Source organism: Derxia lacustris (genome assembly GCF_002105195.1).
GTDB classification, from domain to species: Bacteria; Pseudomonadota; Gammaproteobacteria; order Burkholderiales; family Burkholderiaceae_E; genus Derxia; species Derxia lacustris.
Map to the genome: position 1 here is coordinate 454,984 of NZ_MUHU01000008.1, position 57,671 is coordinate 512,654.

The following is a 57,671-nucleotide window of genomic DNA, read 5'->3' on the forward strand; positions in this document are numbered from 1 at the left end:
GGCAAAGCGCTCGGTATAGGCGCGGCCGAAGTTGGGCGGCAGCTGCATGCCCACCAGCAGCACTCGGGCGCCGGCCTCGCGCGCCGCGCCCACGATGCTGTCGAGATTGCGCCGCGTCATGTCGAGCGGGCTGCCGCGCAGGCCGTCGTTGGCGCCCAGCTCGACGATGACCAGCTGCGGCTTGTGCTCGTCCAGCAGCTTGGGCAGGCGGCTCGCGCCGCCGGCGGTGGTCTCGCCGCTGATGCTGGCGTTGACCACGCTCCAGTCGAGCTTCTTCTCGCCCAGGCGGTCGCGCAGCAGCCGCACCCAGCCGCTGTCGCGCGGCAGGCCGTATTCGGCCGATAGACTGTCCCCGAGCACCAGCAGCGTGCGCGTCGCCGCGATTGAACTCGCGGGCGCCAGCAACGTCCCCAACGCAAGGCCCGCAAGGGCAGCAACCCAGGTTCTTCTCTTCATGTTCCAGACATCCACGGTGGTTGAGACGCAGGCGGCAATTTCGGTGCGGGGCCTGCGCCGCGAGGTCAGCGATTCGGTCGGCACGCTGGTCATCCTCGACGGCATCGACTTCGACATCGAGGCTGGCCAGACGGTCGCCATCGTCGGCGCCAGCGGCTCGGGCAAGTCGACCTTGCTCGGCATCCTGGCCGGGCTCGACAGCCCGACCGCCGGCAGCGTGCGCTATGCCGGCCGCGACATTCTTGCGGACGACGAGGACGGACGCGCGCGCTGGCGTGCCGCCAACCTCGGCTTTGTATTCCAGTCGTTCCAGTTGTTGCCGCATCTGACCGCGCTCGAAAACGTGATGCTGCCGCTCGAACTGGCCGGCGCGCCCGACGCGCGCGCCCGGGGCCGCGCGGCGCTGGAGGCGGTCGGCCTGGGCGCGCGGCTGACGCACCGGCCGGCCACGCTGTCGGGCGGCGAGCAGCAGCGGGTGGCGCTGGCGCGCGCCTTTGTGGCCGAGCCGCGCGTGCTGCTGGCCGACGAGCCGACCGGCAGCCTCGACGCCCAGACCGGCGAGCAGATCGTGCAGCTCATGTTCGATCTGGTGGCGCGGCATGGCACGACGGTGGTGCTGGTCACGCATGATCGCGCGCTGGCCGGCCGCTGCGGCCGGGTGCTGACGATGCAGGCCGGCCGGCTCAGCGAGGGTTGAGCGCGGCGCGGATCGCCGGCGCCAGCTCGCCGGCGACCAGCCCGACCGGGCCGATGCCCGCCGCGACCAGATCGTCGGCGGCGCGGCCGTGCAGCCAGACCGCGGCGCAGGCCACCTCGAAGCTGTCGGCGCAGCGCGCCAGCAGCGCGCCGGTCAGGCCGGCCAGCACATCGCCGGTGCCGCCGCTGGCCAGCCCCGGATTGCCGGTGGGATTGATGCGCCAGCGGCCGTCCGGCGCGGCGATCACCGTGCCCGCGCCCTTGAGCACGGCCACGCAGCGATGCTGGCGCGCCAGCCGCAGCGCGCTCGCCACGCGGTCGGCGTTGACGCTGGCCGCATCGCCGCCGAGCAGCCGTGCGGCTTCGAGCGGATGCGGCGTGAGGATGGCGGGCGGCCGGTCGGCAAGGTCGGCGCGCGCGGCCAGGGCGGCGGCCAGTGCCGCATCGGCGGCGATCAGGTTGAGCGCATCGGCATCGAGCACCAGCCGGCCGGCGCCGGCGAGCAGGCCGTGCAGCACGGCGCGCGCTGCTGCGCTCTGACCCAGGCCCGGGCCGACCACGCAGGCGCCGCCGAGCGCGGCTAGCTCGTCGGCATTGCCGAGGGCGCGCCACATGATTTCGGGATGCAGCGGGTCGTAGGCCGGCGCGGCTGCCAGCGTGTGCACGAACACCCGGCCGGCGCCGGCCAGCAGGCCGGTGCGTGCCGCGAGCACGGCGGCGCCGGTCATCCCGGCCGCGCCGCCGACGATGCGCAGATCGCCGAAGCTGCCCTTGTGGCTGTCGAGCGCGCGCGGCGCCAGCAGCGCGGCAAAGCCGTCGGGCGCATTGAGCGCGCCGGTCGCGGCGGCGCGCGCCTCGGCATCGAGCCCGAGCGCGGCGAGCCTGATCCGGCCGGCATGCATCAGGCCGGCGCCGGTATGCAGCCCGGGCTTGTCGCCGATCATCGTCACCGTTGCGCTGGCGCGCAGCGCGATGCCGTCTGCGCCGCCGACCACCGCGCCGCTGTCGCAGTCGATGCCGGCCGGAATGTCGATGGCCAGCACCGGCCCGGCGTGGGCGTTGACCCGCTCGATGGCGTCGCGGAAGGCGCCGCCGATCGCGCGTTGCAGCCCGATGCCGAACAGCCCCTCGACGACGCAGCTGTCGCCGGTGAGCAGCGCCGGCAGCTCGGCCGGGGGGGCGAAGCGAACGCCAGCCTGCACGCAGAGCGCATGCGCGCCGGCGGCGTCGGGCGGCAGCCGGGCGGCGTCGCCGAACAAGACGACGGTCACGGCCTGACCGGCGCCGTGCAGCAGCGCGGCGGCTTCGAGCGCATCGCCGCCGTTGTTGCCCGGGCCGGCCAGCAGCAGCTGGCGCGGCGCGCCGAGCGCGAGTGCGGCGTCGGCCACGGCGCGGCCGGCGCGGGTCATGAGCGTGCGCGGCGGCAGCAGCGCCTGGGCGGCGGCTTCGACGGCGCGGAGTTGGGCGAGGGTGAGCAGCGGTGTCATGCCGGCGATGCTAGCCGCCGACGCGCGCCGCCGCCGTCGGCTGGCGCACTCAGCGCCGCAGCGACGCCAGCGTCAGCCCGTCCAGATCGATCTGCGGCGCCACGCCGCCGACCACATCGGCCACCGCGCGGCCGGCGCCGGCCGCCAGCGTCCAGCCGTGGCTGCCGTGGGCCAGATTGACGAACACCGCCGGATGCGGCGTGGCGCCGAGCAGCGGCGTGCCCTGCGGCAGCAGCGCCCGCTCGCCGACCCACATCTGCGGGCAGGCGGTGTCGGCAGCGCCGCCGAACCAGTCGCGCAGCACATGCCAGAGCGCCTCGGGCACCGGGCCGCTGGCGCTCGGCTCGCGCGGACCGCCCAGCTCCACGCCGCCGGCCACGCGGATGCGATTGCCCATGCGCGTGATCGACACGCCGGTGGCCTCGTCGATCACCGCCGCCAGCGGCGCGCGCTCATGACGCCGGATGCCGAGCGTGATCGAGTAGCCGCGGATCGGCACGAAGCCCGGCTGGCAGCCGAGCCGGCGCAGCAGCCCGGCGCTGTCGGCGCCGGTACACAGCACCACCGCGTCGGCGTCGAGCGTCGCCGGCACGGCGGTCGGGCCTTGCGTGGCATCGGGATCGTCGGGCTCGTGGGTGGCGCGCAGCTTCAGGCGCGGCCGGCCGCCCGACAGGTCGAGCGTGCTCACCTCGGCGCGGAAGATGAAATCGACGCCGGCCGCGACCAGCGCGTACTTGAGCTGGCGCGTGAAGTAGGCGCAATTGCCGGTGCGCGCATCGGGCAGGCTCAGGCCGCCGGCCAGCGCGGTCTCGTCCGACAGCGCCGGCTCCAGCTCGCGGCAGCGTGCCGGCGCGGCTTCCTCCACCAGAAAGCCGGCCTCGGCCAGCGCCGGCAGCGCGGCCTGGGCGGCGGCCAGCTCGCGTTCGCTGCGAAACAGCCGCAGGCAGCCGGGCCGGTCGGTGACGGGCAGATTGCGCGCCGCGATCAGCGCCAGCTTGCTGTCCTGGCCGTACACCGCCAGCCGGCGCAGCCGATCCTGATTGAGCGCGAACTGGCGCGCGCGCGATTCGCCCAGCCAGCGCAGCAGCCAGCGCCAGTTGGCCGGCGTGAGGCCGGGCCGCAGCAGCACCGGGCCGTGCGGCCGCAGCCACTGACGCAGCCAGCGCCGCGGCATGTGCGGCGCCGACCACGGCACGGCCAGCGCCGGCGCCGCCAGTGCGGCCGGGGCAAAGCTGGTTTCCTGCGCGACGTTGGCGCGCCGGTCGATGACCGTGACTTCGTGGCCGGCGGCGCGCAGCCAGTGCGCGGTGCAGACCCCGACGACGCCCGCGCCGATGACGACGACATGCATTGGAGGAGTTCTTCTGTGGTGTTGCCTGGGCGACGGGCGCCGCCTGCAGGCCGGCGCGGATTCTAACGGCGCGGTCTTGCGCCGGCGCCGGCCGGTGCCGCTGCTAGATTCGGCGCATGACGACCGATTTCACCTCCGCACCCGCCCGATCCACCGCCGGCTGGCAGTTCTGGATCGACCGTGGCGGCACCTTCACCGACATCGTCGCGCGCCGCCCCGACGGCCAGCTGGTCACGCGCAAGCTGCTGAGCGAGAACCCGGAGCGCTACCGCGATGCGGCGGTCGCCGGCATCCGCGCGCTGCTCGGGCTGGCCGAGGGCGCGCCGATCCCGCCCGGCGCCATCGACGCGGTGAAGATGGGCACGACCGTCGCCACCAATGCGCTGCTGGAGCGCAAGGGCGAGCCGGTGCTGCTGGCGATCACGCGCGGCTTTGGCGATGCGCTGCGCATCGGCAGCCAGCACCGGCCGCGCATCTTCGACCGCCACATCCGGCTGCCGGCGCCGCTCAATGCCGAGGTGGTGGAGATCGACGAGCGGCTCGGCGCCGACGGCACGGTCGTCGCGCCGCTCGACGAGACGGCGGCGCGCGCGGCCTTCGACGCGGCGTTTGCGCGCGGCCTGCGCGCGGTGGCCATCGTGCTGCTGCACGGCTGGCGGCATCCGGCGCACGAGGCGCGGCTGGCCGAGCTGGCCCGCGCCGCCGGCTTTGCCCAGGTGAGCGTGTCGCACCGCGTGTCGCCGCTGATGCGGCTGATTCCGCGCGGCGACACCACGGTGGTCGATGCCTATCTGTCGCCGGTGCTGCGGCGCTATGTGGAGCAGGTCGCGGCCGAGCTGCCCGGCGTGCCGCTCAGCTTCATGCAGAGCAACGGCGGCCTGACCGAGGCGGCGCGCTTTGCCGGCAAGGACGCGATCCTGAGCGGGCCGGCCGGCGGCATCGTCGGCATGGTGCGCACCGCGCTGGCGGCCGGGCTGGCGGCGGGCGAGGCGGGCGCGACGGGCGCGACGGGCGACGGCGCCGCCGCTGCCGACGCCCAGCTGCGGCTGATCGGCTTCGACATGGGCGGCACGTCCACCGACGTGTCGCACTTCGCCGGCAGCAGCCTTGCCGACCTCGAACGCAGCTTCGACACCACGGTGGCCGGCGCGCGGCTGCGGGTGCCGATGCTGTCGATCCACACCGTCGCGGCTGGCGGCGGATCGATCCTGCATTTCGACGGCCAGCGGCTGCGCGTCGGGCCCGATTCGGCCGGCGCCGATCCCGGTCCGGCCAGCTACCGGCGCGGCGGGCCGCTCACCGTCACCGACGCCAATGTGATGGTCGGCAAGCTGCAGGCCGCGCACTTCCCGGCGGTGTTCGGGCCGGACGGGCGCCAGCCGCTCGACGCCGACGTGGTGCGCGACCGGTTCGCCGCGCTCGCGGCCGAGATCGCAGCCGCCACCGGCCTGCAACGCGCGCCCGAGGCCATCGCCGAGGGCTTCATCGACATCGCGGTGCAGAACATGGCCAACGCGATCCGCCAGATCTCGGTCGCGCGCGGCCATGACGTGACCCGCTACACGCTGGCGGTGTTCGGCGGCGCCGGCGGCCAGCACGCCTGCCGCGTCGCCGATGCGCTCGGCATGACGCAGGTGTTCGCGCATCCGCTGGCCGGCGTGCTGTCTGCCTATGGCATGGGCCTGGCGCGGCCGGCGGTGCTGCGCGAGCGCTCGATGGAACTGACGCTCGACGCCGCCGCCTTGCCCGCACTGCAAGCCGCGCTCGACCGCCTCGCCTCCGAGGCGCTGGCCGAGCTGGACACGCCCGCCGGCGCGAGCGTGCTGCGCCGCATCCATCTGCGCTATGCCGGCACCGACAGCGCGCTCGCGCTGCCCTGGGCCGACGACCTCGCCACCCTCGGCGCCAGCTTCGAGGCGGCCTATCGGCGCCGCTATGCGTTCGCGATGACCGGCCGCGCGCTGATCGCCGAGGCGGTGTCGGTCGAGGCGGTCGCGGCGGAGGACGGGCTGCCGGGCGCGCTCGGCGCCGTGCCGCCCTTCGAGCCAGCGGCCAATGCCGCCGCACCTGCGCCTGCCAGCGTCGCCACTGCGCCGTCCCCCGCCGCACCCGCGCCGCTCGCCCGCCTGCGCCTCTACACCGCCGGCGCCTGGCACGACGCGCCGCTGTTCGCGCGCGACGCGCTCGCGCCCGGCGCCGCCGTCGCCGGCCCGGCCGTCATCGCCGAGGCCAACGCAACCACCGTCGTCGAGCCGGGCTGGAGCGCGCGCCTGATGCCCGCCGGCCATCTGCTGCTGGAGCGCGCCGAGCCGGCAACCGAGCGCATCGCCGCCGACGCCGGTCGGCCCGATCCGGTGCTGCTCGAAGTCTTCGGCAACCTGTTCATGAACATCGCCGAGCAGATGGGCCTGCGGCTCCAGAACACCGCCCACTCGGTCAACATCAAGGAGCGGCTCGACTTCTCGTGCGCGGTGTTCGACGGCGCGGGCCGGCTCATCGCCAACGCGCCGCACATGCCGGTGCACCTCGGTTCGATGGGCGAAAGCGTGCGCAGCATCATCCGCGCGCGGGCCGCCGACGGCGTGCGCCCCGGCGATGTCTATGTGCTCAACGCGCCCTACAACGGCGGCACCCATCTGCCCGACGTGACCGTGGTCACGCCCGTGTTCGCGCAGGAAGTCGACCCCGCCGCGAGCGGTGCCGCGCCGGTCTTCTGGCTCGGCGCGCGCGGCCACCATGCCGACATCGGCGGCATCGCGCCCGGCTCCATGCCGAGCGACAGCCGCACGGTCGACGAGGAAGGCGTGCTCATCGACAACTTCCTGCTGGTGCGCGACGGCGTGTTCCGCGAAGCCGAACTGCGTGCGCTGCTCACCGGCGCGCGCTTTCCGGTGCGCAACGTCGAGCAGAACCTCGCCGACCTGCGCGCCCAGGTCGCCGCCAACGCCAAGGGCGCGCAGGAGCTGGCCGCCACCTGCCGGCGCCACGGCCTCGCCACCGTGCTGGCCTACATGGGCCATGTGCAGGCCAATGCCGAGGCCGCCGTGCGCCGCGTGATCGGTGCGCTGCGCGACGGCAGCCATGAAGTGCGGCTCGACCCGCTCGCGGCCGACGGCTTCCAGCCGGTGATCCGCGTCGCCATCGCGGTCGACCGCGAACGCGGCGCGGCGCGCATCGACTTCAGCGGCTCCAGCGCGCAACTGCCCAACAACTTCAACGCGCCGCGCGCCATCGCCACCGCCGCCGTGCTCTACGTCTTCCGCACGCTGGTCGGCGACGACATTCCGCTCAACGAAGGCTGCCTCGCGCCGCTCGACATCGTCGTGCCCGAGGGCTCGATGCTCGATCCCCGGCCGCCCGGCGCGGTCGTGGCCGGCAATGTCGAAACCAGCCAGGCCATCGTCCAGGCGCTCTACGGCGCGCTCGGCCTCATGAGCGAGAGCCAGGCCACGATGAACAACTTCAGCTTTGGCAATGCCACGCACCAGTACTACGAGACGATTGCCGGCGGCTCGTCGGCCGGCGTGACGCGCGATGCGGCCGGTGCGATCACCGGCGGCTTTGCTGGCACCGACGCCGTGCAGACCCACATGACCAACTCGCGCCTCACCGATCCCGAGGTGCTGGAGTGGCGTTATCCGGTGCGGCTGGAAGCGTTTGCGATCCGGCGCGGCTCGGGCGGCGCGGGGCGCTGGAAGGGCGGCGACGGCGTGCTGCGGCAACTGCGCTTTCTGGCGCCGATGACGGTGTCGCTGCTGTCGGGCAACCGGGTGACGCGGCCGCGCGGCGCCGAGGGTGGCGCCGACGGGGCCGGCGGCAGCAACCGCGTGCTGCGCGCCGACGGCCGCGAAGAAGTGCTCGCCGGCTGCGCGCGCGCCGAGCTGGCGGCCGGCGATGCGATCGTCATCGCCACGCCGGGCGCGGGTGGCTTTGGCGTGGCCGGCGACTGACTCAGTTGTTGCGCACCTGCGGATCGAACAGGACCATCGCGCGCTTCGGCGCCGGATCGGAATTGTTCGTGCCGATCCACACATAGGCGCCGACCAGCAGGTCGATCAGAAAGCCGACCGCGCCGCTGGCCGGCGTCGGCGCATCCGGCCGCTGCGTGATGGTCGTGACGATGTCGGCCGGATTGCCGGCCAGCGGATCGGACGGCGCCAGCGGCGCGCTGGCCTGCTGCAACCAGGCCGGCGGCACATCGGCGGCAAACGCGTCGGCCTGCAGCGGATTGAGATAGCGCAGTTCGGGCGGCGTCGGCTCGGTGCTGCCGGCGGCATCCACGTCGAAGACGATCGACGGCGTGTAGTAGATGCGGCCGCTCCAGGCGATGCCCATCAGCGCCTGCGGATTGGTCCAGCCGGGTTCGGCCGGCGCGGCGGGGAAGGCGGCCGCCGCGTAGTTGGTGAACCTGAGCTGGTAGGTCACGTTGCCGGCCGGATCGGGCCGGCGCACATAGCCGATCACCTCGTAGGGCAGCAGCCCCAGGAAGGGGCTCGGACCGCCCGCTGCATCGGGGTTCTGGTAGATGCGCGCATAGCGCAGGCCGGCCACCGGCGTGGCGTTGGGGGCGACTGGCGGATAGGCCAGGATGATGGTGTTGGAGATGCCGCCAGGGGCGACGAGCTGGGAGGCGGCGGGTTCGATGGGCATGGCTGTGCTGCCGGACGCGAGCGCCCGGTTCCTGTGAGTGGATGGGTCATTGGAGTCCGCGCTGCGCGAGCAGGCGGGTGAAATCGGCGTTGCGGTAACCGCTTTGCCGAATCTGTTCGAGCTGGCTGCGCAGCTCGGAATCGAGATCGGCCGGACCGGCGCCGGACGCCAGTTCGAGCCGGGTCATGAGCCGCAGCGGCAGCCGGTCGCGCAGGTCGGCCGGCGCGGCATCGAGCCGGGCCAGCGCGGCGACCAGGGCGCTGCGGGTGGCGGCTTCGGCATCGGCGGCGCCGCTGCGCCGGGCCAGCGCCAGCCGCTGGCGCAGCAGCGCATTGACCACCGGTTCGGCCTGGCTGCCGGCATCGGCCAGCAGCGCGAGTCCGCGCACGAGTGCCGCGTCGGCGCCGGCCGGATCGCCGTCGGCCAGCGCCAGCCGGGCCTGCTGGCCCAGGCAGCGGCCGGCATCGATGCGGTTGAGCAGGCTGCCGCCGCCGCTGGCGCTGGCCAGCAGGCGCGCGATGGCGGCATCGAGCCGGGCCTGCCGGCGCTGGCGCTCGGCGCCTGCGCCGTCGGATGCGAGCGCGGCGTCGGCGCAATCGAACTGGGCGGCGCGCCGGTGCCAGCCGGGATGGCCGCTGTCGATGGCGAGCGCGCGGTCGAGATAGCCGCGCGCCTGGCCCAGCTGCTGGCGCGCCGTCGCGTCGTCGCCCAGGTCGGCCAGCGCCTGCGCATGCAGCGCCAGCAGCACGGCCACCTCGTACTGCCAGTAGGCCTCGCCGGGGCGGCGCTCGGCGATCGGCAGCAGCAGGCCGATGGCTTCGGCCTGCTCGCGTTCGGCGAGCCGGGGCTGGAGCAGCCGCGCATGGGTGCTGCCGAGCCAGCTCAGCGTGTCGGCCAGATCGCTGCTGAGCTGGGCGTCGTCCTCCTGGCCGGCGCGCAGCTGGCGCTTGATCCGGACCGAGCGCTCGAAGGCCAGGCGGGCTTCGTCGATGCGGTCGGATTCGAGCGCGACGCTGCCCAGGCTGTTGAGCGCATAGCCGACCTCGGCCACCGGCTGGCGGTCGTCCGGGCGCAGTTGCTGCCAGCGTTCGGCGGTGGCGCGGTAGTGCTCGAAGGCGGCGTTCGCGGCCGGCCAGTCGCGGCGGTCGAAATGCAGCTGGCCGATCCAGAAATGCAGCTCGCCGAGCAGCCGCAGCAGCGCCGGATCGTCGATGCCGGCCGGCGCCGCCGGCAGCAGCGCGAGTGCGGCATGCAGCCGCTGCTCGGCGGCGTCGAGCTGGCCGCGCGCCTGTTCCACCTCGGCGCCCACTTGCAGCGCGCGGGCGCGCGCCATGCGCGCCGGCAGATCGTCGTCGCGCCGGTCGGCGGCCAGAAAGCGCAGCGCCTCGTCGCTCACGCCTTCGAGCAGTTCGAGCCGGCCGATCGGACGCAGCTTGTCGGCCAGCGTGCCGACCATGAAGCTCATCAGTGCCTCGGCTTCGCGGCGCCGGGTCTCGGCGGCCTGGCGCTGGTCGAGCGCCAGTGCCGCCAGCAGGCTGCCGACGAGGGCCAGCGTCGCCAGCCCGGCCAGCGCCAGCCGGCGCCGCTGGCGCAGCCGGCGCGCGCGCCGCGCCGAGGCGGCGAGCCAGCGGCCTTCGTCGGGCGTCAGTTCGAGTCCGGTGCCGGTCAGCAGCTCCTCGGCTTCGTCGAGCTGGCGGCCGGGCGGCAGCAGAAAGTCGGGCGATTCGGCCTCGGCCAGCCAGCGCGCCAGCAGCGGCGCGATGCGGGCGCGCAATTGCAGCGTGGCGCGGTGGCGCTGCACCCAGTCGGTCACGCGCGGCCAGTGGCGGAACAGCGCCTCATGGCTGGCCGAGAAGCAGGGCTCGCCGTCGAAGCATTCGGTCACCACCAGCCGCGCCGTCACCAGCGCATCGAGCAGCTGGCGCTCGTCGGCATCGCCCAGCTCGGCAAAGCGGGCGCGCCGGCCGGCCACATGGTCGTCGGCGCCGATCACCACCAGCCGCGACAGCAGCCGGCCGAGCGCGGCCTGGGCCGCTGGCGGCAGCCCGGCCACGGTGTGCTCGGCGCGCCGGCCGATGGCGCCTTCCACGCCGCCCATCGCGTCATAGGCGGCAAAGCTCAGCAGGCCGCGCTCGCTGCGGCTGCGGTAGAGCTCGTCGAGCGCGTATTCGAGCAGCGGCAGCACCTCCTTGCCGCGGCTGGCGGCGTCGCGCAGCACATCGTCCAGATGCTCGCCGCCGGGCCGGGCCTCGAAGGCCAGCCCGGCGGCGGTGGCCGGATAGCGAATCATCTGGGCCAGCTCGCCGGGCGTGGGCGTGGGCACGTCGTACTGGCCGGCGCCGGCGCGCAGCTCGCCCAGGCCGGCGAGCCGGGTGATGTCGGGATAGAACTCGTTGCGGCAGGCCGCCAGCACGAAGAAGCGCGGCGACGCCGCCAGCCGCGCCAGCATGGCGATGAACCCGGCCTGCATCGCCGGCGTGAAGCCGGGCAGGGTGAACAGCGCCTCGAAGGGATCGAGCAGCAGATAGATGCGCCCGGCCGGCGCGCGGCCGCCGGCATGGCGCGCCAGCAGCGCGGTCGCGGCCGAGTCGGGCGCGGCGGCGAGCCAGTCGGCATCGAACACCGGGCCGGCGCCGCCGGTGGCCGGCGCGTCGGCCTCGGCCGCCGGCGGCAGCGCGGCCAGCAGCGCGCCGGCCAGCGCCTGCCAGGGCGGCTGGTCGCAGTCGCCGGCATCGAGCCGCCACGGCAGCACCGCCGCCGGCCGCAGCGCCGCGCCGTCGGGCAGCCGGCCGAGCCGCGCCATCAGGCCGGCGCGCAGCAGCGAGGTCTTGCCGCAGCCGCTCGGCCCGAGCAGCAGCACAAAGCCGCGCCCGGCCGCGCATTGCTCGTCGACGCGCTCGGTCAGCTCGGCGATGGCGCGGTCGCGGCCGAAGAAGCTGGCCGCATGGTTGAAATCGAAGGCGGCCAGACCGCGAAACGGGCTGACCGACAGCGGCGCCAGCGTCGGCAGCGGCTCGGCCGGCGCCGGCGCGCTGAATTGCACCGGTTGCAGCAGCCGGTAGCCGCGTTTGCGGATGGTCTCGATGTAATGCGGCCGCACCGCGCTGTCGCCGAGCGCGCGGCGCAGCTGGGCGATGGTCTTGTGCAGCGGGTTGTCGCCGATGTCGGCGCCGGCCCAGCATTCGTCGAGCAGCCGGTCGGTCGACACCACCTCGCCGCCGGCGCGCGCCAGGCACAGCAGCACATCCATGCAGCGTGGCTCGACCTGGATGCGCAGGCCTTCGCGGGCGAGCGCGTTCTCGGTCGGCAGCGCCTGCCAGTCGCCGAAGCGGAACGGCGGGCTGGCAGGTACGGCGGGCGGCAGTTCGCGGGAGCGATCCATGGCTGACGGCGGCAGTTCGGCGGGAGTGGGAGTGGTGGCGCCGGAACTTGCCGGCAGCACCGCGATTCGGTCGTGAAATCGTTTCCCACCTTCGGGCCGCGCCGGTCTGGCGACCTGACGGGAACATGCCGAGCGAGCAATCCATCACATGTGGCGCGCTTCGGTCGGGCCTGGGCGCCGCTGTAACAGGAGCGCAGCGGCCTCGCGCCGGCTGGTGGCGGGGCGGCAGTCTGGTTGCGGGGATGAGGGCGGCACGCGGTGCCGGCCGGCATCCCTGTCGTCAGGGAGCAGGCCATGAGCCAGACCGCAAGCAAGCCGCGCAAGCCGCCCGTCGTTCCGGCCACGCCGGAAGACATCCGGCAGGACAAGCCGCCGCAAAGCCCGACCGAGGACCGGATCGACGAGAACGGCGAGGAGAGTTTTCCGGCCAGCGATCCGCCGGCCCAGCGCGATCCGGATCACGACCGCGACTGAGCCGGCAGCGCGGATCAGCGGGGGGGCTTGATGATGACCTGCGGGTCGAAGGTCACGTCGTAGCGCTCGGGCGCGCCGTTGCCGACCGTGATCGTCACCGTGCCGCCGATCACCAGATCGACCAGATAGCCGGCGGCGTCCGACGCGACCTGGGTCTGCTGGATGAAGCCGGCAATGACCTGATCGGTGCCGGTCAGCGCGCCGGGATGGCGTGCCACATAGGCCGGCGACGGCGGCGCGGCATTGGCGGCCACGGTCAGGCGCGACGACGGCGTGTAGAAGATGGCGTTGTCCCAGGCCAGATCGGCGATCTGGCTGGCGCTGCCGAGGTCGTTGGCGATGGTCAGGCGGTAGAGCACCAGCCCCACGCCGGACGACACGTTCTGGTCGTAGTTGATGACCTCGTAGGGCAGCATCAGATGGTCGTCGGCGCTGCTGCTGCGGTGCAGCCGCAGATAGCGGCACGAGGCCAGCGCCGGTGCGTTCAGGGCGACTGGGTTGTGCACCTTGATGACGCTGGTGGGCAGGCTGAGGGTGACGTCGGTGTAGTTCGGGTTGCTCATGGCTCTCTTGCGGTGGTGGGGAAATCGATGCCGCGGCTGGCGGCCAGCGTGAGCAGGCCGCGTTCGCGGTAGTCGCTGCGGCGCAGCCGTTCGATCAGCTGCCGGGTGGTGGAATCGGGCGTGGCCGGCGCGGCCAGCAGCGCCAGCCGGGCTTCGAGCCGCAGCGGCGCCGGCAGCGCGGCGCCGTCGGCGGCGTCGAGCTGGCGCAGCCGGGCCTGGGCCGCGTCGATGCGGGCGGCGTCGTGGCTGCGCTGGGCGAGCGCCAGCCGGTCGAGCCAGAGCCGCAAGGTCAGCGCGGGCGAGCCGGCGGCATGGGCCAGCCCGCGCTCGATGGCGCCGGCGGCGTCGGGCAGCCGGCCGGCCTCGGTCTCGACATGCGCGAGCGCGCGCTCGCAATGCGCCATCTGCTCGCGCGCATCGAGATCGGTGCCGGCTTCGGTGCGCCGGGCCAGCCGGGCCAGTGCGCCGGCGATGACGCTGCGCGCGCCGTCGGGCGTGGCACCGCCGGCCGGCGCCGGCAGCCGCGCCAGCGCGCAATCGACCTGACTGGCCTGGATGAGCCAGGGCAGGCGGCTGTCGTCGATGGCCAGGGCGCGCCGGGCATAGCCGCTGGCGCGTTGCAGCAGCGGCGCCGCGCCGGCTTCGTCGCCCAGTTCGATGCGCGCGCTGGCCTGGACCGACAGCAGCGTGGCGGCGCGCGCCAGCCACTGGCCTTCGCCGGGCCGGCGCTCGGCCACGCCGACCAGCAGCGCGGCGGCGCGCGCGGTCTCGCGCTCGATCTCGCCGATCCTCAGCTCGCGCCGCAGCGTGGCGGCCAGCCAGGCGATGCTGTCGCCGAGGTCGGCGGTCAGCGCGTCGTCATCCTCATGGCCGGTGCGCAGCGCCAGCTTGAGGTCGACCGAGCGCCGGAAATAGGCCAGCGCATCGGCGCTGCGGTTGGCTTCGAGCGCGACGCTGCCCAGGCTGTTGAGCGCATAGGCCAGCTCCTGGCGCGCCCCGCGGTCATCGGGTTGCAGCGCCAGCCAGCGTTCGGCGCTGGCGCGGTATTGCTCGAAGGCAAGGCTCGCGGCCGGCCAGTCGCGCCGGTCGAAGGCCAGCTGGCCGAGCCAGAAATGCAGCTCGCCGAGCAGCCGCAGCAGCGCCGGATCGTCGATGCCGGCCGGCACCGCCGGCAGCAGCGCGAGCGCGGCGCGCAACTGCTGCTCGGCGGTGTCGACATGGCCGCGCGCCTGCTCGACCTCGGCACCCACCTGCAAGGCGCGCGCATGCGCCATGCGCGTCGGCAGGTCGGCATCGCGGCGGTCGTCGGCCAGAAAATGCAGCGCCTGCTCGCTCACGTCGTTGAGCAGTTCGAGCCGGCCGATCGGGCGCAGCTTGTCGGCCAGGGTGCCGAGCATGAAGCTCATCAGCCCCTCGGCTTCGCGGCGCCGCTCGACCGCCGCTTCGCGCGCATTCCAGGCGGCGATCGCCAGCAGGCTGCTGACCACGGCCAGCAGCGCCAGCGCGGCAATGCCGAGCCGGCGCCGGCGCCGCAGCAGCGCGGCGCGGCGCGCCGAGGCGGCGAGCCAGGCACGCTCGGCGTCGGCCAGCTCGAGATCGCTGCCGCCGAGCAGCTCGCCGGCTTCTTCCAGCTGGCGGCCGGGCGGCAGCAGGAAGTCGGCCGACTGGCCCTCGGCCTGCCAGCGCGCCACCAGCGGCGCCACGCTGGCGCGCAGCCGCAGCGCGGCGCGATGGCGCTGCACCCAGTCGGTCACGCGCGGCCAGTGGCGGAACAGCGCCTCGTGGCTGGCCGAGAAGCAGGGTTCGCCGTCGAAGAATTCGGTCACCACCAGCCGCGCCGCCACCAGCGCATCGAGCAGCTGGCGCTCGTCGGTATCGCCGAGCTCTGCAAAGCGCACGCGCCGGCCGCCCACATGATCGTCGGCGCCGGTCACCACCAGCCGCGACAGCAGCCGGCCGAGCGCCGCCTGGGCCGATGGCGCCAGCCCGGCCACGGTCTGCTCGGCGCGCTTGCCGATCGCGCCCTCGACGCCGCCCATCGCCTCGTAGGCGGCAAAGGTGAGCAGGCCGCGCTCGCTGCGGCGCAGATACAGCTCGTCGAGCGCGTACTCGAGCAGCGGCAGCACCTCCTTGCCCTGGCTGGCGGCGTCGCGCAGCACATCGTCCAGATGCTCGCCGCCGGGCTTGACCTCGAAGCCCAGGCCGGCGGCGGTGGCCGGGTAGCGAATCATCTGGGCCAGCTCGCCGGGCGTCGGTGCCGGCACGTCGTACTGGCCGGCGCCGGCCTTGAGCCGCATCAGCTCGGGCAGCCGGGTGATCTGCGGATAGAACTCGTTGCGGCAGGCCGCCAGCACGAACACGCGCGGACAGGCCGCGAGCGCGGCCAGCAGCGTCAGCTGGGCCGCCAGCACCTCGGGCGTGAAGCCGGGCAGGGTGAAGAACTGCTCGAACGGATCGATCAGCAGATAGAGCCGGCCCGGCGGCGGCTCGGGCAGGCCGGCATGGCGTGCCAGCAGCGCGCCGACGGCGGCGTCGGGCGACAGGCTGAGCCAGTCGGCATCGACCGCCGGGCCGGCGGCGGCGTCGGCCGCGCTGGCCGCCGGCAGCGCGCCGGTCAGCCGCGCCGCCAGCGCGCGCCAGGGCTGGCGCGCGTCGGCGCCGTCGTCGGGCCGCAGCTGCACCACCGCCGCCGGCCGCGCCGGATGGCCCTCGGGCAGGGCGCGCAGCCGGGTCAGCAGGCCGGCGCGCAGCAGCGAGGTCTTGCCGCAGCCGCTCGCGCCGAGCGCCAGCAGAAAGCCGCTGCCGATTTCGCATTGGCGCTCGACTTTCTGCATCAATTCGGCAATTGCCTGATCGCGGCCAAAGAAGGAAGTGGCGTGATCGGCATCGAAAGGCTCCAGGCCGCGAAACGGACTCGACGACATTGCCGGCAAGGGCGGCGCAATCAGCGTTTCTTCGGCCACCAGGAATTCGACCGGCACCAGCACGCGATAGCCGCGCTTGCGAATGGTTTCGATGTAATGCGGCGCGGTGGCGCTGTCGCCCAATACCCGGCGCAATTGCGCAATGGTCTTGTGCAGCGGATTGTCGCCGGTATCGATGCCGGCCCAGCATTCGTCGAGCAATTGGTCGGCCGACACCACCGCGCCATTGGCACGGGCCAGGCAAAGCAATACATCCATGCAGCGCGGCTCGATCTGCACCCGCAATCCGGCGCGCGTCAGGCCGTTTTCCGCCGGCAATGCCAGCCAGTCACCCAGCCGGAATGGCGCGCTGTCGATGGCGGAAACGGGAAGGGAATCGGTACGACGGTTCATGGAAGGAATTCCGGGCCTGCGCCAGGTGGGCGACGGTGTCGCCGGATGAGCATGGTCGCCGAATTGAGCCGGGCACCAGCCTCGCTGGTGGCCCGATTTTTTACCTGACGAATACCTGAGCGTCGGTGAAATCGTGAACTACTTCACGAATTCGACTGGCAGAAGGTTTCCGGAAGGCCGGATCGGGCGTCGCGGCAGAGATTGGCATCGACGACCTGCCAGCGCCGCTCCGGATTCCGGACGGCATTTCCTCCCAGAACCCGTGCCAGCCTGAACCGATCATTTCCATGAGCAACATGACTCTCGTCAATCGTGCCGACGATGCCACTGCCGTGCGGGTCGCCATTTACAAGCGGCCGATCATGCAGACCGCGCTGGGCACGATCGCCTGGCGCGTCATATCGCTTCCGGCCGGCGCCAGCTGGCAATTGTGGGTCGAAAGCGCTTATGAAATCGAGGCGCGCATTCATGGCCAGTTTCCCGAAGTGGCGAATGACGAGGAAACCGGTCCGGTGGCGGTGCCATTCGACGGCGCGGGAATGGATTGCGTGATCGAAGGCGGTCCGGCGCTGCATATCCTGCCGCGCGCCATTTCGGCGGGCGCAGTCAATTACGGCGAAGTGCGGGTCGAAAACCGGACCCGCCATGAAGTCTGGGTCAAGGTACTCAAGGATTCGTTGCCGCTTTATTGGTCGTTTGTGGTGATGCCGGGCCAGACCCGCGCCGAGGATTTGCGCCAGCCCTTTTATCTGGCGGTGGTGCCGAACGATGTCGGCCCCGGCGACCGATTGGACGATGTGGCGCTGCTGAGCACGCAGACGCCGGTGGTGGAGGGCGGCGTGGTCGTGATCCGCGGCAGCGCGGGGCGCCATGTCGCCGAACTTTTTCGTGACCCTGCCGCCGGCCAGCGCCTGCGGTCCTGCTGATGTCAACCGATCAGTTCCAGGAGATGCCCATGAGAACCGAGATGCTTGCCCTGTCCCTGCCCGTCGGTCTGCCGCCCGCGCCCGAACCGCGCGAACGCGACGTGGTGCGTGAATGCCTGGAGCGGGTGGCCGCGTCGCCGCAGTTCGCGCGCTCGCGCCGGCTGTCGCGGATGCTGCGCCATGTGGTGCTGGCCACCCTGGCCGGCCAGCGCCGCGAACTCAGCGAGATGGCCATCGGGCTGGCGGTGTTCGACCGCCTGCCATCCAGCTACAACCCGGGCGAGGATCCGATCGTGCGGGTGCAGGCGCGCCGCCTGCGCGACAAGCTGGCGGCGTATTACGAAGCCGGCGGCCGGGCCGATCCGGTGCGCATCGTGATGCCCTGCGGCGGCTATGTGGCGGTGTTCCGCGCCGGCCCGTCGGCGGTCGAGCCGGCGCCCGAGCCGGGCGGCAATCCGCTCGCCGCGCCGGCGCTGTTCGCCTCCAACGATGCGGTGCTGCGCGAGCGCAGCCTGGTCGCCGCCGGTCCGGCCGAGCCGCCGGCCGCGCCGGCCGAGACCGGCACCGCCAATCTGGTGCGCGAATGGATGCTGGCCGCCAGCGCGGCGGCCGAGAGCGGCGGACCCGGCAGCATCGTCGTCACGCCGCTGGCCAGCCTCGGGCTCGATGCCGACGACCGGCTGTTCGTCGACGGACTGAACGAGGAGCTGATCGGCGCGCTGAGCCGGGCCGCCGACAGCGGCGCGCCGGGGCTGGCCGGGCTGCATGTCTGCGCCCAGCGCCTGGGCGACTACCGCGTGACCGCGCCCGCCGGCCTGCGCAGCTGCGTGCTCGAAGGCAGCATCCGGCGCGCCGGCGACCGGGCCCGCGCCTCGCTGCGGCTGTCGCGTGTGGCCGACGGCCGGGTGCTGTGGACCGGCCAGTTCGACGAATGCATCGTCGGCGGACTGGCGGCGCAGGAAGCGCTCTGCGCTGCGGTGCTGACCGCCATCGCCGGGCTCGGACTCACCGGCGGCGCGAGCACGCCGGCGCGCGCATGACAGGCGCCGGCCGACTGCTTAGGCTGCCGGCTCCGCCCCTGCGTCCGCGTCCTCCATGCCCAATCCGCCGTTCCGTCCCGCCCTTGTCCTTGCCCTGCTGACCGGCGTTGCGCTGCTGATCGCCGCCTGCTCGCGGCCCGCATCGCCACCCGCCGAGACCGCGCCACGCCCGGTCAAGCTGCTGATCGTCAACATGTTTGCGCCCGAGGCCCAGCCCTTCATCGACGGCCTCAAGCTCGACCAGAGCATCGCCGTGCCCGGCCTGCCGCCCGAGTCGCCCGCCGTGCGCTGCAATGCCGACGACGTCTGTCAGGTCACCACCGGCATGGGCCATGCCAATGCCGCCGCCACGCTCACCGCGCTGCTGTTCAGCCGCCAGTTCGGCTTCAGCCGCAGCTATTTCCTCATCGCCGGCATTGCCGGCATCGATCCGGCGCGCGGCACGCTCGGCAGCGCTGCCTGGGCCAGCTGGCTGATCGACACCGGTCTGGCCTGGGAAATCGATGCGCGCGAGCTGCCCGCCGGCTGGCGCAGCGGCCTGTTCGGCATCAACACCAAGGGCCCGGGCGAAAAGCCGCCGCTCGACTACAAGACCGAAGCCTTCCGGCTCGACGAGGCGCTGGTCGCGCGCGCCTATGCGCTCAGCCGCGCGGCGCCGCTGGAGGACAGCCCCGAGGCGGTGTTCTATCGCGCCCACTGGACCAGCGCGCCGGCCAACCAGCCGCCCGCCGTCCTCCGCTGCGACACCGCCAGCGGCGACACCTGGTGGCATGGCGAACTCCTCGGCAACCATGTGCGTGAATGGAGCAAGCTGCTCAGCGACGGCGCCGCCGACTACTGCACCACCCAGCAGGAAGACAACGCCAGCTACGAGGCGCTCAAGCGCGGCGCCAGCGCCGGCCTGCTCGACCTGAAGCGAGTGGCGGTGCTGCGCAGCGGCAGCAATTTCGACCGGCCCTATCCGGGCCAGACCGCCTACGACTCGCTGGCGCAATCGGTGTCGGGCGGCTTCGTGCCGGCCACGCGCAATCTGCTGAATGCCGGCCGACCCTTCATCGACGACGTGGTCGCGCGCTGGGACAAGTGGAAGGACGGCGTGCCGGCGAACTGAGCTGGTCAGACCAATGACCGCTGCGTCGCCCGGGGCATCGCGGCAGCCGGATTGGCGCACCGGTCATCGGCTGGCCGGCCGGCTTGCGTAGAACTACGTAGCCCGGATCGGTACTACTTCGGTTGCCTTTCGGCGCCAGCGTCCCGGACACTCGCGTCCTGATCGGCCCTGACGCTGGTCACACCAACGAACCAGCCGCCGTCCGGCCGGCTGGCAAACAACAAGATCCGATGGAGACAGAGTGAATCCACTTCTGCGATTCGCCCACGGCATCGATGCGCTCAACGAGCGGGTCGGGCGGGCGGCGGGCTGGCTGGTGCTCGCTGCCGTGGTCATCAGCGCGCTCAATGCGGTCGTCCGCAAGGCCTTCAACTACAGCTCGAATGCCTTTCTTGAAATCCAGTGGTACCTGTTCGCCGGCGTGTTCCTGCTCGGCGCGGGCTACACGCTGCTGCGGCAGGAACATGTGCGCATCGACGTGCTGCTGTCCAAGTTCTCGCGCCGCACCCAGGTGACGGTCGAGCTGTTCGGCTTCGTGTTCTTCCTCGCGCCCTTCGTGCTGCTGGTGCTCGATCTGGGCGTGCCGTACTTCCTGCGCGGCTTGCAGTCGGGCGAGATGTCGAGCAGCTCGGGCGGGCTGATCCGCTGGCCGGTCTATCTGCTGATTCCGGTGGGCTTTGCGCTGCTGGGCCTGCAAGGGATTGCAGAGTTCATCAAGCGGCTGGCCTTCCTCATGGGCCGCGCGCCCGATCCGGGCAGCAAGACCGAAGGCAAGACCGCCGAGCAGGAGCTCGCCGAATTCCTGCTGGCCCAGCGCGAGGCCGCCAAATGATGGAACTCGTCGCAAGCAACATGGCGCCGGTGATGTTCGCCGGGCTCATCGTGTTTCTGCTGCTGGGCTTTCCGGTGGCGTTTTCGCTCGCGGCCTGCGGGCTGTTCTTCTCGATCGTCGGCATCGAGCTGGGTGTGCTGCCGGCGTCGCTGATGCAGGCGCTGCCGCTGCGCATCTTCGGGATCATGCAGAACGAGACGCTGCTGGCGATCCCGTTCTTCACCTTCATGGGGCTGATCCTGGAGCGCTCGGGCATGGCCGAGGATCTGCTCGACACCATCGGCCAGCTGTTCGGGCCGGTGCGCGGCGGGCTGGCGTTTGCCGTCATCTTTGTCGGCGCGATGCTGGCGGCCACCACCGGCGTGGTCGCGGCCTCGGTGATCTCGATGGGCCTGATCTCGCTGCCGATCATGCTGCGCTACGGCTACGACCGCCGCGTGGCCTCCGGCGTGATTGCCGCGTCGGGGACGCTGGCGCAGATCATTCCGCCGTCGCTGGTGCTCATCATCATGGCCGACCAGCTCGGCAAGAGCGTCGGCGATCTGTACAAGGGCGCCTTCGTGCCGGGCTTCGTGCTGACCGCCATGTACGTCGGCTACATCGTGCTGGTCGCGGTCTTCAAGCCGCACATGGTGCCGGCGCTGCCGGCCGAGGCCCGCACCATCCGCGAAAGCGACGGCAGCAGCGGCCTCAAGTCGCTCGGCTTTCTCACGCTGCTGTCGGTCGTGTGCGCCGTGGCCTTCGCCAAGAGCCGGCCGGCCACGGTGGCGACCGACGAGCTGATCGTGACCGCCATGTGCGTGGGCATCGGCATCGCCTTCGTGCTGTCGCTGGCCAACAAGCTGTTCAGGCTCGGCCTGCTCAGCAACATGGCCGAGCGCGTGACCTTTGTGCTGATCCCGCCGCTGGCGCTGATCTTTCTGGTGCTGGGCACCATCTTTCTCGGCGTGGCCACGCCGACCGAGGGTGGCGCGATGGGTGCCTGCGGCGCGCTCATCATGGCCTTCTCGCGCCAGCGGCTCGACCTCAAGTTGATGAAGCAGGCGATGGACAGCACGCTCAAGCTGTCCACCTTCGTGGTGTTCATCCTGCTCGGCTCCACGGTGTTCAGCCTGGTGTTCCAGGGCGTCGACGGTCCGCGCTGGGTCGAGCATCTGCTCACCGCCTTGCCGGGTGGCCAGCTCGGTTTCCTGATCGTGGTGAACCTGCTGATCTTCTTCCTGGCCTTCTTCCTCGATTTCTTCGAGCTCAGCTTCATCGTCGTGCCGCTGCTCGGGCCGGTGGCCGACAAGCTCGGCATCGATCTGGTGTGGTTCGGCGTGCTGCTGGCGGTCAACATGCAGACCTCGTTCATGCATCCGCCGTTCGGCTTTGCGCTGTTCTATCTGCGCAGCGTGGCGCCCGTTAAGGACTACATCGACCGCATCACCGGCCGCAATGTCGAGCGCATCCGCACCGAGCAGATCTACTGGGGCGCCGTGCCCTTCGTGCTGATCCAGATCGTGATGGTCGGACTCATCATCGCCTTCCCCGGCATCGTTTCCACCAGCAAGGAGGCGGCGGGAACCATCGATGCCGACAAGGCGCTGCAGGAGATGTCGGTGCCCGGCGACGATCCCTTCGCCGCACCGGCCTACGAGACGCCGGCCGATCCCGGCGCCGCGCCGACCGAGCCGGCCACGCCCCAGCCCGGCGCCGCGCCGGTCGAGGAGGAAGACCCGATGAAGGCGCTCGAACGCGACCTCAAGCGCGACAACAAGAACTGACACGCTTCATCCGGCCGGGGCACGAACCCCGGCCGCCACCCGAGGAGACAGCAGCAAATGGAACGTCGATCGTTCATCGGCAAGACCGGCATCGCCGGTATCCTGGCCGCCGGCAGTGCGCCGGCCATCGTCCATGCCCAGACCGCGCTGCGCTGGCGGCTCGCGTCGAGCTTTCCCAAGTCGCTCGACACCATCTACGGCACCGCCGAAGTGTTCGCCAAGAAGGTCGGCGACCTGTCGGGCGGCAAGTTCCAGATCTCGGTGCATGCCGCCGGCGAACTGATGCCGGCCTTCGGCGTGGTCGATGGCGTGCAGCAGGCCACGGTCGAGGCGGCGCATACCGCGCCCTATTACTTCTTCGGCAAGGACGACACCTTCGCGCTTGGCTGCGCGATTCCCTTCGGCCTCAATTCGCGCCAGATGACGGCCTGGATGTACGAAGGCAACGGCCTCAAGTTGATGCGCGCCTTCTACGCCAAGTACGACATGGTGAATTTCCCGGGCGGCAATTCGGGCGCGCAAATGGGCGGCTGGTATCGCAAGCAGGTCAAATCGCTTGAAGACATCAAGGGCCTCAAGATGCGCATTTCCGGCTTTGCCGGGAAAGTGCTGGAGCGCATGGGCGGCGTGCCGCAAAGCCTGCCGGGCGGCGAGATCTATCAGGCGCTCGAAAAGGGCACCATCGACGCGGCCGAATGGATCGGCCCCTATGACGACCTGAAACTCGGCTTCAACAAGGTGGTGAGCTTCTATCACTACCCGGGCTGGTGGGAAGGCGGTCCGGAATTCGAGTTCTTCATCAACCAGAAGGCCTATGACGCGCTCAATCCCGAATACAAGGCGATCGTCGAAGCGGCCTCGGCCTATGCGCATATCGACATGCAGGCCAAGTACGACGTGCGCAATCCGCCCGCGCTCAAGACGCTGGTGAGCAGCGGCACCAAGGTCGTGCCGTTCCCCAAGGATGTGATGGATGCGGCCTTCAAGCACTCGATGGAGCTGTACAGCGAATTGAGCGCCAAGAATCCGGAATGGAAAAAGATCTACGACGATCTTTCGGCCTTCCGCAAGGACCAGAACCTGTGGTTCCGGTTTACCGAAGCCACATTCGACCGCTACATGCAATCGGTTCAACTCTGATCGCCTCAGGCCGGCCCGGCGCAATTGCCGGGCTGCCACGACGGCCGGCATCGCGAGATGCCGGCCGTTCTCATTTGCGGCCGGGCTTTCCGGGGCTTCGGCCGGCGCCGCAAGCGGCGCTGCATCCCGCATTCGGGTGAGCGCTCGCGGCCGGCTGCGACGGAGTGACGACTAGTTCTCGTTCGTCGCTTGCAATCGCTTACGTATGCCGCCGGCGCATGTCAAAACCGCATGCCGCGCGGCATCGCGCGCGCTGTCCGCAGCTGTGGCCCGAGGGCCGAAGCCTCCCAAACGCGCCTGCCAGAACCCCGCCTCCATGACCTCGCCGAAGGAACCGGTCGATTCGATCGAACTCGATGCATCGTGGCCCGACGACGCCCGCGCGCCGACGCATGAAGCCGCGCCGAGCTGGCCGGCGCGCCGGCCGCTGCCCGATTTCCGGCGCCACGAGCGGGCCTTTCTCAAGCGGCTGCTCATCCTGCTTGGGCTGTCGGGGCTGTATTTCCTGCTCGGCTGGCAGCGCTTGCAGCCCGAGTCGGTCGGCGAATGGCTGGCGCCGACCTATGCCGAGATGCATGAATCCGGCCGCGAGGACTGCGGCCGCTATGCCGACGATCTGGTCGCGAGCATTGCCTCAGCCGCGCCCGAGCTGCGTCCGCTGGCCGGCGGCGGCAAGGCCGAGCTCTGCGCCTGGCGCCACGACATCGCCGACATGCTCGGCAGCGCCGCCGGTGCCAGCAGCACCGCCATCGCCAATCTCGATGTGGGCGCGGCCGACTTTCCCTGGTCGGACGTGAAGGTGCGGCTGACCCGCGTCATCCAGGCGCGCCTGCCCGACGGCCGGCTGCGCAGCCTCGTCAGCGATGAAAGCCTGACGGTCCGCAACCGCCTGTTCGGTCTCGAAATCGCGCGCGCCGAGTTGCGCGTGCGCTTCGACGACGGCGCACCGGCATCCATGCCCTGAAGCGCGGACGGCGCGGGGGCGGGCTCCGGGCGCACGGTTAACATCGGCGCCCCGAACGGCGCCCGGCCGCTCGGCCCGAACAACGCAAACAGGAGTTCGCGCATGCAGCGACGCGCTTTCATTGGCAAGACCGGCATGGCCGGCATTCTCGCGGCGGGGGCCGCGCCGGCAGTGGTGCATTCGCAAGCGACGATCCGCTGGCGGCTCGCGTCGAGCTTTCCCAAGTCGCTCGATGCGCTGTTCGGCACCTCGGAAGTGCTGGCGAAGAAGGTCGCCGACATGACCGGCGGCAAGTTCCAGATCTCGGTGCATGCGGCCGGCGAACTGGTGCCGCCATTCGGCGTGGTGGATGCGGTGCAGAACGAGACCGTGGAAATGGCCCATACCGCGCCGTATTACTTCTTTGGCAAGGACGACACCTTTGCCATCGGCTGCGCGATTCCCTTCGGGCTCAATTCGCGCCAGATGACGGCCTGGATGTTCGAGGGCAACGGCCTGAAGCTGATGCGGGCGTTTTACGCCAACTACAACATCGTCAATCTGCCGGGCGGCAATACCGGCGCGCAAATGGGCGGCTGGTATCGCAAGCAGATCAAGTCGGTGGCCGACATCAAGGGCATGAAGATCCGGATCTCGGGATTTGCCGGCAAGGTCATCGAGCGCATGGGCGGCGTGCCGCAAAGCCTGCCGGGTGGCGAGATCTATCAGGCGCTCGAAAAAGGCGCGATCGATGCCGCCGAATGGACCGTGCCTTATGACGACCAGAAACTCGGTCTGCAACGCGTGGCGCCGTTCTATCACTACCCGGGCTGGTGGGAAGGCGGACCGGAACTCGATTTCTTCATCAATACCAAGGCCTGGAACGGTCTGCCGGCCGAATACCGCGCGGTGCTGGAAGCGGCGGCGAGCAGTGCCCATGTGTGGATGCAGGCGCGCTACGACGCCCACAATCCGCCGGCGCTCAAGCAATTGGTGGCAAGCGGAACCAAGGTGGTCGGCATGCCGAAGGACGTGATGGATGCGGCCTTCAAGCACACCATGGATATCTGCAATGAATTGAGCGAGAAGAATCCCGAATGGAAGAAGGTCTATTCGGATTATTCGGCGTTTCGCAAGGACCAGAATCTCTGGTTCCGTTTCTGCGAAACCGGCTTCGATCGCTACATGCAGGCGGCCCAGCTCTGACGCGCGGGCCGGGCCTCAGCCGGTGCTGGCGGTATTGGCCAGGCGGTCGAGTTCGGCCACCAGCCCGGCGACCCGGGCCGCCAGCGTCTCGGCGCGCTCGGCCTCGTCGCCGCTCAGGGCCGGCGTGGCCGGCGTGAGACCGGCTTCGAGCGCGGCGGCGGCATGCTGCACCTGGGCCGCGCCGATGCTGCCGGCGGCGCTCTTGAGCGTGTGGGCGCGCTGCGACAGCAGGTCGCGGTCGGCATCGGCGGCAGCTTGGCGCAGCCGCGCCGGATCGTCGCGGTGGGTGTCGGCAAACAGCCGCAGCAGCCGCAGATAGGTGCCGGCATTGCCGCAGACCAGCGCCAGCCCGCTGCGCGGATCGAGGCCGTCGATGCGCTGGACCCGTTGCAGCGCCAGCGTCTCGCGGTCGGCCGGCGCTGCCGGCAGGGCGCGACCGGCGCCGCTGCCGCCGCCCGGCAGCCAGCGCAGCAGCGTGGTGTAGAGCGTCTGTGGATCGGTCGGCTTGGTCACGAAGTCGTTCATGCCGGCGGCGGCGCAGGCTTCGCGGTCCTGCTCGAAGGCATTGGCGGTCATGGCGACGATGGGCAGCGCAGCCCGGTCGGGCAGGGCGCGGATCGCGCGGGTGGCGGCCAGGCCGTCGATGCGCGGCATCTGCATGTCCATCAGCACCAGGTCGTAGCGGGCCGCCTTCACCATCTCGATGGCGGCCACGCCGTCCTCGGCCACGTCCACCACCAGGCCGACGGCGGCGAGCTGCTCGACCGCCACTTCGCGGTTGACCGGATGGTCCTCGGCCAACAGTACGCGGCGACCCTGATGGCGCTCGCGCAGCAGCGCTTCGGCGCGGGCCGCGCCCAGGCTCGGTTCGGTGACCACGCCGGCGCGGCCGCGCGCCAGCCGGGCGGTGAACCAGAACCGGCTGCCGATGCCGGGCTCGCTGCTGGCGCCGGCCTCGCCGCCCATCAGCCGCGCCAGCCGCAGCGTGATGGCCAGCCCGAGCCCAGTGCCGCCGTGGCGCCGGGTGGTCGAGGCGTCGGCCTGCTCGAAGGCTTGGAACAGCCGCGGCAGCTGGTCGTGCGCCACGCCGATGCCGGTATCGGCCACCTCGAAGCGCACCAGCACCGTGTCGCCGGCGGGCTCGATCAGCTCGGCGCGCAGCGCGATCGCGCCGTGCTCGGTGAACTTGACCGCATTGCCGGCGTAATTGAGCAGCGCCTGACGCAGCCGGGTCGGATCGCCGCGCAGCCAGTCGGGCACGCCGTCGTGCTCGATGGTCAGCACCAGCCCCTTGGCCTCGGCCTGCGGCAGCACGATGGAGCGCACATGGTCGAGCATCGCGGCCAGCGCGAAGTCGGTCTGCTCCAGCTGCAACTGGCCGGCCTCGATCTTCGACAGGTCGAGGATGTCGTTGATGATCGACAGCAGATGGTTGCCGGCGGTGTCGATCTTGCCGAGCTTCTCGGCCTGTTCGGGCGTGGCGCCGGCGCGTCGCAGCAGCCGCGCCAGACCGAGGATGGCGTTCATCGGCGTGCGGATTTCATGGCTCATGTTGGCCAGGAATTCGCTCTTGGCACGGTTGGCCAGCTCGGCGCGGCGGCGCGCCTCGGCCAGTTCGCGGGTGCGGCTCTCGACCAGCTCTTCCAGCCGGTGCCGATGCGCCTCCAGCTCGGCGGCGTCGCGCTGCTGGGCGGTCACGTCCTGCTTGACCGCGACGTAATGGCTGATGTTGCCGTCGCCGTCGCGCAGCGGCGTGATGATCGCGATCTCGGTGAATTCGCTGCCGTCGCGGCGGCGGTTGAAGAACTGGCCGCGCCAGGGCCGGCCGGCGGTGAGCGTGGCCCACATGTCGGCATAGGTTTCCACCGGCGTGCGGCCCGATTGCAGCAGCTTGGGATTGCGCCCGAGCACTTCCTCGCGGCGCCAGCCGCTCACGCGCACGAAGGCGTCGTTGACGTACTCGATGTTGGCCTGCAGGTCGGTGATGACGATGCTTTCCGGGCTCTGCTCGACCGCGCGCGACAGCTGGCGCAGCCGGTCGCGGTCGCGGCTGCGCTCGGTCATGTCGCGCGAGATGCCGAACACGCCGACGATGCGTTCGCCGTTGCGCAGCGGGCCCTTGGTGGTGGCGAGCACGCGCGGGCCGTCGTCGAGCATGAGCTGGGTTTCGCCGGTGACGGTCTTGCCGCTGTCGAGCACGATGCGGTCGAGCGCCATCGCGGCGGCGGCCTGGGCCGGCGGCATCAGCGCCGTGTCGTCGCGGCCCAGCACCTCGGCCTCGCGCTTGCCGGTCAGGCGGCAGGCGGCGGCGTTGAACAGCAGATAGCGACCCTGCTCATCCTTGGCAAAGATCGCGTCGTCGGAGCTGTGCACCAGGGTGTCGAGCAGGCTCAGCGCGCGCACCCGGGCGTCCTGGGCTTCGCGCGCCGCGCGCTCCAGCGTCAGCTCGCGCTGCTGGCGGCGCAGGTGCACGGTGGCGGCCGCCAGCATGAAGGCGGCGATGCCGGCCAGCACCACCCACAGCGCATCGCGCAGCGTGGCTTCGAGCAGCTCGCTGCGATCGATCTTGGCGACCAGCAGCCAGTGGCTGTCGGGCACCGGCCGCACCATGCCGAACACCGCCACGCCGCGATAGTCGACGCCCCAGCCGGCGCTGCCCGGATGCAGCTCGCCGCGCACCGCCTGGGCCGCCAGCGAATCGCCGCGGTCGAGCGGCATGAGCGTGGTGAGGGCGGCGCTCGGCCGGTTGCGCGGCGCGCTCAGCACCCGCAGCCGATCGGCCTCGGTGCCGACCAGCAGCGTCTCGCCGGTGGCGCTGGGCGTGGGCCAGCCGTCGAGCAGCGGATCGAGCGTGCGGCTGGGATCGATGCGCAGCACCGCCACCGCGCGCTGGCGGCCGTCGCGGCCCGACAGCACGGCGATCAGGTCGAGCCGAGCATGGCCGTCGGCGTCGGCATAGGGGCCGACGACTTCGCCGCGTGGCAGGGCGCTGCCGGTGCCCAGGCCGCTGCCGGCGACGGCGCCGGCGATGCCGGCGGCCAGTTCGGGCGGAATCGAGCCGAAGGAGCCGGCCGAATGCCAGAGCAGCTGGCCGCCGAGGCTGAACAGCGCGATGTCGCCGAAGGGCTCGTTGATGCGCAGCGCGCCGAGCTGGCCGACCAGGCTGTCGCGCGCCGCCCGGTCGCCGGCCTGCCAGCGTTCGGCCAGCTCGCCCCAGACCGGGTTGTCGCGCACGAAGCGGGCATCGTTCAGGCGCTCGGCGAGCCAGTTGCCGACCTGACGCGTGCGCAGATCGGCGATCGCCTCGATGCGCGCCACCACCGTGTCGCGGTGCTGCACATAGGCATAGAACACGCCGAACAGGGTCAGCGGCGCGACCAGCAGCGCCGGCCAGAGCACCGCCGGCAGGGTGAAGGGCGCGGCGCGCGATCCGGTCGGGCCGGGGGCCGCCGCGCCCGGTTGGCGCGCCGTGGTCTCGCGGGCGGCGCGGGCCTCGTCCTCGGCGCGGGCGCCGACCTCGGCGGCCGGGCGCGAGCGGCGCAGCAGCAGCCGGTACAGCAGCCAGGCCGTCAGCGCGATGAAGCCCAGCCCTTTCATCACATCGGCCAGCTCATGATCGACCGCATCGGACAGCAGCCGGTTGATGGCCAGGTCCGACAGGAAGATCCACGCGCCTGACGCCGTCGCGTAACCCAGCGCGATCGAGCCGGCCGTGGCGCGATCGGCCGGAGCAATCGGTGCGGGCGGGCGGGCGGAAACGTCGATCGGCGGCAACTGGCGAGCTCCGGTGGCGGGATGTGAAGGGCAGCCGAAGGATTGTAGGCGGCCGGTGCGGCGGTCGATCAGGGCGAAAAAAAAGCCATTCGGCCTGCGCCGGATGGCTTGTGAACATGCGGCACCGGGGCGCCGCACGGGTCAGAGACGATGTGGCTCAGTGCGGAATCATGCCGGGCAGCCAGTAGGCCTGGATGAGCGTGATGATCCCGACGATGGTCGCGAAGAACAGGCTGTGGCGCACGGTGAAGCGGAACAGGTCCGACTCCTTGCCGACCAGGCCGACCGAGGCGCAGGCCACGGCGATCGATTGCGGCGAAATCATCTTGCCGGTCACGCCGCCGGTGGTGTTGGCCGCCACCAGCAGGGTGTCGGGCACGCCGATCTGGTGCGCGGTGGTGGCTTGCAGCGAGCAGAACAGCGCATTCGCCGAGGTGTCCGAGCCGGTCAGGAACACGCCGAGCCAGCCGAGGAAGGGCGAGAAGAACGGGAAGGCGGCACCGGTGCCGGCCAGCACCAGCGCCAGCGTCGACGACAGGCCCGAGTAATTGGCCACGAAGGCGAACGCCAGCACCATGCCGATGGAATAGATCGGGCGCTTCAGGTCGTTGAGCACTTCGCCGAAGGTCTTGAGGCCTTCCATCGGCTTGAGCTTGAGGATGACCATCGAGATGATCGCGGCGAACAGGATCGCGGTGCCGGTGGCCGACAGGAAATCGAACTTGTAGATCGCGTCATACGGCTTGTCGCTCGACACGATGGGCACGGTCTTGATGACCAGGTTGTGCAGATGGGGCACTTCGAACTTGACGATCCAGTGCTCGAACGCACCGCCCTTGTCGAACATGGCCTTGAACGGCTTCAGGCTCCAGATCGTGACCAGCGCGGTCAGGATCACGAACGGCGACCAGGCCTTGAAGATCTGGCCCGCCGAGTAGCCCGAGGGCTTGCCCTTGCCGCCGCCCACCGAGGTGATGCCGGCACCGGCCACGGCCGAGGCGCCGACGCCGCCGGCGGTGGCGAAGCGGAAGGTCTCCTTCGGATGCCAGACCTTCAGGAACACGGTCAGGCAGATCAGGCTGACCAGCGCCGAGGTGATGTCCGGCAGTTCGGGGCCGACATAGCTGGCGGTGAAGAACTGGGTCACGGCGAAGCTGCCACCGGCCACCAGCACGGCGGGCCAGGTGTCCTTCACGCCCTTCAGGCCGTTCATCATGAACACCAGCCAGAACGGCACGAACAGCGACAGCAGCGGCAGCTGATGGCCGGCCATCTTGCCGATCAGGAAGGGGTCGATGCCCGTGACCTTGCCGGCCACGAGAATGGGAATGCCCATCGCGCCGAAGGCCACCGGCGCCGTGTTGGCGATCAGGCAGAGCCCGGCCGCGTACAGCGGGTTGAAGCCCAGGCCCACCAGCAGCGCCGCCGTGATGGCGACCGGCGCGCCGAAGCCCGCCGCGCCTTCCAGGAAGGCACCGAACGAGAAGCCGACCAGCAGCATTTGCAGGCGCTGGTCGTCGGTGATCGACAGGATCGACGCGCGAATGATGTCGAACTGGCCGGTCTTGACCGTCACCTTGTAGAGGAATACCGAGCACACGATGATCCAGGCGATCGGCCAGATGCCGTACATGAAGCCGTAGCCGGCGGCAGCAAAGGCCATGTCGGCCGGCATGCCGTAGGCAAAGATGGCGATGGCGAGCGACAGCGCCACGGTGATGGTGCCGGCGATGTGGCCCTTCATGCGCAGCACGGCCAGCGCGACGAAGAAGAACACGACGGGGATGACCGCAACGAGGGCTGACAGCGTCAGGCTCCCGAGCGGTAAGTAGGTCTGGGTCCAGGTGGGCATGGGTTCGATCTCCTGCGTGCGGCCGTCGAAACGCGGCCGCTGTGCATCAAGGGTTGGCGGGATGGGTCAGTGGGAGGCGGGTTGCGCGCAGTCGTCGAGGAGCGCTTCGAGGCTGCGATACGGAATGCCGGCATGCGACGCGAGGCCGATCTGGCAGGTGCGGCTGGCCGACATGCCGCTCGCGCATCCGGCCGGCAGGGCAGGCTTGAGGCGACGCAGGCTGTTGGCATTGAGTTCGGGCAGGCTGAAGCCCTTGTCGCCGGCAAAGCCGCAGCAGGCGATGTCGGGCACGGTGACTTCGGCCGAGCACTTTTTGGCCAGCGCGACCAGCTTGGCGCCGCTGCCGGCGCGCGCGGTGCTGCACGGGATGTGGACGGCGAGCGTGCCGGGCTTGGGCGTGATGGCGAGGCGCGGCGCGATGCGGTCGGCCATGAAGCTCACCGCGTCATGCAGTTGCAGCCGGGCGTCGAGCTTGCCGGCGCGTTGCGCCTCGATCAGGCGCAGCGCGCAGGGCGCGTTGTCGAGATAGACCGGGATGCGGCCTTCGTCGCTGGCGGCAAGCAGGGCGGCGCCGGTGCGCGCGAGTGCGTGATCGGCGGCGGCCGTGGCGCCCTTGCTCTCGAACGGCTGGCCGCAGCACAGGCTCTTGCGCTCGGCCACATGCAGCGGCGCGAAGCCGGCCTTGGCGAACAGGCTGAAGGTGGAATCGGCAAGGTTGTCGCCGCCCTCGGCGCTCTCGGCAAACGCGCGGTTGACGCAGCTGCCAAAGAACACCACCGGATCGGGCTTGCGCGCCGCGGCAGTGCCGCCGGCGTTGAATTGCAGCGGCCCGACCGGCGCGTCCGGTCCGGCGCTGGCGGCGCCCGGCGTGGCCGACGGCGCCACCGGCAGCAGCGGAAACACCCGATGCGCGGCGCGGTTGATGGCGGTCGTCGCATCCTTGCCGATCAGCCCGCGCGCGAGCTTGAGCGCGCCGAGTCCGGCGCGCGCGCCGCTCACCACCGCGCCCAGATTGGCCTCGACCTTGTCGGCGATGCCGGCGTGCTTGGCCGGGCCGCGCAGCTTCTTCACCAGATCGCCGGTGTTGATGCCGACCGGGCAGCGCGTGGCGCACATGCCGGTCGCGGCGCAGGTGTCGAGGCCGGCCCACTGGTAATCGGCTTCGAGCGTGGCGAGCAGGCCGGCATCGCTGCCGTCGCGGCGCAATTGCTGAATGCGGCGCCAGGTCACGATGCGCTGGCGCGGCGTCAGCGACAGGCCGTTGCTCGGGCAGGCCGGCTCGCAGAAGCCGCATTCGATGCAGCGGTCGACCAGCGCATCCGCCGCCGGCATCTGCTTGAGATGTTCGAGATGGATGTTGGCGTTGGCGCTGATGATGACGTCGGGATTGAGCAGGCCGCGCGGATCGAAGATGCGCTTGATCTCGCACATCACGGCGTAGGCCTCGTCGCCCCATTCGAGCTTGACGAAGGGCGCGACATTGCGGCCCGTGCCGTGCTCGGCCTTGAGCGAGCCGCCGAATTCCACCGCGACCAGCTCGCCGACCGCGTCCATGAAATCGCTGTAGCGCTTGACCTCGGCCGGGCTCTCGAAGCCGGGCGCGAACACGAAGTGCAGATTGCCTTCGAGCGCATGGCCGAAGATCAGCGCCTCGTCATAGCGGTAGCGGTCGAACAGCTCGGTCAGGCGCAGCACGCCTTCGGCCAGCTTCTCGACCGGGAAGGCCACGTCCTCGATGACGCAGGTCGTGCCCACCGGCCGCACCGCGCCCACCGCCGGGAACAGCCCCTTGCGCACCGCCCAGTAGGTTTCGCCGACGACCGGGTCGGTCGAGAAGCCGCTGTTGGCGCGCGGCGTGAAAGCCGCGACCGTGGCATCGACGGCGGCGCAGCGCGCGGCCAGCAAAGAGGCATCGGCGCCACGGGTTTCGATCAGCAGCGCGGCGGCGTTCGGCGCCTGCTCGCGGTAGAGGAATTCGGGCAGGCCCTTCTTGCTCTGCACCGCCAGGATCGAGCGGCGGTCGACCAGCTCGACCGCATCGACCGCACCGCCGTCCTTCAGCGCGGTCACGGCGCGGCAGCAATCCTCGAGCTCGTCGAACAGCACCAGGCAGCTGGCCTTGTGCGGATGGTCGGGCACGGTGTTGTAGGTGATGCCCGAGATGAAGCCGAGCGTGCCTTCCGAGCCGATCATCAGATGGGCCAGCATCTCGACCGGATCGGCGAAGTCGATCAGCGCGTTGATGCCGTAGCCGGTGGTGTTCTTGAGCCGGTACTTGCGCCGCACCTTGGCCTCCAGCTCGGCATTGCCGCGGATGAAGGCCGACAGCGATTCGAGCTGGCGCAGCAGTTCGCCATGCGAGCCACGGAAGGTGGCGACGCTGGCGGCATCGCCGGTATCGAGCAGCGTGCCGTCGGCCAGCATCACGCGCAGCGAGGCCAGCGTGTGATAGCCGTTCTGCGCCGTGCCGCAGCACATGCCCGAGCTGTTGTTGGCGGCCATGCCGCCGATCTTGGCCGTCGCGATCGACGCCGGATCCGGTCCGATCTTGCGCACGAAGCGGCGCAGCGCGTCGTTGGCATGCTGGCCGATCACGCCCGGTTGCAAGCGGATGCGCAGGCCGTCGTCGAGCACCTCGATGCCGGTCCAGCCGTCGCCGATCACCACCAGCACCGAATCGCTCACCGCCTGGCCCGACAGGCTGGTACCCGCCGCGCGGAAGGTCACGGCCACGCCGTGCTCATGCGCGAGCGCCAGGATCGCGCCGACCTCGGCCTCGTTGGCCGGATAGGCCACGATCTGCGGCACGAGGCGATAGAAGCTCGCGTCGGTGCCGTAGGCGAGGGTGCGCGTCGGATCGGTGATGAGCCGGGCGCGCGGCATGCGCTGCTCGAGTGCGGCGAGAAAGGCCTGATGCTGTGGCGACATGGATCGTGGTCGAGGTTTGTCGTTCTGTCTTTTGGGCCGAGCAAGGCCCTGCGGCCGAGCCGCATGGGTCTTGCGTGTGGGGGCAGGTCTCTTCGGCTCGGGCCGGTCAGTGCTTGCCGGCCGCGCGTTCGCGCATCAGGTCGTGCAGCGATTTCTTCGCGGGCGTGAGCGGAATGCGGTGGATGGTCCAGCCGAGCTGCTGCTTCGGCGCGAGGGCGCGGAAGCGCGTCGCGAGCCACGAGTAGGCGCGATAGCGCAGCGCGCCCGCGTGCACGAAGCGCCACATCCGCCACGCGAGGCTGATGGTCGCGTTGTGCGCCGCGCCCTGGCCGCGCAGCGCATGCGCCACGGTCTGCTCGGGATTGCGCGTGGCTTCCTCGCGCAGGCGCATCAGCATTTCGGGGATGGGAATCTTCACCGGGCAGACCTCGCCGCAGGCGCCGCACAGGCTGCTCGCGGTCGGCAGGTCTTTCGTGTTCTCAAGCCCCAGCAGGTGCGGCGAGATGATCGAGCCGATCGGGCCCGGATAGGTCGTGCCGTAGGCATGGCCGCCCACGCGGGCGTAGACCGGGCAGTGGTTCATGCAGGCGCCGCAGCGGATGCATTGCAGCGTCTTGCGCAGCTGGGCGTCGGCATAGGCCTGACTGCGGCCGTTGTCGAGCAGCACCAGATGCACTTCGCGCGGGCCGTCCATCTCGCCGGGCCGGCGCGGGCTGCTGATCATGTTGAAGTAGGTCGTCACCGGCTGGCCGGTGGCCGAACGCGGCAGCAGCGAGTACAGCGGCGGGATGTCGCTGAAGTGCTCGACCACCTTCTCGATGCCGGTGATCGCGATGTGCATGTCGGGCACGGTGGTGCACATGCGGCCGTTGCCTTCGTTCTCGACGAGGCAGAGCGTGCCGGTCTCGGCCACCGCAAAGTTGACGCCCGAGATGCCCACGTCGGCCTGCACGTAGAGGTCGCGGATCGCGTGGCGGCCGATGTGGATCAGCTGATCCACGTCTTCGGTATAGGGCGTGTCGGGCAGGCGCTCGTGAAAGAGGCGCGCGATCTGCACCTTGGTCTTGTGGATCGCCGGCATGACGATGTGGCTCGGCTTCTCGCCCGCGAGCTGGACGATGTATTCGCCCATGTCGCTCTCGATCGCCACGATGCCGTGGTGTTCCAGGTGATGGTTCAGCTCGGTTTCCTCGCTGACCATCGACTTGCCCTTCACCGCCAGCGTGCCGCCGCGCGCCGCGATCAGGCCCTGGATGATGCCGTTGGCTTCCTCGGGCGTCTCGGCCCAGTGCACCTTCACGCCGTTGGCGGTGAGCTTGGCTTCGAGCGTTTCGAGCAGCGTCGGCAGCTTGCTCAGGCAGCGCTGGCGTACCTGCTCGCCGAGCGTGCGCAGGGCTTCCAGCTCGGCGGCGTCGGGGAACTGGGCCGCGCGCTTCGACATGAGGAAGTCCATCGCGCCACGGAAGCTGCGACGCAGGCTGGCGTCGTCGAGCGCGTCGTGGGCGCGCGCCTTGAACTTGCGCGACGGCATGAAATCGAGCGGCTGGGGCTCGGGCACGCCGGCCGGGCGCGCGGCGTGGTCGGCGCCATGCGTGGGCAGAAAGTGGCCGGCCTTGGCCTTGAGATCGACGGCTTGCACGGGTGCGTTCACAGGCTGTTCTCCAGCGCGGCGATGTCGAGGTTGTCGGGCACGACCAGCAGCAGCACCAGCTCGCGCGGGCCGTGGGCGCCGTAGGCCAGCGTCTGCTGGATGTCGCTGGTCTTGGACGGGCCGGAGATCAGCAGCGCATTGGTCGGCATGCCGCTCGCGGCCCAGCCTTCGCGCGTGACCGCCTCGTGGAAGTTGGCGTAGAGCTTTGCGCCATCGGCCAGCGCGAAATGCACCGGCGGCACCAGGCTTTGGGTGCGCGGCTCGGCGGCGTCGGGCCAGAGGATGAGGCTGCCGGTCTCGGCAATGCCGGCGCGCGTGGTCGTGAAGCCGGCATCGACGGTGTGGAACAGCTCGGCCTTCCACTGCTCGATGGGGCGGTCGTAGCCGAGCAGACGGGGCGCGGCGGGCAGGGTACTCACGGCCTCGGCGGCGCGCGCGCCGTGCGGCGTGCTCTGGGCAAGCAAGAGGCTGCGGATGCCCTTGGCCTGCACCACCTCGGCCAGCTTGGCCGGCCAGCTCGCTTCGCGCACCAGGTAGAGCTCGGTATGCACTGCCCGCATCGCGCGCACGAAGCGCAGCAGCTTTTCCTCGGCCGACCAGCCGGGCGTGGCGACGGCGTAATAGCCGGCCACGTCGCCGCTGGCGGCGGCGGCCGTCCAGTGCGCGGCGAGGTGATGCGGATCGCGCGTGATGTGGGCGGCGGCGCTGTGGCCCACGGCCGGGGTCGCGGCGTCGGCGGCGGTCTCGGCCACCGCGGCGCGCAGCTTGCCGAGGATGCGGTCGCGTGCGGTCACGGCGCTGCCGTGGCCCGGGGCGCCATGCCCGGCGCTGTCGCCGTGGCTGCTGGATGCGGGATGCGCGCTCATTTCTTCCCTCCGGTGCGTTCCAGCAGAAAGCTCGCGATGTGCCGGCCCTTGAACTTGCGGCCGTCCTTGGCGAACTTGCCGTTGATGTTGAGCAGGCAGCCGCCGTCGGCGGTGATGAACTCGTCGGCGCCGGTGCCGGCCAGCGCGGCCGTCTTGTCGGCCACCATCGCGCCGGAAATGTCCGGATGCTTGATCGAGAAGGTGCCGCCGAAGCCGCAGCATTCCGATTCATGGTCGTGCACCACGCGCTGCACATTGGTCAGGCCATCCACCAGCGCCCAGCCGTTGGTGTGCACATTCATCTCGCGCCGCGCCGAGCAGGAGGTGTGCACCGCCACCTTCACCGGCTTGCCCTGGTCCTGCCACTGCACCTTGAGCACGTTGCGCAGGAAGTCGGTCAGCTCGACCACGCGCTCGGCGATGGCCTTGGCGCGCGCCTCGTCGGGCGTGCCCTCGAACAGCGTCGGCCAGTGGTGTTTCATCATCCCGCCGCACGAACCCGAGGGCACGACGATCGGCCAGGGCTGGTCGAACAGCCCCAGCTGCTGGCGCGCCACCACGCGCGCCTCGTCGGGCAGGCCGCTGGTGTAGGCCGGCTGGCCGCAGCAGCTCTGGCCTTGCGGGTAGTGAACGCGCAGACCTTCGCGCTCAAGCAGCGTGATCGCATCCAGGCCGGCCTCGGGCAGGAACATGTCCAGCAGGCAGGTCGAGAACAGATACACGTCGCGCGGTCGCGCGGCAGCTGCGGTCATGAGGCTTTCCTGACGGTGACGGCGGCGGCGAAAACGCGGCGCCGGGCGCCTGCAAATTCACTGGAATCGCTGTCTGGTTAATTGGTCAAACCAATATAAGACTGACAGGCGACGAATTTAGGCAAGCACGCCGGCTCGGTCAACCGCATATTTCTCGGGGAAAACCCGATTGATTGCCGTGATGTGCAATTGGTCCGACCGGCTGGACGCAGGCTGATGTGCAGTCCGCATGCCTTGGGCTATCTTGGTATGACCAATCCAGAAATTGCCCCAACGGAGTTCCCCGCATGTCCGAGACCTCCCCGCCGATGCGGCGGCTCAACGTCACCAAGCTGTCGGACCAGATCGTGGTCCAGCTCGAAACCATGATCGTCGAGGGTTCGTTCAAGCCCGGCGACCGGCTGCCGCCCGAGCGCACGCTGGCCGAGCAGCTGGGCGTGTCGCGGCCGTCGCTGCGCGAAGCCATCCAGAAGCTGGCGGCGCGCGGCCTGCTGGCCAGCCGCCAGGGCGGCGGCACCTATGTGACCGACCAGCTCGACAGCGGCTTTGCCGACCCGTGGCAGGAAATGATCGGCAAGCATCCCGAGCTGCACCGCGACGTGCTGGAGTTCCGCCGCATGCTCGAAGGCACGGTGGCCGAGCTGGCCGCCGCGCGCGCCACCGACGCCGACCGCGAGCGCATCGGCCGCATCTTTGGCCAGATCGAGGCGTCGTACAGCAACGTGGCGGTCACGTCGAAGTTCGACGTGCAGTTCCATCAGGCCATCGCCGACGCGGCGCACAACGCGCTCTTCACCCACCTGAGTTCGAGCCTGCTGAGCATGTTGCAGACGCATATCCACGACAACGTGGCGAACCTGTTTCAGGTCGGGCCGGTGGCCGAGCAGCTGCTCGACCAGCACCGCGCGATCTGGATCGCGGTGCGCGATCGCGATGCCAAGGCGGCGCGCAAGGCGGCCGAGGCGCATATCGATTTTGTGGATGTGACGCTGAGCAGTTTGCGCGAGGAGGAGGTGCGCAAGCAGCGGGCGTTGCGGCGGACGGGGGGCTAGGGCTGAAGACCGCAGTCTTGCGGGGCGAGTTGGTCGAACTTGCTGCCCAGCGCAAGCAGCGTTGTTTCCGAGAAATCGTGATTGCCAATGCCGGTGAGGCTGAAGGGTTTGCCGCTCAGTTTTCCGCCCTCGGCCAAGGGCGACTAATAGCGGTCGTGCATATTGCGTAGCCGACCCCGGACGAAACCGGTTTGCTTGATTTCGAGTGAATTGCTCGCAATGTTGTCGCGCGCGTAGTCGTCGATGAATTCAGTGCTGCGGAAACTCCGAATATTTTTGTCTCTGTTCTTGAAAAGCGAACCGCTGAAACCTGTATGGATCGTGTACTGGGCTATGACGGTCCGGTGGCTCAGGAATTGGACGGCTCGGATGTCAGTAAATTTGCTGGCTTGGTCATTTCAAACTCTGGTGTTTATTTGGCAGGTTTAAGAATCTTTTCAGCAAAATCGTGAGTTTGACCTCTTTGGCCGACAAATCCTGGGAAGGTAACCCCGTCATTTCTAGTGTGCCTGAATGCCGGGCAAGCTGTGTCCGCTGCTTCGAGCTAAGGCGATCGTGGACTGCCTTGATAGCCTTGACCGGGATCGACCATATAACCAATCCGCTCTGCCATGACCTCGTTGGTTTGTAGATCGATGACTTTGAGAGAGCTGCCGGCAATCCAGTATTCGCGCTCCTCATGAGTGGAGATATCGTCGAAGGTCAGGCCATACCGGGGAGCCGGACCTGTGGCGGGCTCTCGACTGAGTATGAATTGGTAGATATTCAAATCATAGTTTGGATCACGCTGAAGTTCGTGTTGAACTCCTGGCGCATTGATGTCGGCTTTCCGCACCGCTTTTCTTGCGGCCGTATATCGATAACGCACCCCATCCTTTGGATCAATGGTTTCCACATAGTGATAACCCAGGAGTTGCGTGACTCCCGGGGTCGGAGGCGGGGGTTCTTTTCCATCTCTGTTGCCATTGTGAAGAAGGACCTTGATATATCCGTCCCCGCCAACATCACTGCCGTAGGGATCGTCGAGATCGAACTGACGATTTAAATTTTCTTTATCGGCCCGCACCTTCAGCAATTAAATGCTTTCCACGTTATCGGCCGTGCGATAGATAAACAGTCCCGATTTCTTGCACCGCTCCTGCCACATCGCCAATGCCGTTTCGGAGCGCAGGCGCGCCTGCATATCAACCTTGGGTGCCGAGCAGCCGGTCAGCGCCGCAGAAGCCATCGATCAAGTCAGGCAATGGGCCAGTACGATCGAAATTTTTCTGTGCATTGCAGTCTTTTGTGATGGGAATGGGGCGGTGTTTGCTGAAATTATTTCGGAGAATTGCTTGCATTGGTGGCGTAGAGCGCGGCGCATCGCGCGGCACCTGTGCTCCGGCGGCGGCCGGAGCGGCCAGCTCTTGCGTCAGCTCCACTTGCGCGCCGCGCGCCGTTTCAGCCTCGCCGTCGCTTGGAAATGATCTTCACAACCTTGCAGTTGCCATTTATTGAACCTGCAACCTATTGATCGATATGGAGTGGCACACATGATGGAAGCGGTTTTGAAGGCATTCTCCAGTTTGATAATCTCAATGCCGGTCGCAGCGATCACACCGCTTGATTGTGGTCTGAGTTGATTAAATAGCCATCCAGTGCCGTAGGCTTGAAGTTGCTCAGTTTCATCCCGGCGAGTGCGACTCGTTCCTCGGGGTGTAATTGACGGTAGTGCTCTTGTCCTGACATCCCTGCACCTTACCGAAAGGGCGGGTTGCAGTTCGGATTGAAGAACTGCCCGGCAATATATCTTTTTGGGGGGGCACATCGATATTTTATGCTGCGAAAAATGAGGCGTTGAGATTATCGTGCATATTACGTCTCCGCTGAAATGGAAATTTTTAACTGGTATGGCATTATCCAGCTATTTTTTCTACTAATAATGCTGTACTTGCTGCTCCTCCTTTGCTGGCAAGCATTGCCTCGCGCAGAATCTCGGTGAATTGATGGAGTCGTGAAAATTCATCTCTAGGTTCGATTCTGAAAATAGTCCACTCCTCGCTGAGGTCCATTCCATTTTCCAGTCTTTTGGCAACCCTGGATTTCAAATCGTTCGTCATTGCGACGAGATACGTCGTGCTGTTAATAAAGAAATGAAATTCATGGTCTATTTCATCTGGATGCGGGGCGGGTTCGGGCCCGGCATTGGAGTGCCAGACCTCCCTCAGATAAATCTTCCGATCATCATCAATCACCCAATATGTGTCAGGGTGCAGTACACCCCTAGGTTTTGAAGATTCAATGCGCTCAAGCTGATAAAAAGAGCGGTCTTGTTCCGAAATCTTGCGATTAATGAACGCCATTTTTAACTCCAGCCATTTTCAAAGGTTCGATGCTTGCGTACTCTCTAATTTGCCATTGGACGCCAGGGTGCGCATCAGTAATTTGTTATGCAGTCCGGCGCATCTGCAAATTCGTCGACAATAGCAAAAATTCGACAAGCGTCGCGGCTTTTGTCATTGAATTTGGATTTTTTAACTCATTAATTGCTATGCCGGTCGCCGCTGAGTCATTTATTGCTTGCTATAAAAAGCGGTAGTCCCACCATGTGTCAATACATCGAGTTGCGCGATGAGTGCACTGAGACCATCAGTTGTACTGATAGCACCCGGTAATATATTTGCTTCCGCAGCGGCAAAAGCCGTTTATATCTCACTTTTGGAATTTAAAATTTGAAGGAAACTGTGAAATCTGGATGTAATTTTTTATATATGCGCCGTCACCCCTGACAATTAAGGCGGCCTTCAAAGTTTTAATAACTTCGTCGTGCGGCATTTCAAATGGGTGATTGGGAGAGTATGAAATGATTTTCTCCCAGACATAATCATGGACCGTTCCTTCTATGTAGGATCTAAAATTACTGGCGGGCATCATTTCAAAGACCAGCTTTTCCCCCTTGATTCTTAAGATCACGGTTTCAGACCAATCCCCTTCAGCCCTAACCTGCCAGTGCTTCCCTCGTATCCACAGGGCAATATCTCGCTCGCGATCAACGACCCAGTTTGTAACGTTTATACCCTCATTTTGACGATCGTTTTCGTCTAGCCATTCGGTCACAAAAGCCATCATCCATCTCCGAATTAAAATACCAACCAACGGGGTTGCGCGTGTGATCCGACTCGGATTCCATTTTTTTTTGAGGGCGCCAATTCGATATTCCGAAGGGCGCGGCGTCAAGCCTCAGGCGCTCCGATAATTCGTCGCTCAACCCGCAGCCTCATCGAATTCGTCAGTAATAGCCAAATACCACGAGTGTCATTACCGTCGCAGGCATAGAAGTCATCATTAATAAGACCTGCGAGGATGTTGTTGCCCCAGGCCGTCGTCATTGGCCTTGCCGAACAGGAAATCGACGTTGTCGTTTAGGTGGGGCGTGGCGTGTCGGATCGCTGGCGGGCCATGTCGCCGCAGTCCAAATGGAGGCCGAACTGGCAGTCCTGCCAGCCGCGCAGATAGATCGTGTTCTGTCGCTCACCCCGGAATCTCCGGCTCGACCAGATCGGCGAGTTGCAGCAGCGATTCCTGCCAGCCGAGGTAGCACAGCTCGACCGGGATGATTTCCGGAATGCCTTCCTGGACGATGCTCACGTCGGTGCCGCACAGCACCGGCCTGAGCTGCACGCGAACCAGCATTTCGCCGGGCATGTTCGGGTCGTCGAAGGTGTCCGAATAGCGGATCAGCTCGAACGGCACTAGTTCCAGATAAGTGCCGCCAAACGCATTGCCGTTGCCGCTGCCGAAGTTGGTGAACGACATCCGGAAGCTGCCGCCGACCTGCGCGTCGAAGTGGTGGACCTTGCAGACGAAGCCATGCGGCGGCAGCCATTTGGCCAGCGCATCGGGGTCGAGGAAGGCGCGGTAGATGCGTTCGGGCGGGGCGCGCAGGACGCGGTGCAGGCTGACGGTTCCGGTGGGCATGGCGGTCTTTCCTCGAAGGTTGCTGGAGCGCGATCGCGGCGCGGCCTGCGGATGCCGCGCCCGGCAATCATCGCTTTCACCGCGCCGGCCGCACTGCGTCGGGCGATGCGCGGTCGGCGCTCGCCCGACGCCGGCTCAAGGTCGCGTCGGCAGTGGCGAGAACTCCGCCGGCAGCCATGCATAGGCCTTGCCTTCCACTCGCACATGGCCGAGCCCGGGAAAGGGCAGATGCGCGCCGGCGACCCACCAGCCGTGGCGGGCGGCGTCGGCCATGAGCGCGCGGCGCGAGACGATGGCCCGGGCGCGGTCCACATCCACCTCGTAGGACGCTTCGGGCGCCGCGAACTGCACCGCGTGGTAGTGGACGACATCGCCCCAGATCAGCAGCTTGGCGTCGGCGCCGCCATCGATGAGGAAGGAGCTGTGGCCCGGGGTGTGGCCGGGCGAGGGCAGGAGCGACACGCCGTCGGGCAGCGGGTCGCCGGCGCCAAACAGACGCAGCCGGCCGGCCGCCGCATAGGGCGCGAGCATCTTGCGGGCGAGCGGAAACAGGAAGCGCAAGCCTTCGGGCATGCGCGCTTCGGCGGCGGCGTCGCGCACGAAGTCGTCGTCGGCGCGCGCGATCCAGAGCGTGGCGTTCGGGAAGGCCATCGCGCCGGCGTCGTCGGCGACGCCGCAGAGATGGTCGGGATGGGCATGGGTGATCAGGATCGTGTCGACCTGCTCGGGTCGGTAGCCCGCGAGCCGCAGGTTCTCCATCACATGGCCGAGCCCGCCGCCAAAGCAACGGGCCGTGCCGGCGTCGACGAGCAGCAGCTGCCCGGCGCGTTCGACGAGATAGGCGTTGACGGCGGTCTGCATGCCCTGGGGCGTTTCGGGCACGTAGCGGTGGTCGAGCAGGCTTGCGACGCGAGCCTCGGGCAGGCCCGCGATCTGGCCGCGCGGCAGCGGCACGACGCCGTCGAACAGCGCGGTGATGCGCAGCTGGCCGAGAGGCTGGCGGTAGTAGCCGGGCACTTGCGGCAGCTCGGCGGCGTCGGGTGGCGGCGCGGCCAGCGCGGCGCTGGCGAGCAGCGCGGCGGCGAGCGCGCCGGCAAGGCGGGGAAGGAAATTGCGCAGGCGGGGCGAAACGGGCGGGATCATCGACAGGGTCCGGTGAGCGGCGGATTGCCGCGGCGCACCGATGGTCACTCCGTCGACCGCGCCGATTCGCTCAATCCGCTGCGCGAATCGCTCAGCCTGACCGGGTCGGCGGGCCGGGCCGGTGGCGCGGCATTGCCGATGGCGCCCGGCTCCAGTCCGTAGCGCGCGATGAAGCGCCGGGCAAAGCTCGCGACCGAGCGATAGCCGACCCGCGCCGCCACCGTCTTGATCGGCCAGCTGGTGGTGTACAGCAGCGTGATCGCGCAGCCGAGCCGGGCTTCGGCCACCGTGGCGCCGAGCGAGGTGCGCTCGGCGGCGAGGCGGCGGCGCAGCGTGGCGCCGCTCAGGTTGAGCGTCTGCTCGAAGTCCGGCGAACGCCATTCGCGCGCCGGCTCGGCGGCCACCAGCGCGCGGATCTGCATCGCCACGCTGGCCGGTGGCGGCAGCAGCAGCCCGGCATGGCCTTGCTCGCACAGGCGGATCAGCAGCGCGACGATCGCGAGTCGCGCAGCGCCGGTGCGGCCCAGTTCGAGCGCCTCGGCCCAGGTGCCGAGTTCCTGCGCGAAGTCGGCGGCATGGGTCGCCACTACATCGGGGCCGGCGGTGCGCGGCATCGGTCCGGCCCAGAGCAGGCGTGCCGCGGCGAGCACCTCGTCGCACAGCGCGACGAGCAGGGTGCGATAACGGCCGCTGGCGAGGTCGGGGCGATTCACCGCGTCGAGCCGGCAGCCGCGCGTCATCACGAACATGGCGCCGGGCGCCAGTTCGAGATCGACATCGGCGCTGCGCAGCGACTTGCAGCCTTCGAGCACGATGGCGAGCGTGCTGCGGTCGATGACGGTCGAGCGCACCGCATGTTCGCGGCGCGCCGTCAGGCACAGATGGGATGCGCCGCCCTGACCCTCGGCCAGGGCCACCAGGCGTGCCAGCAGCGCTGGCGTGGATGTCGGCATGTCGGCTGCGCGGCCGGCTCAGGCGCGCGCACGCGCGAGCGGATTCGGCGTCGCCTCGGCCACCTTGCGCAGCAGGTTGCGGTCGGTGTGATGGAAGGGCTCGGCCTGGCCGAGGATCTGCAACACCGTGTCCTCGTCATACGACCAGCTGCCGTCGTCGTTGATGGCGACCTTGATGCGGAACTCGGTGGTGCGGAAGGCCTGGTTGAGGAAGGGCGTCGAGCAGATGCCGTAGGTATCGAGCCCTTGCGTGGCGACCAGCTCGAACGACTTCGCGTCGGGTTCGGCGCTGCCGCTGGCCATCGCCACCAGTCCGCGCGGAATGGTCAGCGTGTGGGTCACGGTCCTGGTGGCCGGCTCCCAGAGCCAGTAGCCGACCTGCTCGTGATAGGTCTTGACCTGATCGGGCTTGGTCACATGAACGTGATAGCGCAGCGCATAGATGAGCTGCGGGCCGTTGGTCACCGGATCGACCGGTTGCAGCTCGATGCGCTCGACGAAGGCCTGCTTCTTCGGGCCTTCGGCCTTGGGCTTCACGTCGAGGCCGCGCTGGCCTTCCCAGATGCCGGCCAGCGGGCCGAGCGGGCCCAGGTTGGCGAGGGTGTTCAGGTCGTAGCCCTGCGGCTCGGTGTAGATGTCGGGGGAGGTGGCATCCATGGATCGCTTCCATCTGCGGGTTGAGGAAAGACGGCGGGACAGCGCCGGCGGCCGATTCTAGAAGTGCCCCGGGCGCCCGCGCCGGCCGGCCCCGGCCGGGGCGCCAACCCTTCCCCGGTAAACTAGCCGATTGACTCCCACAGAGGCTCACGCCTCGCCCGCCATGACGCGCGACACCGCCACTTCCGCCGCCCACGCCATCGCCACCCTTCGCGTCCTGCCCGGCCCGCTCGCACTGAGCGACTTCCGCCGCCAGCGACTGCTCGACAGCCTGCAAGCCATCGACCCCGCCATCGTCGGCGTGTCGGCGCGCTTTCTGCACTTCGTGCACGGCGTCGATCTGGGTGACGACGCCCTCGCCACGCTCGGCAAGCTGCTGACCTACGGCGTGCCCTTCGACGACAAGGCGCACGGCCACATCGACGTGGGCGCCGCGCTGGTGGTCGTGCCGCGCCTCGGCACCATCTCGCCGTGGGCCAGCAAGGCCACCGACATCGCGCGCAACTGCGGCCTGGCCGGCGTGCATCGCATCGAGCGCGGCATTGCCTACAGCTTCAAGGTGAAGGGCGGCCTGCTCGGCAAGGCCAAGCCGGCATCGGTCGAGCGACTGGTGGAGCTGGCCGACCGGCTCGCGCCGCTGCTGCACGACCGCATGACCGAGAACGTCTGCCGCCCGGGCTTCGACTACAACGCACTGTTCGCCGAGCTGCCGCCGCAGCCGCTGGAGCATGTCGACGTGCTCGCCGGCGGCCGCGCTGCGCTCGAAGCCGCCAACCGCGCCTGGGGCCTGGCGCTTGCCGCCGACGAGATCGACTACCTGCTCGACGCCTTCACCAGGGCCGGCCGCAATCCGAGCGATGTCGAGCTGTTCATGTTTGCGCAGGCCAACAGCGAGCATTGCCGCCACAAGATCTTCAACGCGAGCTGGACCATCGACGGCGAGGCGCAGGACCTGAGCCTGTTCGCGATGATCCGCAACACGCACAAGCTCAATCCGCAGGGCACGGTGGTGGCCTACGAGGACAACGCCTCGGTCATCGAGGGCTATGCCGGCGCGCGCTTCGTGCCCAACGGGCCGGCTGCGCCCTACGCGCCACGCCCGGCCACCTACCACGTCCTGATGAAGGTCGAGACGCACAACCACCCCACGGCCATCGCGCCGTTCCCGGGTGCCGCGACCGGTGCCGGCGGCGAGATCCGCGACGAAGGCGCGACCGGCCGCGGCAGCAAGCCCAAGGCCGGCCTCACCGGCTTCACCGTCGGCAATCTGCGCATCCCCGGCTTCGAGCGCGCCTGGGAAAACGCCCAGGACGTGACCGTGCCGCCCGACCTGCGCCAGGCCATCGTGAGCGAAGTGGGCAAGACCACGGTCGCCAAGGCCGGCGCGCGGCCGGTCATCTACGGCCAGCCCGAGCGCATCGCCACGCCGCTGAGCGTGATGATCGACGGCCCCATCGGCGGCGCGGCGTTCAACAACGAGTTCGGCCGGCCCAACCTCTGCGGCTACTTCCGCACCTATGAGCAGAACGTGGGCGGCGAAGTGCGCGGCTATCTCAAGCCGATCATGATCGCCGGCGGCGTCGGCATCATCGACAGCACGCTCACGCACAAGCTGCCGCTGCAACCGGGCGCGCTGTTCATCCAGCTCGGCGGGCCGGGCATGCGCATCGGCATGGGCGGCGGCGCGGCCAGCTCGATGGCGACCGGCACCAATGCGGCCGATCTCGATTTCGACTCGGTGCAGCGCGGCAATCCCGAGATCGAGCGGCGCGCGCAGGAAGTCATCGACGCCTGCTGGACGCTGGGCGCGGGCAACCCGATCCTCAGCATCCACGACGTGGGCGCGGGCGGCCTGTCCAATGCCTTCCCCGAGCTGGCGCATGGCGCTGGAGTCGGCGCCGAGTTCGATCTGCGCGCGGTGCCGCTCGAAGAGTCGGGCCTGAGCCCGCGCGAAATCTGGAGTAACGAGTCGCAGGAGCGCTATGTGCTGGCGATTGCGCCCGAGTCGCTGGCGCAGTTCCGCGCCATCGCCGAGCGCGAGCGCTGCCCGTTCGCGGTGGTGGGCGTGGCGACGGCCGAGCAACGGCTGCGCGTGGTCGATCCGCTGCATGCGGGCAGCAGCGCCGCCGCGCCGGTCGACATGGACATGAACGTGCTGCTCGGCAAGCCGCCGCGCATGCAGCGCACGGCCGAGCACAAGCTGCGCACGCCGGCGCCGCTCGACGTGATCGGCATCGACCTGAAGGAAGCCGCGCTGCGCGTGCTGCGTCTGCCGACCGTGGGCGACAAGAGCTTTCTCATCACCATCGGCGACCGCTCGGTGGGCGGCCTGACGGCGCGCGACCAGATGGTCGGTCCGTGGCAGGTGCCGGTGGCCGATTGCGCCGTGACGCTGCTGGACTACGACGGCTATTGCGGCGAGGCCATGAGCATGGGCGAGCGCACGCCGCTGGCCGTGATCGACGCGCCGGCCTCGGGCCGCATGGCCATCGGCGAGGCCATCACCAATCTGGCCGCCGCGCCGGTCGCGCGCATCGAGGACATCAAGCTGTCGGCCAACTGGATGGCGGCCTGCGGCCAGGCCGGCGAGGACGCGGCGCTGTTCGACACGGTGCGCGCCGTGGGCATGGACCTGTGTCCGGCGCTCGGCATCAGCATTCCGGTCGGCAAGGATTCGCTGTCGATGCGCACCCAGTGGACCGAGGGCGAGGAGAAGAAGCAGGTCACCTCGCCGGTGTCGCTGATCATCACGGCGTTTGCCACGCTGGCCGATGTGCGGCGCACGCTCACGCCCCAGCTGCGCACCGACGCGGGCGATACCGAGCTGATCCTCATCGACCTGGGCGCGGGCCAGAACCGCCTCGGCGGCTCGGCGCTGGCCTATGTGACGCAGCAGCTCGGCAACGACGTGCCCGATGTCGACAGCCCCGAGCGGCTGCGCGCCTTCTTCGCGGCGGTGCAGGAGCTGAATGCGCAGGGCCAGATCCTGGCCTATCACGACCGTTCCGACGGCGGCCTGTTCGCGACCGTGGCCGAGATGGCCTTCGCGGCGCGCTGCGGCGTCAGCATCAATCTCGACCTGCTCTGCATCGACCCGAGCACCGGCGGCGAATGGGGCGATGCCAAGAACTGGGCCGATCAGGTGTCGGCGCGCCGGCATGAAATGTCGATGCGCGCGCTGTTCAGCGAGGAGCTGGGCGCGGTGATCCAGATCCGCCGCGACCAGCGCACGCCGGTGATGGATGTGCTGCGCGCGCATGGGCTGGGCGCCATCAGCAACAGCATCGGCAAGCCGAACAAGACCAATCTCATCGAGTTCTACCGCGACACCAAGCAGGTGATGGGCGGCACGCGGGCGGAGTTTCAGCAGGCGTGGAACGAGGCCAGCTGGCAGATCGCCCGGCTGCGCGACAACCCGGCCTGCGCCGATGCCGAACATGAACGCATCGCCGACGACGCCGACCCCGGCCTGCATGAGCACGAGCTGTTCGACCGGGGCGAGGACATCGCCGCGCCGTTCATCGCGACCGGCGTGCGGCCCAAGGTCGCGATCCTGCGCGAGCAGGGCTGCAACAGCCATCACGAGACCGCCTATGTGATGCACCGCGCCGGCTTCGACAGCTACGACGTGCACATGAGCGACCTGATCGCCGGACGCGCTCAGCTCGCCGACTTCCAGGGCCTGATCGCGGTCGGCGGCTTCAGCTACGGCGACGTGCTGGGCGCCGGCGAGGGCTGGGCCAAGACCATCCTCTACCGGCCGCAGCTGGCCGAGCAGTTCGCGGCCTTCTTCGCGCGCGGCGACAGCTTTGGCCTGGGCGTGTGCAACGGCTGCCAGATGATGGCCAACCTCGCGCCGATCATCCCCGGCGCCGAGGCCTGGCCGCGCTTCACGCGCAACCGCAGCGAGCAGTTCGAGGCGCGCTTTGCGCTGGTCGAGGTGACGGAATCGCCGTCGGTGTTCTTCAGGGGCATGGCCGGCAGCCGCATGCCCATCGTCGTGTCGCACGGCGAGGGCTTTGCCGACTTCAGTCAGCACGGCAGCGTCGACCGCGCCATCACCGCGCTGCGCTACGTCGACAACCACGGCGCGCCGACCGAGGCCTATCCGCTCAATCCCAACGGCAGCCCGCGCGGCATCACGGCCGTCACCACGCCCGACGGGCGCTTCACGGCGATGATGCCGCACGCCGAACGGGTGTTCCGCACCGTGCTCCAGAGCTACTCGCCCGAGCGCTTCAAGCGCGACGCGGCGCGCGAGGACAGCCCGTGGATGCGCATGTTCCGCAATGCGCGCGTGTGGGTGGGGTGAGCGGCAGCGAGCAGGCGAGGGCGGCGCGACCGCCTCGGGCCGCCGAGCCGCTGGCGGCGCCGGTCTCGCGCGCCAAGCCGCCGGGCGGGCTGGTGCGCGTGGTCAACGCCTTCTTCAACACGCTGCGCGGCCTGTCGGCGGCGTGGCGCGGCGAGGCGGCGTTCCGGCAGGAGGTGCTGCTGGTCGCGGCGCTGGCCGGCTTCATCGGCTGGTGGGGCGCGAGCGCCGCGCAGTGGGTGGCCTTTGTCGCGGCCGGCGGCGCGGTGCTCGCCTTCGAGCTGGTCAACACCGCCATCGAGGCCGTGTGCGACCGCGTGACCACCGAGCGCAACGAGCTGATCCGCATCGCCAAGGACGCCGGCAGCGCGGCGGTCGGCGTGGCCATCGTCGTGCTGATGGCGGTGCTAGCGTGGATCGTCGCCGGCTGAGGCCGATCAGGCCTTCTTCACGAACTCCGACTTGAGCGACATCGCGCCCACGCCGTCGATCTTGCAATCGATGTCGTGATCGCCGTCGACCAGCCGGATGCTCTTCACCTTGGTGCCCACCTTGATGACGAGCGACGAGCCCTTGACCTTCAAGTCCTTGACGACGATGACCGAGTCGCCGTCGGCGAGCGGCGTGCCGTTGGCATCGCGCACCACGCGCGGACCGTTGGCGGCTTCGGCGGCGTCGCCGGCCTGCGGCCATTCATGGCTGCACTCGGGGCAGATGAAGAGCGCGCCGTCCTCGTAGACGAATTCGGAATTGCATTTCGGGCACTTGGGAATGCTCATGGGCTGCCTCTGGCTGTGATGGGAAAGGGCCGCGAGTGTGCCCCAGGCGGGCGCTGGATCGGCCCTTGCACGCATCGGCGTCAGCCGTCGCCACGCGCGACGTTCCCGACATTCCCCACGGCCCGACCATGCCCATCAAGTTCTACATGACGCCCGGTTCCTGCACCACCGGCATCCACATCCTGCTCGAAACCATCGGGCTGCCCTTCGAGGCCTGGATCGTCAACATCCCGGCCGGCGACAACCTCAAGCCCGAATACCTCGCCCACAACCCCAAGGGCACGATCCCGACGCTGGTGCTCGAAGACGGCAGCGCGCTGACCGAATTCCAGTCCATCGCCTACTGGCTCGCGCGCAGCTATCCGCGCCGCAAGCTCATCCCCGAAGACCCGCTGCTGGCCGCGACGGCGGTGGAAGCGATGGCCTTCGCCTGCGGCCATCTGCACGGCCAGGCCTTTGCGCGCATCTTCACGACCGACAAGTTCGCGCTCGACGAAAGCCAGTTCGAGGCCGTCAAGGCCCGTGGCCGCGAGATGGTCGAAAAGGATTTCGCGATCCTCGACGCGCAGCTGGCGGGCAAGGAATACATCGCCGGCGAGTTCTCCATCGGCGACGCGGCGATCTTCTACAACGAGTTCTGGGCCGACCGGCTCGGCATTCCGCTGCCGGCCAATGTGAAGGCGCATTACGAGCGGATACGCGCGCGGCCCATCGTGCGGGCGGTGCTGGCGGAGGAGGGCTACCGCTGAACGCCGGTCACGGCGCAGTCTTGAGCACCGCGTCGCTGGTCAGGAATTTCTCGCGCCCGAGTTCGCGGATGACGGTGTCGGTTTCGGTGGCGCGCAGCAGCAGCACAAGCCGCTGCTCGGTGCCGATGCGCAGCTCGGTATCGACCTCGACCGTGGCCTTCTTGCCGTTGGGCGACAGCGTGATCGAGCGGATCTCGTAATCGGCGTTGATGTACAGCTCCTCGCCGATCTGCTCGGAGAGCCGCCGCTTCAGTTCGAGCAGCCTGGGCAGCGACTCGCAGGCGCCGGCCTTGTCCAGGCTTTCCTCGACGCCGCCGCCGGGCGCGGGCCGGCTGGCGTGGCCGCGGAACTTGTCGTCGTACATGCGGCACAGCGCTGCGCTGTCCTCGTCGAGCATGCCCTGGCTGTAGGCACGGTAGAGCCGGTGTACGCCGGCTTCGTCGATCTTGCGGGCGGGGCCGAGTGCATAGGCGACGGTGGCGCCGAGGAGGACGAGCAGGATGGCGAAGCGCATGGCGGATGGGCGGGAGGTGGAGGGCGCGCGGATTGTGGCCCGTCCCGCGTCGGCCGGCCGCCTGATGGTTTCTGCCGCCCTGGTGCCCGGGTTCAGGCCGGATCGCTTGCGCCGAGCGCCGACGCCGTCCAGTCCCAATCCCCGCGTCCCTTGGCCACCGCCGCCGCCAGCCGCCCCTGGGCCAGCTGCGCGAGCGGCATCGCGACGCCCGCCTTGCCGGCCGCATACAGCACCAGATTCGCGTCCTTGAGCCCGAGCGACAGCTTGAAGCGCGCCGGCCGGTAGTCGTGCGCCGCGATCTGGGCGCCGTAGTTCAGGTAGATGGGCGACGGAAAGATCGACGCGCCGAGCACATCGACGAGCGTCTGGCGCGGCAGCCCGTACTGCTCGCCGAGCGCCATCGCCTCGGCCATCGCCTCGATGGCACCCATGATGAGGAAGTTGCCGCCGAGCTTGAGCACATGGGCCTGCGCCGGATCGCTGCCGAGCGGGAACACCTTCTGCCCGAGCGCCGCCAGCAGCGGCTGCACCCGGGCGCAGGCCTCGGCCGGGCCGGCGCTGAGCACCCACAGCTTTGCCGCCGCCGCCGCATCGGGCCGGCCGAACACCGGTGCCGCCACATAGGCCGCGCCGCGCTCCGCATGCAGCGCCGCCAGCGCCTGCGCGGTCTGCGGCGCGATGGTGCTCATCGACACATGGATGCCGCCGGCGCCGAGCCGCGCGCCGAAGCCGTCCGGGCCGCTGACCACGGCATGCAGCGCGGCGTCGTCGGCCAGCATGGTGAAGACGATGGCGTCGGCGCCGACCGCCTCGGCCGGCGTGGCGACCGGCAGCGCGCCGAGCGCGACCAGGTCGGCGGCCTTGTCGGGCGAGCGGTTCCAGACGCGCAGGCGGTGGCCGGCCTTGAGCAGGTTGGTGGCCATCGCATGGCCCATGGCGCCGAGGCCGATGAATCCGAGTTCCATTGAGCTGTCCTTTGCGGTTGGGTGGCGTTCAGTGCTGGGCGGCTTGCCGCAGGCTCGCTTCCAGGCGCTCCCGGGTCGCAGCGACCAGCCGCTTGAGCCCGAGTTCCTGCGTCATGCGTGCCAGCGCCGCGTCGCCGCTCGCGCCGCTGGCCAACACAGCGCCGGCCAGCGCGACCAGTTCTGCATCGCAGGTTTCCTTGATGGTGCGACTGCTGCCCTCGGGCGGGCTGCGGTAGACCGCCGGCGCGGCCGGATCGCTGTCGAGCGGCCAGAAGAATTCGCCCGTCGCCTCGGTCGTGACGCGGCAGGTCAGCCGCGCCAGCGTCACCACGCGGTCGCGGATGAGCTTGCCGGTCCGGCCCCAGCCGTGGGCAGTGCCGATGCGGCGCGCGAGCACTTCGTCGAGCACCGGCCCTTCGATGCCGACCACATGGCAAATCATCGCGGCCAGCGTGGCGTCATAGCCCGGCGCGTGAAAGGCGTCGGCATCGGGTCGGGCCACGGCGGTCGGGTCGGCCTCCTCGAATCGGCCAAAGCCGGCGAGCGGCAGAGCGTCGTTCATGCCGGCATAGGGCAGGGCGGCTGCTTCGTCGCCGGCGGGCGGCTCGACTGGAATCGGTGGCGGCGCGGTGTCGTCGGGCCTGCGCGTCGGGCTGCCGCCGTCGGGCTCGGTCGACGGCAGCGTCGGCGCCTCGGGCGCTTCGACCGGTTCGGGCAGCACGACCTCGGCCAGCGCCCGCCGCGCCTTGGCCTCTTCCAGCAAGACGCGCAGCCGCGCATCGGTGCGGTCGAGCGTGCCGACCGGATCGGTCCACCAGTCGGTCGACCAGATGCGCACGATCTCCCAGCCCAGTCCGCGCAGCACCTGCTCGCGCAGCAGGTCGCGGTCGCGCGCCGTGGCCGAGCGGTGATAGGTGGCGCCGTCGCATTCCACGCCGGCCAGATAGCGCCCCGGCGCGTCCGGATCGACGACGGCGAGGTCGATGCGGAAGCTCGATGCGCCGATTTGCGTTTGCAGCAGCCAGCCCCGGCCGGCCAGCGCCGCCGCCACCGCTTCCTCGAACGGACTTTCAAAGCCGCCGAGGCTGCCGCGCGTGGCTTCGGCCAGCGCACGCGGGCCGCGCTCGGCAAATTCCAGAAAGTGCTTGAGGTCGCGCACGCCGGCGGCCTGGGTGCGCGACAGGTCCATCTGGTCGGCGCGCAGCGTCGAGAACACGCGCAATTCCTGCCGCGCCCGGGTGATCGCCACATTGAGCCGGCGCTCGCCGCCGTCCTTGTTCATGGGGCCGAAGTTCATCGACAGCCGGCCCGCCGGGTCGGGCCCGTAGGTGATCGAGAAGTACATGAGATCGCGCTCGTCGCCCTGCACGCTTTCCAGGTTCTTGACGAACACCGGCTCCAGCTGGGTCTCGGCAAAGTGCGACTCGATGGACGGATCGCGCCGGCATTCCTCGTCGAGCAGGTCCTGGATGAGCTTCATCTGCTCGGTATTGAAGGTCACCACGCCGACGGTCAGCCCCGAGGCGCGGAAGCCCGGCGACTTGAGCCGCGCCACCAGATCGGCCACCAGCGCCTTGGCCTCGGCCTGATTGGTGCGCGCGCCGCCCTTGGCATAGCTGCCGTTCACCGCATGAAAGCTGACCGCGCGGTCGTCGGTGGCCGGGCTCGGGAAGGTGACCAGCTTGCCGTCGTAGTAGCGGTGGTTCGAGAAGGCGATCAGGTTCTCGCTGCGGCTGCGGTAGTGCCAGCTCAGGTCGAGCGTGGGCAGGTTCGCGCCCAGGCATTCGTCGAGGATGCTGTCGAGATCGCCTTCAACATCCTCGTCGTCTTCCTCGGCATCGCTGCGGCCAAAGAAGTTGCTCGGCGGCAGCTGCTTCGGGTCGCCGACCATCACCACCTGACGGCCGCGCGCCATCGCGCCGATGGCATCCCAGACCGGAATCTGCGAGGCCTCGTCGAACACCACCACGTCGAACAGCGAAGCGCTGGCGGGCAGGAATTGCGCGATCGACAGCGGGCTCATCAGCAGGCAGGGCGTGAGCCGCGACAGCGCGGTGGGGATGCCGGCCACCAGCTGACGCAGCGGAATGTGGCGCGCCTTCTTGTTCATCTCGCGGCGCAGCAATCCCCATTCGACGTTCTTGCCGATTTCATCGGGCGCCGGCAGATCGGCGCACAGCCGCGCCTTGACCCAGCTGCGCGTCAGTTCCACGAAGCGCCGGTCGAGCTGGCGGAAGTCGCCAATGCGCTTTTCATGCTCGGCCGACACGAAGCCGCGAATCACCGGCTCGTCGTCGACCACCGCATTGAGCCACCAGCGCGCATAGGCGGTCTCGAACGCCGCGCCGATGCCGTCGGGCGCGACGCTGCCGCGCTCGACCGCCTCGATCAGCGGCAGCAGGCCGAGCGCCAGCGCCGCCGCGCGCGCGCCGCGCCAGCCGCACCAGGCGCGCAGCCGGTGCTCGTTGCCGGCGATGGCGGCGCAGTGCGCTTGCAGCGCAGCCACGCCCAGCTCGGCCAGATCGCCGCGGTCGCCGTCGGCGAATCGGGCGCAGCCGGCAAAGCCGTCGAGCGCGGCGGTCAGCGCGCTGCTGGCGGTCGCCACGGTCTTGCCGGCATCGGCAATGGCGCCGGCCGGATCGAGCAGTGCATTGCCTTCGCCCAGCAGCTGCATCAGCGGCGCGGTGACGGCGCCAATGCCTTGCGGCGTGCCGGCCAGTTGCGCCACGGCCGCCGCCAGCCCGGCCTGGAACTTGAGCGCCTGCTCGACCAGCTCGACCCGGGTCGCCAGACCGTTCCAGAGCTGGCCGGTGGCGGCCGCCAGCTCGGCCAGCGCGGCGAGCTGGCGCTCGATCTCGTCGCGCTCGCGCAGCGTGGCCAGATCGGCGGAAAACACGGTGCCGAGCTCGCCGCGCGCCACCGCCGCATGCTCGCCGGCCAGCACGCCCGAGGCGGCGACCGCCCGCCGTGCGCGCTGGAACGCGAGGGCGGCATCGAACAGCTCGGGCGCGGTGGCCAGGCCATTCCAGGCACCGTCGGTCACGTTGCGCAGGCGGTCGAGCGCCTCGATTTCGGCGCGCAGGGCGGCCAGGCTGCGCAGCCGCGTCAGCTCGGCGCGCAGGGCTTCGCCGCAACGGCCGTCGGCCACCGGTTCCAGGCCGCTGTCGTCCCAGGGCTGTTCGGCGCGGGCCGCGACCAGCGCGACCTGAAGCCGCAGCGCGGCCTGCACCGCCGCCGGCTTGCTGCGCAGGCCGAGCCAGACCTCGGCCGCGAGCGGGCCCGGATCGAGCGCCGCCAGATCGGCGCGCAGCGTGCGCAGCCGCGCCAGCAGCGGCAGGTCGCGCGCCGGATCGGGCTCGCCGCCGTCGGCCATGGCGGCTTCGAGTTCGCCGCGCACCTTCTTCTTGCCCAGGCTCGACAGCGGCCAGATGGCGCTCTCGGCCTTGGCCCAGTCGCGCTGGAGCTGGCCGAGGTTGAGCCGCTCGACCGCCTCGCCGTAGCGCACCGACAGGCCGTTGCCGGTGTCGGCAATCTCGCCGAGCAGCGCCAGCCCGCGCGCCAGATCGGCGCGGGTGTCGGCCGGCCAGGGCTGGCCCAGCGCGGCGAACGCGGTCGCGCCGCGCCGCAGCAGGGCCAGCGCCTTGTCGGCATCGGCCAGCAGGGCGTCGTTCCAGGCCGGCGAGATCCGCGCATTGAGCGCCCGGTGCCGGGCCAGCAGCGCCAGTCCGTCGCGCAGCCGGTCGGCAATCGCGCGCGCATCGGTGGCCAGGGCAAAGCGCCAGTCCTGCCCGGCCGCCTGCGGCAGCAGCTGACCGAGCAGGGCCAGCGCCTGCCGTTCGCGTCGCAGCAGGGCAAAGGCGGGCAGGCCGGTCTGGCTGGCAAGGCGGGCGCCGGCCTGCTGCATGACCAGGGCCGCAGCGTCGAGCTTGCGCGCCGCGTCGATCAGCGCCTGCTGCCAGGCCGGCGACCAGTCGCCGACATCCACGCGCGCAAACGGGCCGTCGCGCAGTGCCTGCATGCCGACCGCCGTGGCATTGACGGCAAGCCGGTCGACCGCCGCGCGCAGGGCTTGCATCGCGGCCTTGTCATGCGCCTGCGGGCCGGCCCAGCGCAGTTCGGGCAGCGGCTGGCCGCTGCCGGCGACCACCCGGCCGATGGCCTCGTAAACGGTCATGCCGTTGCCGTGCACCCAATGCAGCCGCTCGACATAGCGGTTGAGTTCGGTGCGCAGCCCTTGCAGCCGCTGCGCCTCGTCGCGCCAGGCCTCGGCATTGCCGTCGCCGCGCGCGGCCCAGGCCTGCTTGAGCTGCTCCAGCACATCGAGCTTGCGGGCCTTGCTGGAATGCAGTTCGAGGCAGAACTCGCCCAGCCCCACCTCGCGCAGCCGCCGGTACACCACGTCGAGCGCGGTGATCTTTTCGGACACGAACAGCACCTTCTTGCCTTCGGCCAGGCACTGCGCGATGAGGTTGGCGATGGTCTGGCTCTTGCCGGTGCCGGGCGGGCCGATCAGCACGAAATCCTTGCCGCGCGCGGCTGCCATCACCGCCGCCAGCTGCGACGAATCGGCCGGCAGCGGGCAGAAGGTCTGCTCGGGCGAGAACTCGGCATCGAGCCGATGGCGGGCCGGAAACGCGCCGCCGCTGCCATAGCCGTCGCGCGGCGTGTCGATGAGGTGGCGCACCACCGGGCTTTCGCGCAGCTGGTCGGTGCGCTCCGACAAGTCCTTCCACATCAGGTATTTGGCAAACGAGAACATCGCCAGCGCGACTTCCTCGGTCACCTCCCAGCCCGGGATGTCGCGCACTGCCTGCGACACCGTGCGCCAGATCGCGCCGATGTCGAGCCCGGCCTCGTCCTTGGGCAGTTCGGCGCCGTCGAGCCCGGGCAGGGCGAGCTGGAAGTCCTGGCGCAGCATTTCGAGCAGCGTCGGGTTGAAGCGCGGTTCGTCGTCATGCAGCTTGAGCGTGAAGCCCGAGCGCACGCTCTTGCGGTCGAGCGTGACAGGCACCAGCACCAGCGGCGCGCGGTACTTGCGCGCCTCGCCCTTGGCCGGCTTGTCGGCCGGAATCCAGCTCAGAAAGCCGAGCGCGAGGAACAGCGTGTTCGAGCCGCCTTCCTGAAGCGTGCTGCGCGCGCTGCGGAACAGCTCGACCAGGCGGCCTTCCAGATCGCCGTCGGTCGCGTCGACGAACACTTCGCTGCGTTGCAGCAGCGCCTCGCGCGCATGGGCGCGCCGCACATCCTCATGCGAGCGGCCTTCGTGGATCTCGCGGCTGCGCGGATCGCTGCCGTCCATCAGCGCCGGGCGCGGCAGCAGGCGCAGCGCCTTGCCCTCGGCCAGCAGGTCTTCGAGTTGGCCAGGATCGGGCGCGTCGAGCGTCAGCGCCTTCTTGCCGGCCTTGAAGTTGAGCAGCGGATTGCGCATCG

The 57,671-nt window shown here is 69.6% G+C and carries 40 protein-coding genes and 1 pseudogene (2 of these 41 only partly in view); 16 read left to right on the top strand and 25 right to left on the bottom strand.

Going from position 1 to position 57,671, the window contains the following annotated elements; translation table 11 throughout:
* Window positions 1-456: the 5' portion of an arylesterase gene (locus B9P64_RS08745; protein ID WP_085315822.1), read on the bottom strand. The gene continues 180 nt to the left of window position 1, outside the view; 456 of the gene's 636 nt are visible here — the first part of the coding sequence; its start codon is at window positions 454-456; the stop codon falls past the left edge of the window.
* On the opposite strand from B9P64_RS08745, the gene B9P64_RS08750 reads away from it, so the two are divergent.
* Complete coding sequence (locus B9P64_RS08750) at window positions 455-1,153, top strand: ABC transporter ATP-binding protein (protein ID WP_085315823.1); 699 nt, start codon at window positions 455-457, stop codon at window positions 1,151-1,153. The two genes, B9P64_RS08745 and B9P64_RS08750, sit on opposite strands and share 2 nt — an antisense overlap.
* On the opposite strand, the gene B9P64_RS08755 is transcribed toward B9P64_RS08750, so the two are convergent.
* Window positions 1,140-2,639, bottom strand: a complete 1,500-nt coding sequence (locus tag B9P64_RS08755; protein ID WP_085315824.1) for an NAD(P)H-hydrate dehydratase — start codon at window positions 2,637-2,639, stop codon at window positions 1,140-1,142. The genes B9P64_RS08750 and B9P64_RS08755 overlap by 14 nt on opposite strands.
* A gap of 49 nt (window positions 2,640-2,688) precedes the next feature.
* Window positions 2,689-4,008 (bottom strand): annotated as a pseudogene (locus tag B9P64_RS08760) (FAD-dependent oxidoreductase); the annotation flags it as partial.
* A gap of 98 nt (window positions 4,009-4,106) precedes the next feature.
* On the opposite strand from B9P64_RS08760, the gene B9P64_RS08765 reads away from it, so the two are divergent.
* On the top strand, window positions 4,107-7,940 hold the full coding sequence (locus B9P64_RS08765) for a hydantoinase B/oxoprolinase family protein (RefSeq protein WP_085315826.1): 3,834 nt from the start codon (window positions 4,107-4,109) through the stop codon (window positions 7,938-7,940).
* Between the two features lies 1 nt (window position 7,941).
* Here the strand turns inward: B9P64_RS08765 and B9P64_RS08770 are convergent, their stop codons facing one another.
* The gene (locus B9P64_RS08770) at window positions 7,942-8,640 is read right to left on the bottom strand and encodes a hypothetical protein (RefSeq protein ID WP_085315827.1); all 699 of its coding nucleotides are present in this window, start codon (window positions 8,638-8,640) and stop codon (window positions 7,942-7,944) included.
* A gap of 46 nt (window positions 8,641-8,686) precedes the next feature.
* Window positions 8,687-12,022 (bottom strand): nSTAND1 domain-containing NTPase, encoded by a 3,336-nt coding sequence (locus tag B9P64_RS08775; protein ID WP_085315828.1) that lies wholly within the window; start codon window positions 12,020-12,022, stop codon window positions 8,687-8,689.
* Between the two features lie 294 nt (window positions 12,023-12,316).
* On the opposite strand from B9P64_RS08775, the gene B9P64_RS08780 reads away from it, so the two are divergent.
* Window positions 12,317-12,496 (top strand): hypothetical protein, encoded by a 180-nt coding sequence (locus tag B9P64_RS08780; RefSeq protein WP_085315829.1) that lies wholly within the window; start codon window positions 12,317-12,319, stop codon window positions 12,494-12,496.
* Between the two features lie 14 nt (window positions 12,497-12,510).
* Here the strand turns inward: B9P64_RS08780 and B9P64_RS08785 are convergent, their stop codons facing one another.
* Together B9P64_RS08785 and B9P64_RS08790 are read right to left on the bottom strand one after the other, a co-directional pair.
* A complete protein-coding gene (locus B9P64_RS08785; protein ID WP_085315830.1) occupies window positions 12,511-13,059 on the bottom strand; it encodes a hypothetical protein in 549 nt (182 codons plus the stop codon).
* Entirely contained in the window at window positions 13,056-16,376 is a 3,321-nt protein-coding gene (locus B9P64_RS08790) for an nSTAND1 domain-containing NTPase (RefSeq protein ID WP_085315831.1), read from the bottom strand. Before B9P64_RS08790 ends, B9P64_RS08785 begins: the two co-directional genes overlap by 4 nt.
* A gap of 287 nt (window positions 16,377-16,663) precedes the next feature.
* Between B9P64_RS08790 and B9P64_RS08795 the strand changes: the two genes are divergently transcribed.
* From B9P64_RS08795 to B9P64_RS08830, 8 genes are all read left to right on the top strand, one after another.
* Window positions 16,664-17,302: a hypothetical protein gene (locus tag B9P64_RS08795; protein WP_085315832.1), complete on the top strand. Its 639-nt coding sequence runs from the start codon at window positions 16,664-16,666 to the stop codon at window positions 17,300-17,302.
* Window positions 17,303-17,343: 41 nt separating this feature from the next.
* Window positions 17,344-18,342 (top strand): hypothetical protein, encoded by a 999-nt coding sequence (locus B9P64_RS08800; protein WP_139826213.1) that lies wholly within the window; start codon window positions 17,344-17,346, stop codon window positions 18,340-18,342.
* Window positions 18,343-18,397: 55 nt separating this feature from the next.
* Window positions 18,398-19,453, top strand: coding sequence for a purine-nucleoside phosphorylase (locus B9P64_RS08805; protein WP_085315834.1), 1,056 nt, complete (start codon window positions 18,398-18,400; stop codon window positions 19,451-19,453).
* 241 nt (window positions 19,454-19,694) lie between these two features.
* On the top strand, window positions 19,695-20,285 hold the full coding sequence (locus B9P64_RS08810; RefSeq protein WP_085315835.1) for a TRAP transporter small permease subunit: 591 nt from the start codon (window positions 19,695-19,697) through the stop codon (window positions 20,283-20,285).
* A complete protein-coding gene (locus B9P64_RS08815) occupies window positions 20,285-22,051 on the top strand; it encodes a TRAP transporter large permease (protein ID WP_139826235.1) in 1,767 nt (588 codons plus the stop codon). The genes B9P64_RS08810 and B9P64_RS08815 overlap by 1 nt, the downstream gene beginning before the upstream one ends.
* A gap of 57 nt (window positions 22,052-22,108) precedes the next feature.
* Window positions 22,109-23,191, top strand: a complete 1,083-nt coding sequence (locus tag B9P64_RS08820; RefSeq protein WP_085315837.1) for a TRAP transporter substrate-binding protein — start codon at window positions 22,109-22,111, stop codon at window positions 23,189-23,191.
* Window positions 23,192-23,507: 316 nt separating this feature from the next.
* Window positions 23,508-24,155: a hypothetical protein gene (locus B9P64_RS08825; protein ID WP_085315838.1), complete on the top strand. Its 648-nt coding sequence runs from the start codon at window positions 23,508-23,510 to the stop codon at window positions 24,153-24,155.
* A gap of 102 nt (window positions 24,156-24,257) precedes the next feature.
* A complete protein-coding gene (locus B9P64_RS08830) occupies window positions 24,258-25,340 on the top strand; it encodes a TRAP transporter substrate-binding protein (RefSeq protein WP_085315839.1) in 1,083 nt (360 codons plus the stop codon).
* A 15-nt stretch (window positions 25,341-25,355) separates the two neighbouring features.
* Here B9P64_RS08830 and B9P64_RS08835 read toward each other — a convergent pair whose 3' ends face one another.
* The 6 genes from B9P64_RS08835 to B9P64_RS08860 all read right to left on the bottom strand — a co-directional run bounded on the left by B9P64_RS08835 (window position 25,356) and on the right by B9P64_RS08860 (window position 37,163).
* Window positions 25,356-29,114, bottom strand: coding sequence for a PAS domain S-box protein (locus B9P64_RS08835; protein ID WP_085315840.1), 3,759 nt, complete (start codon window positions 29,112-29,114; stop codon window positions 25,356-25,358).
* A 157-nt stretch (window positions 29,115-29,271) separates the two neighbouring features.
* Window positions 29,272-30,966: a lactate permease LctP family transporter gene (locus B9P64_RS08840; RefSeq protein ID WP_085315841.1), complete on the bottom strand. Its 1,695-nt coding sequence runs from the start codon at window positions 30,964-30,966 to the stop codon at window positions 29,272-29,274.
* 66 nt (window positions 30,967-31,032) lie between these two features.
* Window positions 31,033-33,894: an FAD-binding and (Fe-S)-binding domain-containing protein gene (locus tag B9P64_RS08845; protein ID WP_085315842.1), complete on the bottom strand. Its 2,862-nt coding sequence runs from the start codon at window positions 33,892-33,894 to the stop codon at window positions 31,033-31,035.
* 106 nt (window positions 33,895-34,000) lie between these two features.
* Window positions 34,001-35,425 carry a LutB/LldF family L-lactate oxidation iron-sulfur protein gene (locus tag B9P64_RS08850; RefSeq protein ID WP_085316023.1) on the bottom strand — a complete coding sequence of 475 codons (1,425 nt, stop codon included), beginning with the start codon at window positions 35,423-35,425 and terminating at the stop codon, window positions 34,001-34,003.
* A gap of 116 nt (window positions 35,426-35,541) precedes the next feature.
* Complete coding sequence (locus tag B9P64_RS08855) at window positions 35,542-36,411, bottom strand: LutC/YkgG family protein (RefSeq protein ID WP_085315843.1); 870 nt, start codon at window positions 36,409-36,411, stop codon at window positions 35,542-35,544.
* A complete protein-coding gene (locus tag B9P64_RS08860) occupies window positions 36,408-37,163 on the bottom strand; it encodes a (Fe-S)-binding protein (RefSeq protein WP_085315844.1) in 756 nt (251 codons plus the stop codon). Before B9P64_RS08860 ends, B9P64_RS08855 begins: the two co-directional genes overlap by 4 nt.
* Before the next feature lie 287 nt (window positions 37,164-37,450).
* Here B9P64_RS08860 and B9P64_RS08865 point away from each other — a divergent pair, with 287 nt between their 5' ends.
* Both B9P64_RS08865 and B9P64_RS25635 read left to right on the top strand, forming a co-directional pair.
* Entirely contained in the window at window positions 37,451-38,215 is a 765-nt protein-coding gene (locus B9P64_RS08865) for a GntR family transcriptional regulator (RefSeq protein ID WP_085315845.1), read from the top strand.
* Window positions 38,216-38,529: 314 nt separating this feature from the next.
* Window positions 38,530-38,667: a hypothetical protein gene (locus B9P64_RS25635; protein WP_176256774.1), complete on the top strand. Its 138-nt coding sequence runs from the start codon at window positions 38,530-38,532 to the stop codon at window positions 38,665-38,667.
* 92 nt (window positions 38,668-38,759) lie between these two features.
* Here the strand turns inward: B9P64_RS25635 and B9P64_RS24290 are convergent, their stop codons facing one another.
* The 8 genes from B9P64_RS24290 to B9P64_RS08890 form a co-directional block, all read right to left on the bottom strand.
* Window positions 38,760-39,290, bottom strand: coding sequence for a hypothetical protein (locus B9P64_RS24290; RefSeq protein ID WP_139826214.1), 531 nt, complete (start codon window positions 39,288-39,290; stop codon window positions 38,760-38,762).
* A 109-nt stretch (window positions 39,291-39,399) separates the two neighbouring features.
* Window positions 39,400-39,636, bottom strand: a complete 237-nt coding sequence (locus B9P64_RS24295; RefSeq protein ID WP_139826215.1) for a hypothetical protein — start codon at window positions 39,634-39,636, stop codon at window positions 39,400-39,402.
* 474 nt (window positions 39,637-40,110) lie between these two features.
* On the bottom strand, window positions 40,111-40,557 hold the full coding sequence (locus B9P64_RS24300; protein ID WP_139826216.1) for a hypothetical protein: 447 nt from the start codon (window positions 40,555-40,557) through the stop codon (window positions 40,111-40,113).
* A 349-nt stretch (window positions 40,558-40,906) separates the two neighbouring features.
* Window positions 40,907-41,320 carry a hypothetical protein gene (locus B9P64_RS24305; protein ID WP_139826217.1) on the bottom strand — a complete coding sequence of 138 codons (414 nt, stop codon included), beginning with the start codon at window positions 41,318-41,320 and terminating at the stop codon, window positions 40,907-40,909.
* A gap of 405 nt (window positions 41,321-41,725) precedes the next feature.
* Window positions 41,726-42,172 carry an SRPBCC family protein gene (locus B9P64_RS08875; protein ID WP_085315847.1) on the bottom strand — a complete coding sequence of 149 codons (447 nt, stop codon included), beginning with the start codon at window positions 42,170-42,172 and terminating at the stop codon, window positions 41,726-41,728.
* Between the two features lie 135 nt (window positions 42,173-42,307).
* Window positions 42,308-43,315, bottom strand: coding sequence for an MBL fold metallo-hydrolase (locus B9P64_RS08880; protein WP_085315848.1), 1,008 nt, complete (start codon window positions 43,313-43,315; stop codon window positions 42,308-42,310).
* A 44-nt stretch (window positions 43,316-43,359) separates the two neighbouring features.
* Window positions 43,360-44,268 carry a helix-turn-helix transcriptional regulator gene (locus tag B9P64_RS08885; RefSeq protein WP_085315849.1) on the bottom strand — a complete coding sequence of 303 codons (909 nt, stop codon included), beginning with the start codon at window positions 44,266-44,268 and terminating at the stop codon, window positions 43,360-43,362.
* A gap of 18 nt (window positions 44,269-44,286) precedes the next feature.
* A complete protein-coding gene (locus tag B9P64_RS08890; protein WP_085315850.1) occupies window positions 44,287-44,925 on the bottom strand; it encodes an FABP family protein in 639 nt (212 codons plus the stop codon).
* A gap of 163 nt (window positions 44,926-45,088) precedes the next feature.
* On the opposite strand from B9P64_RS08890, the gene purL reads away from it, so the two are divergent.
* Together purL and B9P64_RS08900 are read left to right on the top strand one after the other, a co-directional pair.
* On the top strand, window positions 45,089-49,237 hold the full coding sequence (gene purL, locus B9P64_RS08895; RefSeq protein ID WP_085315851.1) for a phosphoribosylformylglycinamidine synthase: 4,149 nt from the start codon (window positions 45,089-45,091) through the stop codon (window positions 49,235-49,237).
* Window positions 49,195-49,665, top strand: coding sequence for a diacylglycerol kinase (locus tag B9P64_RS08900; protein WP_085315852.1), 471 nt, complete (start codon window positions 49,195-49,197; stop codon window positions 49,663-49,665). Before purL ends, B9P64_RS08900 begins: the two co-directional genes overlap by 43 nt.
* A gap of 6 nt (window positions 49,666-49,671) precedes the next feature.
* Here the strand turns inward: B9P64_RS08900 and B9P64_RS08905 are convergent, their stop codons facing one another.
* The gene (locus B9P64_RS08905; protein WP_085315853.1) at window positions 49,672-50,013 is read right to left on the bottom strand and encodes a zinc ribbon domain-containing protein YjdM; all 342 of its coding nucleotides are present in this window, start codon (window positions 50,011-50,013) and stop codon (window positions 49,672-49,674) included.
* A 128-nt stretch (window positions 50,014-50,141) separates the two neighbouring features.
* On the opposite strand from B9P64_RS08905, the gene B9P64_RS08910 reads away from it, so the two are divergent.
* A complete protein-coding gene (locus B9P64_RS08910; RefSeq protein ID WP_085315854.1) occupies window positions 50,142-50,762 on the top strand; it encodes a glutathione S-transferase family protein in 621 nt (206 codons plus the stop codon).
* 7 nt (window positions 50,763-50,769) lie between these two features.
* On the opposite strand, the gene B9P64_RS08915 is transcribed toward B9P64_RS08910, so the two are convergent.
* The 3 genes from B9P64_RS08915 to B9P64_RS08925 form a co-directional block, all read right to left on the bottom strand.
* Window positions 50,770-51,276, bottom strand: a complete 507-nt coding sequence (locus B9P64_RS08915; protein ID WP_085315855.1) for a hypothetical protein — start codon at window positions 51,274-51,276, stop codon at window positions 50,770-50,772.
* Window positions 51,277-51,368: 92 nt separating this feature from the next.
* On the bottom strand, window positions 51,369-52,241 hold the full coding sequence (locus B9P64_RS08920; protein WP_085315856.1) for an NAD(P)-dependent oxidoreductase: 873 nt from the start codon (window positions 52,239-52,241) through the stop codon (window positions 51,369-51,371).
* Between the two features lie 28 nt (window positions 52,242-52,269).
* A protein-coding gene (locus tag B9P64_RS08925) for a DUF3320 domain-containing protein (RefSeq protein ID WP_085315857.1) crosses the window boundary here: on the bottom strand, window positions 52,270-57,671 show its 3' portion. It continues 1,225 nt past the right edge of the window; 5,402 of the gene's 6,627 nt are visible here — the last part of the coding sequence; the start codon falls outside the window, past its right edge; it ends in the stop codon at window positions 52,270-52,272.

Excerpts from the sequence above, each read along its gene's own strand:
- B9P64_RS08865 (WP_085315845.1), top strand. The coding sequence starts at position 37,451 with ATGTCCGAGACCTCCCCGCCGATGCGGCGGCTCAACGTCACCAAGCTG.
- B9P64_RS24305 (WP_139826217.1), bottom strand. The coding sequence starts at position 41,320 with ATGGCTTTTGTGACCGAATGGCTAGACGAAAACGATCGTCAAAATGAG.
- B9P64_RS08860 (WP_085315844.1), bottom strand. The coding sequence starts at position 37,163 with ATGACCGCAGCTGCCGCGCGACCGCGCGACGTGTATCTGTTCTCGACC.
- B9P64_RS08845 (WP_085315842.1), bottom strand. The coding sequence starts at position 33,894 with ATGTCGCCACAGCATCAGGCCTTTCTCGCCGCACTCGAGCAGCGCATG.
- B9P64_RS08885 (WP_085315849.1), bottom strand. The coding sequence starts at position 44,268 with ATGCCGACATCCACGCCAGCGCTGCTGGCACGCCTGGTGGCCCTGGCC.
- B9P64_RS08795 (WP_085315832.1), top strand. The coding sequence starts at position 16,664 with ATGAGCAACATGACTCTCGTCAATCGTGCCGACGATGCCACTGCCGTG.
- B9P64_RS08755 (WP_085315824.1), bottom strand. The coding sequence starts at position 2,639 with ATGACACCGCTGCTCACCCTCGCCCAACTCCGCGCCGTCGAAGCCGCC.
- B9P64_RS08750 (WP_085315823.1), top strand. The coding sequence starts at position 455 with ATGTTCCAGACATCCACGGTGGTTGAGACGCAGGCGGCAATTTCGGTG.
- B9P64_RS08770 (WP_085315827.1), bottom strand. The coding sequence starts at position 8,640 with ATGCCCATCGAACCCGCCGCCTCCCAGCTCGTCGCCCCTGGCGGCATC.
- B9P64_RS08855 (WP_085315843.1), bottom strand. The coding sequence starts at position 36,411 with ATGAGCGCGCATCCCGCATCCAGCAGCCACGGCGACAGCGCCGGGCAT.
- B9P64_RS08920 (WP_085315856.1), bottom strand. The coding sequence starts at position 52,241 with ATGGAACTCGGATTCATCGGCCTCGGCGCCATGGGCCATGCGATGGCC.
- B9P64_RS08830 (WP_085315839.1), top strand. The coding sequence starts at position 24,258 with ATGCAGCGACGCGCTTTCATTGGCAAGACCGGCATGGCCGGCATTCTC.
- B9P64_RS08915 (WP_085315855.1), bottom strand. The coding sequence starts at position 51,276 with ATGCGCTTCGCCATCCTGCTCGTCCTCCTCGGCGCCACCGTCGCCTAT.
- B9P64_RS08850 (WP_085316023.1), bottom strand. The coding sequence starts at position 35,425 with ATGCCGTCGCGCAAGTTCAAGGCGCGCGCCCACGACGCGCTCGACGAC.
- B9P64_RS08790 (WP_085315831.1), bottom strand. The coding sequence starts at position 16,376 with ATGAACCGTCGTACCGATTCCCTTCCCGTTTCCGCCATCGACAGCGCG.
- B9P64_RS08840 (WP_085315841.1), bottom strand. The coding sequence starts at position 30,966 with ATGCCCACCTGGACCCAGACCTACTTACCGCTCGGGAGCCTGACGCTG.
- B9P64_RS08775 (WP_085315828.1), bottom strand. The coding sequence starts at position 12,022 with ATGGATCGCTCCCGCGAACTGCCGCCCGCCGTACCTGCCAGCCCGCCG.
- B9P64_RS08800 (WP_139826213.1), top strand. The coding sequence starts at position 17,344 with ATGCTTGCCCTGTCCCTGCCCGTCGGTCTGCCGCCCGCGCCCGAACCG.
- B9P64_RS08910 (WP_085315854.1), top strand. The coding sequence starts at position 50,142 with ATGCCCATCAAGTTCTACATGACGCCCGGTTCCTGCACCACCGGCATC.
- B9P64_RS08765 (WP_085315826.1), top strand. The coding sequence starts at position 4,107 with ATGACGACCGATTTCACCTCCGCACCCGCCCGATCCACCGCCGGCTGG.
- B9P64_RS08780 (WP_085315829.1), top strand. The coding sequence starts at position 12,317 with ATGAGCCAGACCGCAAGCAAGCCGCGCAAGCCGCCCGTCGTTCCGGCC.
- B9P64_RS08825 (WP_085315838.1), top strand. The coding sequence starts at position 23,508 with ATGACCTCGCCGAAGGAACCGGTCGATTCGATCGAACTCGATGCATCG.
- B9P64_RS08880 (WP_085315848.1), bottom strand. The coding sequence starts at position 43,315 with ATGATCCCGCCCGTTTCGCCCCGCCTGCGCAATTTCCTTCCCCGCCTT.
- B9P64_RS08805 (WP_085315834.1), top strand. The coding sequence starts at position 18,398 with ATGCCCAATCCGCCGTTCCGTCCCGCCCTTGTCCTTGCCCTGCTGACC.
- B9P64_RS08890 (WP_085315850.1), bottom strand. The coding sequence starts at position 44,925 with ATGGATGCCACCTCCCCCGACATCTACACCGAGCCGCAGGGCTACGAC.
- B9P64_RS24300 (WP_139826216.1), bottom strand. The coding sequence starts at position 40,557 with ATGGCGTTCATTAATCGCAAGATTTCGGAACAAGACCGCTCTTTTTAT.
- B9P64_RS25635 (WP_176256774.1), top strand. The coding sequence starts at position 38,530 with ATGGATCGTGTACTGGGCTATGACGGTCCGGTGGCTCAGGAATTGGAC.
- purL (WP_085315851.1), top strand. The coding sequence starts at position 45,089 with ATGACGCGCGACACCGCCACTTCCGCCGCCCACGCCATCGCCACCCTT.
- B9P64_RS08905 (WP_085315853.1), bottom strand. The coding sequence starts at position 50,013 with ATGAGCATTCCCAAGTGCCCGAAATGCAATTCCGAATTCGTCTACGAG.
- B9P64_RS08815 (WP_139826235.1), top strand. The coding sequence starts at position 20,285 with ATGGAACTCGTCGCAAGCAACATGGCGCCGGTGATGTTCGCCGGGCTC.
- B9P64_RS08875 (WP_085315847.1), bottom strand. The coding sequence starts at position 42,172 with ATGCCCACCGGAACCGTCAGCCTGCACCGCGTCCTGCGCGCCCCGCCC.
- B9P64_RS08820 (WP_085315837.1), top strand. The coding sequence starts at position 22,109 with ATGGAACGTCGATCGTTCATCGGCAAGACCGGCATCGCCGGTATCCTG.
- B9P64_RS08785 (WP_085315830.1), bottom strand. The coding sequence starts at position 13,059 with ATGAGCAACCCGAACTACACCGACGTCACCCTCAGCCTGCCCACCAGC.